Source organism: Rhodopseudomonas rhenobacensis (assembly GCF_014203125.1).
Classification (GTDB): Bacteria; Pseudomonadota; Alphaproteobacteria; order Rhizobiales; family Xanthobacteraceae; genus Rhodopseudomonas_A; species Rhodopseudomonas_A rhenobacensis.
The window spans coordinates 169,943-223,706 of record NZ_JACHIH010000003.1 but is presented as its reverse complement, the minus strand read 5'-3'; the positions used below and the strand labels follow the sequence as shown (position 1 = coordinate 223,706).

General features: G+C 62.7%; 59 protein-coding genes and 2 tRNA genes (2 of these 61 cut by a window edge). 14 read left to right on the top strand and 47 right to left on the bottom strand.

Features of this window, described 5'->3' with window-relative positions; translation table 11 throughout:
• Positions 1-1,241, bottom strand: the 5' portion of a protein-coding gene (locus HNR60_RS04595) for a GH1 family beta-glucosidase (protein ID WP_210313242.1). 76 nt of this gene lie to the left of the window's left edge; 1,241 of the gene's 1,317 nt are visible here — the first part of the coding sequence; the start codon lies at positions 1,239-1,241; its stop codon lies beyond the left edge, outside the window.
• A 178-nt stretch (positions 1,242-1,419) separates the two neighbouring features.
• On the opposite strand from HNR60_RS04595, the gene HNR60_RS04590 reads away from it, so the two are divergent.
• A complete protein-coding gene (locus HNR60_RS04590) occupies positions 1,420-2,763 on the top strand; it encodes a glycoside hydrolase 5 family protein (protein ID WP_184254768.1) in 1,344 nt (447 codons plus the stop codon).
• 19 nt (positions 2,764-2,782) lie between these two features.
• On the opposite strand, the gene HNR60_RS04585 is transcribed toward HNR60_RS04590, so the two are convergent.
• Positions 2,783-2,992 carry a hypothetical protein gene (locus HNR60_RS04585; RefSeq protein WP_184254767.1) on the bottom strand — a complete coding sequence of 70 codons (210 nt, stop codon included), beginning with the start codon at positions 2,990-2,992 and terminating at the stop codon, positions 2,783-2,785.
• Positions 2,993-3,306: 314 nt separating this feature from the next.
• Between HNR60_RS04585 and HNR60_RS04580 the strand changes: the two genes are divergently transcribed.
• Complete coding sequence (locus HNR60_RS04580) at positions 3,307-4,629, top strand: sensor histidine kinase (protein WP_347339305.1); 1,323 nt, start codon at positions 3,307-3,309, stop codon at positions 4,627-4,629.
• A gap of 181 nt (positions 4,630-4,810) precedes the next feature.
• On the opposite strand, the gene HNR60_RS04575 is transcribed toward HNR60_RS04580, so the two are convergent.
• The 4 genes from HNR60_RS04575 to HNR60_RS04560 all read right to left on the bottom strand — a co-directional run bounded on the left by HNR60_RS04575 (position 4,811) and on the right by HNR60_RS04560 (position 9,303).
• Positions 4,811-5,179, bottom strand: a complete 369-nt coding sequence (locus HNR60_RS04575; protein WP_246432819.1) for a hypothetical protein — start codon at positions 5,177-5,179, stop codon at positions 4,811-4,813.
• Positions 5,180-5,587: 408 nt separating this feature from the next.
• Positions 5,588-6,898, bottom strand: a complete 1,311-nt coding sequence (locus HNR60_RS04570; protein WP_184254761.1) for a glycerate kinase type-2 family protein — start codon at positions 6,896-6,898, stop codon at positions 5,588-5,590.
• Complete coding sequence (locus tag HNR60_RS04565) at positions 6,891-7,964, bottom strand: tartrate dehydrogenase (RefSeq protein ID WP_184254759.1); 1,074 nt, start codon at positions 7,962-7,964, stop codon at positions 6,891-6,893. The genes HNR60_RS04570 and HNR60_RS04565 overlap by 8 nt, the downstream gene beginning before the upstream one ends.
• A gap of 28 nt (positions 7,965-7,992) precedes the next feature.
• Positions 7,993-9,303, bottom strand: a complete 1,311-nt coding sequence (locus HNR60_RS04560; protein ID WP_184254757.1) for an MFS transporter — start codon at positions 9,301-9,303, stop codon at positions 7,993-7,995.
• 146 nt (positions 9,304-9,449) lie between these two features.
• On the opposite strand from HNR60_RS04560, the gene HNR60_RS04555 reads away from it, so the two are divergent.
• The 4 genes from HNR60_RS04555 (at position 9,450) to HNR60_RS04540 (ending at position 12,435) form a co-directional block, all read left to right on the top strand.
• Positions 9,450-10,355, top strand: a complete 906-nt coding sequence (locus HNR60_RS04555; RefSeq protein WP_184254755.1) for a LysR family transcriptional regulator — start codon at positions 9,450-9,452, stop codon at positions 10,353-10,355.
• 198 nt (positions 10,356-10,553) lie between these two features.
• Positions 10,554-11,678 carry an acyltransferase family protein gene (locus tag HNR60_RS04550; RefSeq protein ID WP_184254753.1) on the top strand — a complete coding sequence of 375 codons (1,125 nt, stop codon included), beginning with the start codon at positions 10,554-10,556 and terminating at the stop codon, positions 11,676-11,678.
• Positions 11,679-11,694: 16 nt separating this feature from the next.
• The gene (locus tag HNR60_RS04545) at positions 11,695-12,099 is read left to right on the top strand and encodes a YccF domain-containing protein (RefSeq protein WP_184254751.1); all 405 of its coding nucleotides are present in this window, start codon (positions 11,695-11,697) and stop codon (positions 12,097-12,099) included.
• A 259-nt stretch (positions 12,100-12,358) separates the two neighbouring features.
• Positions 12,359-12,435, top strand: a tRNA-Arg gene (locus HNR60_RS04540).
• A gap of 71 nt (positions 12,436-12,506) precedes the next feature.
• On the opposite strand, the gene HNR60_RS04535 is transcribed toward HNR60_RS04540, so the two are convergent.
• From HNR60_RS04535 to HNR60_RS04450, 18 genes are all read right to left on the bottom strand, one after another.
• Positions 12,507-12,908 (bottom strand): hypothetical protein, encoded by a 402-nt coding sequence (locus tag HNR60_RS04535; protein WP_184254749.1) that lies wholly within the window; start codon positions 12,906-12,908, stop codon positions 12,507-12,509.
• Positions 12,909-12,938: 30 nt separating this feature from the next.
• On the bottom strand, positions 12,939-14,543 hold the full coding sequence (locus HNR60_RS04530; protein ID WP_184254747.1) for a terminase large subunit: 1,605 nt from the start codon (positions 14,541-14,543) through the stop codon (positions 12,939-12,941).
• Positions 14,509-14,910: a phage terminase small subunit P27 family gene (locus tag HNR60_RS04525; protein ID WP_184254745.1), complete on the bottom strand. Its 402-nt coding sequence runs from the start codon at positions 14,908-14,910 to the stop codon at positions 14,509-14,511. Before HNR60_RS04525 ends, HNR60_RS04530 begins: the two co-directional genes overlap by 35 nt.
• Positions 14,910-15,236: a phage head closure protein gene (locus HNR60_RS04520; RefSeq protein ID WP_184254743.1), complete on the bottom strand. Its 327-nt coding sequence runs from the start codon at positions 15,234-15,236 to the stop codon at positions 14,910-14,912. Before HNR60_RS04520 ends, HNR60_RS04525 begins: the two co-directional genes overlap by 1 nt.
• Before the next feature lie 3 nt (positions 15,237-15,239).
• The gene (locus tag HNR60_RS04515; RefSeq protein WP_184254246.1) at positions 15,240-15,545 is read right to left on the bottom strand and encodes a head-tail connector protein; all 306 of its coding nucleotides are present in this window, start codon (positions 15,543-15,545) and stop codon (positions 15,240-15,242) included.
• 453 nt (positions 15,546-15,998) lie between these two features.
• Entirely contained in the window at positions 15,999-16,274 is a 276-nt protein-coding gene (locus tag HNR60_RS04510; RefSeq protein ID WP_184254741.1) for a spike base protein, RCAP_Rcc01079 family, read from the bottom strand.
• A gap of 3 nt (positions 16,275-16,277) precedes the next feature.
• The gene (locus HNR60_RS04505) at positions 16,278-16,664 is read right to left on the bottom strand and encodes a hypothetical protein (RefSeq protein ID WP_184254739.1); all 387 of its coding nucleotides are present in this window, start codon (positions 16,662-16,664) and stop codon (positions 16,278-16,280) included.
• Between the two features lie 13 nt (positions 16,665-16,677).
• On the bottom strand, positions 16,678-17,871 hold the full coding sequence (locus tag HNR60_RS04500; RefSeq protein ID WP_184254737.1) for a phage major capsid protein: 1,194 nt from the start codon (positions 17,869-17,871) through the stop codon (positions 16,678-16,680).
• On the bottom strand, positions 17,868-18,383 hold the full coding sequence (locus HNR60_RS04495; protein WP_184254735.1) for an HK97 family phage prohead protease: 516 nt from the start codon (positions 18,381-18,383) through the stop codon (positions 17,868-17,870). The genes HNR60_RS04500 and HNR60_RS04495 overlap by 4 nt, the downstream gene beginning before the upstream one ends.
• The gene (locus HNR60_RS04490) at positions 18,380-19,597 is read right to left on the bottom strand and encodes a phage portal protein (RefSeq protein ID WP_184254733.1); all 1,218 of its coding nucleotides are present in this window, start codon (positions 19,595-19,597) and stop codon (positions 18,380-18,382) included. Before HNR60_RS04490 ends, HNR60_RS04495 begins: the two co-directional genes overlap by 4 nt.
• A gap of 124 nt (positions 19,598-19,721) precedes the next feature.
• Positions 19,722-20,102 (bottom strand): hypothetical protein, encoded by a 381-nt coding sequence (locus HNR60_RS04485; protein ID WP_184254731.1) that lies wholly within the window; start codon positions 20,100-20,102, stop codon positions 19,722-19,724.
• Positions 20,099-20,470 carry a hypothetical protein gene (locus HNR60_RS04480; protein WP_184254729.1) on the bottom strand — a complete coding sequence of 124 codons (372 nt, stop codon included), beginning with the start codon at positions 20,468-20,470 and terminating at the stop codon, positions 20,099-20,101. The genes HNR60_RS04485 and HNR60_RS04480 overlap by 4 nt, the downstream gene beginning before the upstream one ends.
• 4 nt (positions 20,471-20,474) lie before the next feature.
• Positions 20,475-21,995, bottom strand: a complete 1,521-nt coding sequence (locus HNR60_RS04475) for a YfjI family protein (protein WP_184254937.1) — start codon at positions 21,993-21,995, stop codon at positions 20,475-20,477.
• Positions 21,996-22,657: 662 nt separating this feature from the next.
• Positions 22,658-22,951 (bottom strand): hypothetical protein, encoded by a 294-nt coding sequence (locus tag HNR60_RS04470; protein ID WP_184254727.1) that lies wholly within the window; start codon positions 22,949-22,951, stop codon positions 22,658-22,660.
• Entirely contained in the window at positions 22,948-23,187 is a 240-nt protein-coding gene (locus HNR60_RS04465) for a hypothetical protein (RefSeq protein WP_184254725.1), read from the bottom strand. Before HNR60_RS04465 ends, HNR60_RS04470 begins: the two co-directional genes overlap by 4 nt.
• A gap of 4 nt (positions 23,188-23,191) precedes the next feature.
• Positions 23,192-23,473, bottom strand: a complete 282-nt coding sequence (locus HNR60_RS04460; protein ID WP_184254723.1) for a hypothetical protein — start codon at positions 23,471-23,473, stop codon at positions 23,192-23,194.
• Positions 23,474-23,510: 37 nt separating this feature from the next.
• Positions 23,511-24,299 (bottom strand): hypothetical protein, encoded by a 789-nt coding sequence (locus HNR60_RS04455; RefSeq protein ID WP_184254721.1) that lies wholly within the window; start codon positions 24,297-24,299, stop codon positions 23,511-23,513.
• A 151-nt stretch (positions 24,300-24,450) separates the two neighbouring features.
• Entirely contained in the window at positions 24,451-25,083 is a 633-nt protein-coding gene (locus HNR60_RS04450; RefSeq protein ID WP_184254719.1) for a hypothetical protein, read from the bottom strand.
• A 384-nt stretch (positions 25,084-25,467) separates the two neighbouring features.
• Between HNR60_RS04450 and HNR60_RS04445 the strand changes: the two genes are divergently transcribed.
• Positions 25,468-25,860, top strand: a complete 393-nt coding sequence (locus HNR60_RS04445; RefSeq protein WP_184254717.1) for a hypothetical protein — start codon at positions 25,468-25,470, stop codon at positions 25,858-25,860.
• The gene (locus HNR60_RS04440; protein ID WP_184254715.1) at positions 25,857-26,900 is read left to right on the top strand and encodes a DUF2971 domain-containing protein; all 1,044 of its coding nucleotides are present in this window, start codon (positions 25,857-25,859) and stop codon (positions 26,898-26,900) included. Before HNR60_RS04445 ends, HNR60_RS04440 begins: the two co-directional genes overlap by 4 nt.
• Before the next feature lie 172 nt (positions 26,901-27,072).
• On the opposite strand, the gene HNR60_RS04435 is transcribed toward HNR60_RS04440, so the two are convergent.
• The 3 genes from HNR60_RS04435 to HNR60_RS04425 all read right to left on the bottom strand — a co-directional run bounded on the left by HNR60_RS04435 (position 27,073) and on the right by HNR60_RS04425 (position 30,445).
• Positions 27,073-27,774 carry a hypothetical protein gene (locus tag HNR60_RS04435; protein ID WP_184254713.1) on the bottom strand — a complete coding sequence of 234 codons (702 nt, stop codon included), beginning with the start codon at positions 27,772-27,774 and terminating at the stop codon, positions 27,073-27,075.
• Positions 27,775-28,278: 504 nt separating this feature from the next.
• A complete protein-coding gene (locus HNR60_RS04430; RefSeq protein ID WP_184254711.1) occupies positions 28,279-29,046 on the bottom strand; it encodes a TIGR04255 family protein in 768 nt (255 codons plus the stop codon).
• A gap of 118 nt (positions 29,047-29,164) precedes the next feature.
• Positions 29,165-30,445, bottom strand: a complete 1,281-nt coding sequence (locus HNR60_RS04425; protein WP_184254709.1) for a tyrosine-type recombinase/integrase — start codon at positions 30,443-30,445, stop codon at positions 29,165-29,167.
• Positions 30,446-30,875: 430 nt separating this feature from the next.
• Between HNR60_RS04425 and HNR60_RS04420 the strand changes: the two genes are divergently transcribed.
• A tRNA-Arg gene (locus HNR60_RS04420) sits at positions 30,876-30,952 on the top strand.
• Positions 30,953-31,095: 143 nt separating this feature from the next.
• Here HNR60_RS04420 and HNR60_RS04415 read toward each other — a convergent pair.
• Both HNR60_RS04415 and HNR60_RS04410 read right to left on the bottom strand, forming a co-directional pair.
• On the bottom strand, positions 31,096-32,727 hold the full coding sequence (locus HNR60_RS04415) for a DHA2 family efflux MFS transporter permease subunit (protein WP_184254706.1): 1,632 nt from the start codon (positions 32,725-32,727) through the stop codon (positions 31,096-31,098).
• On the bottom strand, positions 32,724-33,974 hold the full coding sequence (locus tag HNR60_RS04410; RefSeq protein WP_184254704.1) for an HlyD family secretion protein: 1,251 nt from the start codon (positions 33,972-33,974) through the stop codon (positions 32,724-32,726). Before HNR60_RS04410 ends, HNR60_RS04415 begins: the two co-directional genes overlap by 4 nt.
• A 238-nt stretch (positions 33,975-34,212) precedes the next feature.
• Between HNR60_RS04410 and HNR60_RS04405 the strand changes: the two genes are divergently transcribed.
• Positions 34,213-34,911, top strand: coding sequence for a TetR/AcrR family transcriptional regulator (locus tag HNR60_RS04405; RefSeq protein ID WP_184254702.1), 699 nt, complete (start codon positions 34,213-34,215; stop codon positions 34,909-34,911).
• A 156-nt stretch (positions 34,912-35,067) separates the two neighbouring features.
• On the opposite strand, the gene HNR60_RS04400 is transcribed toward HNR60_RS04405, so the two are convergent.
• Together HNR60_RS04400 and HNR60_RS04395 are read right to left on the bottom strand one after the other, a co-directional pair.
• On the bottom strand, positions 35,068-35,559 hold the full coding sequence (locus tag HNR60_RS04400; protein WP_184254700.1) for a hypothetical protein: 492 nt from the start codon (positions 35,557-35,559) through the stop codon (positions 35,068-35,070).
• Positions 35,560-35,608: 49 nt separating this feature from the next.
• A complete protein-coding gene (locus tag HNR60_RS04395; protein ID WP_184254698.1) occupies positions 35,609-36,712 on the bottom strand; it encodes an NADH:flavin oxidoreductase in 1,104 nt (367 codons plus the stop codon).
• Between the two features lie 145 nt (positions 36,713-36,857).
• Here HNR60_RS04395 and HNR60_RS04390 point away from each other — a divergent pair, with 145 nt between their 5' ends.
• Positions 36,858-37,772, top strand: a complete 915-nt coding sequence (locus HNR60_RS04390) for a LysR family transcriptional regulator (RefSeq protein ID WP_184254696.1) — start codon at positions 36,858-36,860, stop codon at positions 37,770-37,772.
• 150 nt (positions 37,773-37,922) lie between these two features.
• On the opposite strand, the gene HNR60_RS04385 is transcribed toward HNR60_RS04390, so the two are convergent.
• The 8 genes from HNR60_RS04385 to HNR60_RS04350 all read right to left on the bottom strand — a co-directional run bounded on the left by HNR60_RS04385 (position 37,923) and on the right by HNR60_RS04350 (position 44,282).
• Complete coding sequence (locus tag HNR60_RS04385) at positions 37,923-38,666, bottom strand: glucose 1-dehydrogenase (RefSeq protein WP_184254694.1); 744 nt, start codon at positions 38,664-38,666, stop codon at positions 37,923-37,925.
• Positions 38,667-38,820: 154 nt separating this feature from the next.
• On the bottom strand, positions 38,821-39,384 hold the full coding sequence (locus HNR60_RS04380; RefSeq protein ID WP_184254692.1) for a carboxymuconolactone decarboxylase family protein: 564 nt from the start codon (positions 39,382-39,384) through the stop codon (positions 38,821-38,823).
• 103 nt (positions 39,385-39,487) lie between these two features.
• Positions 39,488-40,573, bottom strand: coding sequence for an alkene reductase (locus HNR60_RS04375; RefSeq protein ID WP_210313240.1), 1,086 nt, complete (start codon positions 40,571-40,573; stop codon positions 39,488-39,490).
• 150 nt (positions 40,574-40,723) lie between these two features.
• The gene (locus tag HNR60_RS04370) at positions 40,724-41,599 is read right to left on the bottom strand and encodes an NmrA/HSCARG family protein (protein WP_184254687.1); all 876 of its coding nucleotides are present in this window, start codon (positions 41,597-41,599) and stop codon (positions 40,724-40,726) included.
• Positions 41,600-41,684: 85 nt separating this feature from the next.
• Positions 41,685-41,993, bottom strand: a complete 309-nt coding sequence (locus tag HNR60_RS04365) for a hypothetical protein (RefSeq protein ID WP_184254685.1) — start codon at positions 41,991-41,993, stop codon at positions 41,685-41,687.
• A 67-nt stretch (positions 41,994-42,060) separates the two neighbouring features.
• Positions 42,061-42,942 (bottom strand): SDR family oxidoreductase, encoded by an 882-nt coding sequence (locus tag HNR60_RS04360; protein WP_184254683.1) that lies wholly within the window; start codon positions 42,940-42,942, stop codon positions 42,061-42,063.
• A 24-nt stretch (positions 42,943-42,966) separates the two neighbouring features.
• Positions 42,967-43,857 (bottom strand): haloalkane dehalogenase, encoded by an 891-nt coding sequence (locus HNR60_RS04355; protein WP_184254681.1) that lies wholly within the window; start codon positions 43,855-43,857, stop codon positions 42,967-42,969.
• Positions 43,858-43,910: 53 nt separating this feature from the next.
• Positions 43,911-44,282 (bottom strand): VOC family protein, encoded by a 372-nt coding sequence (locus HNR60_RS04350; protein WP_184254679.1) that lies wholly within the window; start codon positions 44,280-44,282, stop codon positions 43,911-43,913.
• Positions 44,283-44,361: 79 nt separating this feature from the next.
• Here HNR60_RS04350 and HNR60_RS04345 point away from each other — a divergent pair, with 79 nt between their 5' ends.
• The 3 genes from HNR60_RS04345 (at position 44,362) to HNR60_RS04340 (ending at position 46,314) form a co-directional block, all read left to right on the top strand.
• Positions 44,362-44,991, top strand: coding sequence for a TetR/AcrR family transcriptional regulator (locus tag HNR60_RS04345; protein WP_210313238.1), 630 nt, complete (start codon positions 44,362-44,364; stop codon positions 44,989-44,991).
• Positions 44,992-45,418: 427 nt separating this feature from the next.
• Complete coding sequence (locus tag HNR60_RS24060) at positions 45,419-45,649, top strand: helix-turn-helix domain-containing protein (RefSeq protein ID WP_246432818.1); 231 nt, start codon at positions 45,419-45,421, stop codon at positions 45,647-45,649.
• The gene (locus HNR60_RS04340) at positions 45,634-46,314 is read left to right on the top strand and encodes a LysR family substrate-binding domain-containing protein (RefSeq protein ID WP_246432805.1); all 681 of its coding nucleotides are present in this window, start codon (positions 45,634-45,636) and stop codon (positions 46,312-46,314) included. Before HNR60_RS24060 ends, HNR60_RS04340 begins: the two co-directional genes overlap by 16 nt.
• Here the strand turns inward: HNR60_RS04340 and HNR60_RS04335 are convergent.
• The 8 genes in view from HNR60_RS04335 to trbE are tightly spaced (at most 9 nt apart) and all read right to left on the bottom strand, a layout consistent with a single transcriptional unit that may run on beyond the window.
• Positions 46,278-46,532 carry a DUF2274 domain-containing protein gene (locus tag HNR60_RS04335; RefSeq protein WP_184254677.1) on the bottom strand — a complete coding sequence of 85 codons (255 nt, stop codon included), beginning with the start codon at positions 46,530-46,532 and terminating at the stop codon, positions 46,278-46,280. The two genes, HNR60_RS04340 and HNR60_RS04335, sit on opposite strands and share 37 nt — an antisense overlap.
• The gene (locus HNR60_RS04330; protein WP_184254675.1) at positions 46,529-47,731 is read right to left on the bottom strand and encodes a TraB/TrbI/VirB10 family type IV secretion system protein; all 1,203 of its coding nucleotides are present in this window, start codon (positions 47,729-47,731) and stop codon (positions 46,529-46,531) included. Before HNR60_RS04330 ends, HNR60_RS04335 begins: the two co-directional genes overlap by 4 nt.
• Positions 47,728-48,801: a P-type conjugative transfer protein TrbG gene (gene trbG / locus HNR60_RS04325; protein WP_184254673.1), complete on the bottom strand. Its 1,074-nt coding sequence runs from the start codon at positions 48,799-48,801 to the stop codon at positions 47,728-47,730. Before trbG ends, HNR60_RS04330 begins: the two co-directional genes overlap by 4 nt.
• Positions 48,798-49,487 (bottom strand): conjugal transfer protein TrbF, encoded by a 690-nt coding sequence (gene trbF / locus HNR60_RS04320; protein ID WP_184254671.1) that lies wholly within the window; start codon positions 49,485-49,487, stop codon positions 48,798-48,800. Before trbF ends, trbG begins: the two co-directional genes overlap by 4 nt.
• A 3-nt stretch (positions 49,488-49,490) precedes the next feature.
• Complete coding sequence (gene trbL, locus HNR60_RS04315) at positions 49,491-50,855, bottom strand: P-type conjugative transfer protein TrbL (RefSeq protein ID WP_184254670.1); 1,365 nt, start codon at positions 50,853-50,855, stop codon at positions 49,491-49,493.
• The gene (gene trbK-alt / locus HNR60_RS04310; RefSeq protein ID WP_184254668.1) at positions 50,852-51,178 is read right to left on the bottom strand and encodes a putative entry exclusion protein TrbK-alt; all 327 of its coding nucleotides are present in this window, start codon (positions 51,176-51,178) and stop codon (positions 50,852-50,854) included. The genes trbL and trbK-alt overlap by 4 nt, the downstream gene beginning before the upstream one ends.
• A 9-nt stretch (positions 51,179-51,187) precedes the next feature.
• Entirely contained in the window at positions 51,188-51,925 is a 738-nt protein-coding gene (trbJ, locus tag HNR60_RS04305; RefSeq protein ID WP_184254666.1) for a P-type conjugative transfer protein TrbJ, read from the bottom strand.
• Positions 51,922-53,764 carry the 3' portion of a conjugal transfer protein TrbE gene (trbE, locus tag HNR60_RS04300; RefSeq protein ID WP_184254664.1) on the bottom strand. 596 nt of this gene lie beyond the right edge of the window, so only the last 1,843 of its 2,439 coding nucleotides appear in the window; its start codon lies off the right edge, out of view — the gene reads right to left on this strand; its stop codon occupies positions 51,922-51,924. Before trbE ends, trbJ begins: the two co-directional genes overlap by 4 nt.

The window sequence follows — 53,764 nt, the reverse complement described above, 5'->3', positions numbered from 1 at the left end:
TAGTCGACATAGGTCAGCCCGAACCGCACGCTGTAGCCGGAATCCCATTCGAAATTATCGAGCAGCGACCACACGAAGTAACCGCGCACGTCGGCGCCTTGGGCCACCGCCTGGTCCATCGCCTCGATATAGTCGCGCAGGAAGCCGACGCGGCCAGGATCGACGACCGCGCCGTTGGCGTCGGGTTCGTCGTTGCTGCCATAGCCGTTTTCGGTGACATAGATCGGCAGCTTGTAGCGCTGATGGACCCGCAGCAGCGTGTCGCGGAACGCCGGCGCGTTGATCGGCCAGTCGATCGGCGTCAGCGGCAGGCCGGGCGGCCGGTCGCCCCAGTTGAAGCCCATCATCGCCTCCGGATCGGCCTTAGCATAAACCGGGCTGTAATGATTGAGGCCGAACCAGTCGAGCGGGCGATGAATCCGCTCGAGATCGCCGGGCTGCAGATGCGGCTGAATGCCGGGTAGCATGATCTCCGGATAGGTGCCGAGGAATTGCGGATCGGGATAGGCCTCGTTCCAATAGGCGCCGAACACCTCCGCCGCCGCCGCGTCGGCCGGCGTCGACGGCAGGATCGGCTGCACGTTGTGGATCGAGCCGATCGAGGCGCCGGGCACCAGCGCGCGCAACACGTCGACCGCGGCGCCATGCGCCAGATTGACGTGGTGAATGGTGCGATGCAGCTTGTCGTCGGCGGAACGATCGCGCTTGCCGAGCGAGCGGCTGAACAGGCTGAAGATCGACGGCTCGTTGAAGGTGGCGAAGCGTTTGACGCGGTCGCCATAGCGCTTGGCTACCAGCGTGGCGTAGTCGGTGAACCAGGTCACCGACTCCCGGTTCATCCAGCCGCCCTGATCTTCCAGCGCCTGCGGCAGATCCCAATGATACAGGCACAGCCACGGCTCGATGCCGGCGGCGAGCAGTTCGTCGATCAGCCGGTCGTAGAACGCGAGCCCTTCCTCGTTGACCGCGCCGCGGCCCTGCGGCAGCAGCCGCGGCCACGCCACCGAAAACCGATAGGCCTGCACGCCCAGGGTTTTCATCAGGGCGACATCTTCGGCGTAGCGGTGATAGTGATCGCAGGCGACGTCGCCGGTGTCGTGATTCTTGATTTCGCCGTCGCGGCAGTAGGTGTCCCAGATGCTGAGCCCGCGGCCGCCCTCCTGGGTGGCGCCTTCGATCTGGAAGCTCGAGGTCGACACGCCCCAGATGAAGTCGCGCTTCAGCGCGGTCAGGGAAGGCAATTTCGAGGACGTTTCGGTTGCTGTCGTCTCAAGAGTGGATACCGCCACGCTGTCGTCCTCCGGCTATTCCATAAGGCCCTATCGATAGCCCCTGCGGCCGCAATAAGGTGTTGTGTTATATCAAAGATTCCTTAAGCCGCGACTGCCAAGATGCGCTGTTGAACGAGGAGATGCGTGGGTGCGACGAACCAGGTGGGGCGGCATCGCCGATGGCCGCTTCGAAGCAAGCGGCTTCTTTCGGGTCGAGCAGGACGAGGGCATATTCTGGTTCGTGGATCCGCATGGCGGGCGGTTTCTGTCCAAAGGCGTCAACAACGTCCGGTTCGATCCGGACAACATTCGCGGCACCGACCGGGTGCCGTATGGCGAGGCCTGCCTGCAGAAATATGGCAGCCGCAATGAATGGCGACGCACCGTCGCCGAACGCTTGACCGGCTGGGATTTCAACACGCTCGGCTGCTGGTCCGACGAAATCGTCGCCGGCGCGGGCGAAACGCCGCTGGCGACCGCACCGACCGTCGACCTCGGCGCCTCGTTCTGGCTGCACCGCCACGGCCAGCGCTTTCCGGACGTATTCGATGCCGAATTCGAAGCCCACATCCGACAGCGCGCCAGGGAGCTGTGCACGCCGCGGCGCAATGCCCCGGAGCTGCTCGGCACCTTCATCGACAACGAATTGTACTGGTCGCCGGACTGGCGCGGCCATGACGAATTGCTGACCACCTTCCTGAATTTCCCGCCGGGACGCGCCGGCCGCGTCACCGCGATCACCGCGCTGCAGCAGCATTATGGCGAGTTCGCGCAGTTCAACGTGATCTGGCACACGCCGGCGCGATCGTGGGAAGCGCTGCACGCGCTCGACGGCATCGCGGCGCCGTTCGTGCGCACGGCGCCCGGGGGCGACTACGCCCTCCTCGAGGCGGAGGCCAATCGCAACCCGCGGCGCGCGGCGTTCGCCGCCGATTGCGACGCCTTCGCCGCGGTGGTGGCCGACCGCTATTTCGAACTGTGCACCGCGGCGATCAAGGCCGCCGATCCCAATCACTTGGTGCTCGGCGCGAGGCTCGGCGCGCTGCCGCATGACGGCGTGGTCGCCGCCGCCGGCCGGCACCTCGATGTGATCTCGTTCAATTGCTACAGCTTCGATCCCTCGGTGCTGCTCGATGCCTATGCGGCGGCCGGCAAGCCGTGCCTGATCACCGAGTTCTCGTTCCGCGGCGACGACGTGGGACTGCCGAACAGCAGCGGCGGCGGCCCGCGGGTCGCGACCCAGATCGAGCGCGCCGGAGCCTTCGAGCGCTACGTCGCGGCCGCGCTGATCAAGCCGAATCTGGTCGGCTATCACTGGTTCGAGCACGCCGATCAACCGGCGGAAGGCCGCTTCGACGGCGAAGACTGCAATTACGGCACGGTCACGATCAAGGATGAGGTCTATCCGGAACTCACCGCCTCGATGAGCCGGCTGAATGCGGCGGCGGAGGGTCTTCACCACAAGGCCGCGGCGGCGCGGCCCGCGGCATGATGCGCGGCGACATCGCGTGTTAAGGCGTCGCTTCCGATACAACGCGCGGCTTGGCCGGGGCCAGCTCCTCGAATTGCGACGGAGCATAATCGCGGCCCTGGTCGTCGGTGATCACCACCTCCCAGCCTTCGCTGGCCCAGATCCGTGCTTTGGCGATGGCGATCAACGCGCTGATTCGGCTGCTGCGCATGGTTTCGTTATCGCGCTCCGCGGTGATTTTATACGTCAAAAGGTGGTCTCCAACTTTCTCTCGCCCGCGATTCTGACCGAGAGTGAGGGCTGCAATTCGCCAGCACCGCGGCAATTTGACGATTCATCGTCGCGCCGGTTCCTCATCGAATGGGCGCGCTGCGATCCACCGCCCGCCGCCACCGGGTTCCGCCGCCAAGCGAATCTTTTCCAGTTGCAACCGCAAGCAGACTTGAAACCAAACCGGCGATCTGCTCAGCACATCGGAACAGCGGAGAGCGTTTGAATTCGATGCGTCTGAGGTCCCACAGCACGACCGGGCGGGCAGCTTGGCTACTCGCGGCTGCGCTCGCGATGTTCGTCGTCGCCACCCTCGCGCTGGCCTACAGCCTGATGCAGATCCGCGAGAATTCCACCTGGGTAAGGCATACCAACGATGTGCTGCGGCTGATCGCCGGCATCGAGCGGGCGGTGCTGCAGGCGGAATCCGGCGAGCGCGGCTATCTGCTGACCCGCGTCGACGAATATCGCGAGGCCTATGAAACGGCGAAGTCCACCCTGCCCCACGCGCTCGACGAGCTGGTGCATGTTCTCGGAGACAATGCCGAGCAACAGAGAAATCTCGCCGCGGTGCGCAGCAGCATCGAGATGCGGCTCACGCAATTGCAGCGCGTCGTCGAGCTGGCGCAGACCGATCTGCAAACGTCGCTGGATATTCTCGAACAGGCGCGCGTCGATCTGCTGACCCAGCGAATCGAACATGGCCTTTCGGCGATGACCAAATTCGAACAGGCGCAGCTCAAAGAGCGGCAGCACAATTTCGAGCGGTCGAATTTCGCCGCCGCTGCGGTGGCAGCCTGTCTGGTGGTGCTGGCTTTGGCGTCCGGCGTGGTCGGTGCGTTCCTGATCGAGCGGCAGCGCGCGATGGCGCGGCAGCAGGCCAGCGACTCGCGGCTGCGCGAGCTGCAATCCGAACTGCTGCACGTGGCGAGACTCGGCACCATGGGCGAGATGTCGGCGGCGCTGGCGCACGAGCTCAACCAGCCGCTGGCCGCGATCGCCAACTACCTGAAGGGCTCGCGCCGGCTGTTGCAGGACAGCACCGACAAATCCGCCGACCGCATCCGGACCGCGCTCGACAAGGCGGCGGATCAGGCACTGCGCGCCGGCGAGGTGATCCAGCGACTGCGGCAATTCGTCTCGCGCGGCGAAACCGAAAAGACCAACGAACGCCTCGACCGGATCGTCGACGACGCGGTGTCGCTGGCGCTGGTCGTCGCCAAGGACCGCGAGGTCAAGGTCTCGCTCGACCTCGATCCGGCCGCCGAGCGGGTGCTGGTCGACAGGGTGCAGATCCAGCAATTGCTGCTCAACCTGATCCGCAACGCGCTGGAAGCGATGGAGCATCAGGACGTCCGCGAGCTACAGATTTCCAGCAGCCGCGGCGCCGACGGGATGATCGAAATGACGGTTGCGGATAACGGCCCCGGCATCGATCCGCAACTGATGGACCGGCTGTTCCTGCCGTTCATGACCACCAAAACCGCCGGGATGGGCGTCGGCCTGTCGCTATGCCGCACCATCGTGACCGCGCATGGCGGCAGCATTCGCGCCGAGCCGCGGGACGGCGCCGGCACCGCGTTCCGCTTCACGATCCCGAGCGCCGAAGTGATCTAGAGCGTCGTCGGTTCGGATTGAAGCACTCAAGCCGAATGCGGTCGTCATTCCGGATTGCGAGTTCGCAAGAACGAGCAAGTCCGGAATCCATATCCCCTGCAGGGGTTATGGATTCCGGGCTCGCTCGCAGCTAACGCTGCTCGTGCCCCGGAATGACGACGGCCAGGATTTTTGAAGCGCATCAGGCGCGCGCCCGCGCGATCGAGCCGGCCGCGATCTGCATGGTGACGCCGATCACAAAGCCGCCGCCGACCAGCAGCGTTGCTAGCGAATTCGGCTGGCCGTCGAGAATGATGTTCCAGACCGACACGAAAACCGCTAGCGCCGCGAAGAAGGTGCCGCTGGCGCTCAGCCGCTCGATCCATTTCACCCGCGGCGTCGCGACGTTGTCGGCGCGCGGCGCGGCGTCAGGCGGCAAGTCGATGCCGAGATAGAAGCCGATGAAGGCGTAGATCGTCGCCGCCAGGATCACCACCGGAAAGCCGAGCAGCTCGACGCTGCCGCGGCCGAGATGCGCCGCAACGAACAGGCCGCCCGCGGCGCCCATCATCGCCAAACCGCTGCGCTCCAACACATGGGCCAGCCGGCTGGCGCGGGAACGGTCGAGAGCATCGGCGTCAGAAGGCGCAGGCCTTGGGCTCCCCTGAAAGGCCGAAATCCAGGGAGTCGATGATTTCACAGAGGTCGCCATTGCTGCTTTCCCTTCTGACTTCCACCCGATGCCCATCACGAAAGCCGGCATTGGCCGGACGCGATGCACCACTGCGGTCCGACTTCGGGCGAGCCGCTCAACAGTGAGACATTCAACGGAAGTGGGGGTTCAACAGCGAGGCTGCCAATCAAGAATTTGTGCAACTGCGAAGCGCAGATTTCGCTTGGATACCCAGGGGTCGGATGCGCTTCGATCGACGATCCGCACGCCGCCAGCGGTACCGCTTATCGGCTGGCGGGCGGGGTCTCAGTCGGCCGAAGGCGCGCCTCGTCCGATCAGCACGGCGCGAATGTCGTTGACGTTGGTGCCGGTCGGGCCGGTGCGAACGAGGTCGCCGATGGCGTCGAACAGGCCGTAGCTGTCATGCGCCGCGAGCACGCCGCGCGGATCGAGTCCCGCGGCGCGCGCCCGCGACAGCGTATCGGGCGTGACGATCGCGCCGGCGGCGTCCTCGGTGCCGTCGATGCCGTCGCTGTCGCCGGCCAGCGCAAACACATCGGCTTCGCCGGCCATCGCGATGGCAAAGCCGAGCAGGAATTCGGTGTTGCGTCCGCCGCGGCCGGCCGGCCCCTTGCCGATCGTCACCGTGGTCTCGCCGCCCGACAGCAGCACCGCCGGCGCTTTGACGGGATGTCCATGCAGCCGCACCGAACGCGCAATGCCGGCCATCACGATGCCGAGTTCGCGGCTTTCGCCTTCGATGGCGTCGCCGAGGATCAGCGGCGTCAGCCCGGCCTTGGTTGCGGCGTCAGCCGCGGCGGCGAGCGCCAGCGACGGCGCCGCGATGATACGAACGCTATTGTTCGCGTCGAGCGCCTTCGGCGTTTCGGTGCCGGCGTCGAGGATCGCCAACGCGCTGGCCGGCAGATCGAGTTGGTAGCGCGCGATGATGTCGCGCACCTCGGCCAGCGTGCTCGGATCGGCCACCGTCGGGCCCGACGCGATCGCCGCGGGATCGTCGCCGGGGATGTCGCTGATCGCCAAGGTCACCACCCGCGCCGGATGCGCGGCGAGCGCGAGCCGGCCACCCTTGATCGCCGACAGATGTTTGCGCACCGCGTTCATCTCGACGATGGTGGCGCCGCTGGCGAGCAGGCTTTTGTTGACGGATTGTTTTTCGGCCAGCGTCATCGTGCCGCCGGGCAGCACCATCAGCGCCGACCCGCCGCCCGAAATCAGCGCGATCACCAGATCGTCGGGGCCGAGCCCCTGCACCGCCGCGAGGATATTTCGCGCAGCCTGCTCGCTGCCGGCGTCGGGCGTCGGATGCGCGGCTTCCAGCACTTTGATGCGGCCGGCAGATCCACCCTGACCATGGCGGGTCACCACCACGCCGCTGAGGTCGACGTCGGGCCACGCCGCATCGACCGCAGCCGCCATCGCCGCCGCGGCCTTGCCGGCACCGACCACCACGCAGCGGCCTTTGGGTTTATGCGGCAGATGCCGCAGCACCGCGGCGCCGGGCTCGGCGCTGGCGACCGCGGCATCAAAAATCTGCCGAAGCGCGTTGCGCGCTTCGGCCTCGGTCCAGGACCTGGCTGACGTAACGTCAGACATTCGAGCTATGGATCGCCTCCACCACGGCGTCGGTGACCTGCTGCGTCGTGGCGCTGCCGCCGACGTCCGGCGTGACGATGCCGGCGCCGGTGACCTGCTCGACCGCGCGCATCAGCCGTGCCGAGGCATCGGTCTCGCCGAGATGATCGAGCATCTGCGCCGCGGTCCAGAAGCTGGCGACCGGGTTGGCGATGCCCTTGCCGGTGATGTCGAAGGCCGAACCGTGGATCGGCTCGAACATCGACGGGAAGCGCCGCTCCGGATTGATGTTCGCGGTCGGCGCCACGCCGAGGCTGCCGGCCAAGGCGCCGGCCAGATCCGACAGAATGTCGGCGTGCAGATTGGTGGCGACGATGGTGTCGAGCGACTGCGGCTTCAGCGTCATCCGCACCGTCATCGCGTCGACCAGCATCTTGTCCCAGGTGACATCGGGAAAATCCTTGGAGACTTCCGCGGCGATCTCGTCCCACATCACCATGCCGTGGCGCTGCGCGTTCGACTTGGTGACCACGGTCAAGAACTTGCGCGGCCGCGACTGCGCCAGCTTGAAGGCGTAGCGCATGATACGCTCGACGCCGACCCGGGTAAACACCGCGAGCTCGGTGCCGACTTCCTCCGGCAGCCCGCGATGCACGCGGCCGCCGCAGCCGGCATATTCGCCTTCGGAGTTCTCGCGGACGATCACCCAGTCGAGATCGCCGATCCCGACATTGCGCAGCGGCGAGGTGATGCCCGGCAGGATCTTGGTCGGCCGCACATTGGCGTATTGATCGAAGCCCTGGCAGATCGGCAGCCGCAGCCCCCACAGCGTGATGTGGTCGGGCACCACCGGATCGCCGACCGCGCCGAAATAGATCGCGTCGAATTTCTTCAACGTCTCGAGGCCGTCGGCCGGCATCATGACGCCGTGCTTGCGATAATAGTCCGAGCCCCAGTCGAAGGTCTCGACGTTGAACTTGACGTCTCCGAGACGCTTCTGCAGGGCGGCCAGCACCGTGGTGCCGGCGGCAATCACTTCGGGGCCGATCCCGTCTGCCGGGATCGCCGCGATTGAATATTCACGCATCTGAAGTCTCCGAACTGATTGTGGGGTTTTAGCGATGAGCCGCGGCGGCAGCGGCTTCGGCCTTTGCGGTGTTGCGCTGCGAGCGCGCCAGCACCAGCGTGAGGAATGCCGACAGCACCAGAAGGGCGGCGACGAAGAACAGCCCGCCCTGGAAGCTGCCGGTGAGATCCTTGATCCAGCCGATCATCGCCGGGCCGATAAAGCCACCGAGATTGCCGATCGAGTTGATGGTGGCGATGCCGGCCGCAGCCGCCGAGCCGGACAGGAACATGGTCGGCATGCTCCACAGCGGCGGCTTCGCCGAGCTGATGCCGATATTGACCAGCGACAGCGCCAGCAGCACCGCGATCACGGTGCCGGCGAAGCCGGCCAGCACCAGACCGCCGGCGGCCAGCAGGCAGGCGCTGACCACGTGCCAGGTGCGCTCGCCGCTGCGATCGGAATGCCGCGCCCACAGCACCATCGCGATCACCGCGACGACGCCCGGAATGGCGTTGAGGAAGCCGACCTGCAGCGAGGTGAGGCCGAATTCCTTGATGATCTGCGGCGCCCAGATCCCGAGCGTATAGAGCCCCGCCGAGGTACCGAAATACACCATCGCCAAGGCGATCACGCGCAGATCGGCGAGCCCGCGCCAGATGCTGTGGCTGGCGGTGCCGGCCTTCTTGGCGGTTTCGGCGTCCATGGTGCCGACCAGCCAGTTGCGCTCGTCGTCCTTCAGCCACTTCGCCTGCTCCGGCCGATCGGTCATGTAGAACAGCACCACCACGCCGAGGATCAGCGCCGGGATCGCCTCGATGATGAACATCCACTGCCAGCCGCTGAGCCCCATCAGGCCATGCATCTCCAGCAAGGCGCCGGACACCGGCGAGCCCAGCACGGTCGACAGCGGCGCCGCCGCCATGAAGATCGCGGTCATTGCGGCGCGCTGGCGGGCCGGAAACCAGAAGCTGAGATAGAGAATGATTCCGGGGAAGAAACCGGCTTCCGCGGCGCCGAGCAGAAAGCGCAGCACATAGAAGCTGGTGGAGCCTTGCACGAAGGCCATCGCGCCGGAGATCAGCCCCCAGGTGATCATCACCCGGGCGATCCAGATCCGCGCGCCGACCTTGTTGAGGATCAGGTTGGACGGCACCTCGAACAGGAAATAGCCGAAGAAGAAGATGCCGGCGCCGAAGCCGAACACGCTCGGCGAAAAGCCGAGATCCTTGTTCATGGTCAGCGCGGCGAAGCCGATGTTCACCCGGTCGATGAAGGCGACGAAATACAGCAGCATCACGAACGGCACGATGCGCATCGACACCTTGCGCAAGGTACGTTTCTCGACTTCGGCACTCATGAAAGGCTCCTCGCCTTGATTTGATTTGCTTTTAATTGGACGCGATATCCGGACATGGCGGCGGCACCCTTATCCGGCGAAGCCCCCTGCTCAAGGCGCATTTGTTTATACAAAAAAATGATATAATGACCGGGCAGGAGCGCCCGATGGACCTTCACCAATTGCGCTGTTTCGTGGCCGCCGCCGAGGAGCTGCATTTCGGCAAGGCGGCTCGGCGGCTGGAGATGCTGCCGTCGGCGCTCGGCCGCTTCATCCGGCTGTTGGAAGACGATCTCGGCACACGGCTGATGGCGCGCACCACCCGCAGCGTCACCCTGACCGCCGACGGCGCCGTGCTGTTGAAGGAAGCGCGCGTGCTGCTGGCGCAGGCCGACGCGCTCGCCGACAAGTTCCGCCATTCGAGCCGCAAGCAGGCCGCCACCGTGCGGCTCGGCGCGATCGACAGCGCCGCCGCAGGCCTGGTGCCGATGCTGCTGCACGATTTTCGCGAGCGCTGCCCGGACGTCACCGTGCAACTGATCGAAGACAAGACCATCCGGCTGTTGCCGCGGCTGTTGTCCGGCCGGCTCGATCTCGCCATCGTGCGACCGCCGGAAAATCCCGACCGCCGGCTGGAGTTTCTGTTGCTGCTGCACGAAACCGCGGTGGTCGCCGTCTCCGACCGCCATCCGCTGGCCGCGCGCAAGCGGCTCACCGTCGCCGACCTCGCCGATCAACCGTTGATCGTGCCGGAACGCCGGTCGCGGCCGCACAGCCACGACCTCACCATCAAGCTGTTCGCCGAAGCCGGACTGGAGCCGCGCATCGCCCAGATCGCCGACGAGAAGCAGACCATCGTCAACCTGGTCGCCGCCGAGCTCGGCGCCGCGATCGTGCCGAAATGGACCTCGCGGATGGCGGCGCGCGGCGTCCGCTACGTGCGGCTCGCGGCATCCGACATGAACAGGCTGCCGCTGGCCGCGGCCTGGACCCGCGGAACCCGCGATCCCGTTCGCGACGACATGCTGGAAATGCTGCAGGCCCGGCTGTCGCATTACGCGCGCGAGGCGTGAGCGGAGCATCGACCCAATGTCGGCTCGTCTTGCAGCGGCGTCGGCGATCGTTCGCTGTCTGCCGACGCTGGTTCCGCGACACCGCCGCGTTGCGGTGAGGGTCGACAAGTAACCTTAAGCTCAGGATTCCGGCCGCTCGCCTTGGCATTGCTTCGCCAGCCTCTAGCATGACGCCACCAGGGACAAAGGCACGCCGCGATGACGGACCGAAAACCACTTCATCTGCTGCAATATGGCCGTGGCCTTGCCGCGCTGGCGGTTGCGGCGTTCCATCTGTCGATTCTGCTCGGCGAGCCGCGCTATCTCGGCGATGCGGTGTTTCACGCCGTCACCTGGCGCGGCAATCTCGGCGTCGATTTCTTCTTCGTGCTGTCGGGCTTCATCATCTTCTATGCGCATGATCGCGACATCGGCCGGCCCGAGAGGTTGCGGCCCTATCTGCGCAAGCGCTTCACGCGGCTGTATCCGGTCTACTGGGTGTACGCGCTCGGCATGTGCGCCTTGCTGGCGCTGGGGCTCGGTTCGGCGACCGCGTTTCCGCACGGCGTGACCGATTGGATCAGCACGCTGTTGCTGGTTCGTTTTGACGGCTTCGAACTGCCGATCACACCGGCCTGGAGCCTGATGCACGAGCTGTCATTTTACGCGCTGTTCGGCGTGTTGATCCTCAGCCAAAGGATCGGCTGGGCGGTGCTCGTCGCATGGCTGAGCACGGCGGTTTTGTTCGGCGTCTATGCCGAAGAAGGCAGCCGCACCGCGCTCAACACCTATTTTTCAGCGTTCAACATGGACTTCGCGGTCGGCATCGCGGCCTATTTCGCCTGGAAGCTGCGCGCGCCCCGTATCGCGCTGCCCTGCATCGGGCTTGGACTGGGCACGGTCGCGCTTTGCTACCTCGCCGAGGCCAATGGCCACACACTCCATTTCCATCCGCTCGGCTATGCGCTCGGCTTCGGCCTGATCATCGCGGGCGCGGCGGCGCTGGAAACCCACCGCCAGTTCCGTCCGATCGCGGCGTTGAAATTTCTCGGCGATGCGTCGTATTCGATCTATCTGACGCATCTCGCGTTGCTGGGGCTGGCCTGCAAGATCGCGATCGCCGCGACCCGCTTCGTCGCGCTGCCGCACTGGGCGATCTATGGCATCGCGCTGGCTGCCGCCGTGCTCGGCGGCTGCGCCGCCCATCTTCTGGTCGAGAAGCCGCTGCTGCGACGGCTTCGCGGCAGGGAACAATCATCCGCGCAGGGCTCACGCGGTCGCTTCACCCAATCGACGGATGCCGGCGTGAGCCTTAAGGTTCAGGCTGACCTCCCAAGGCCCTGACGCGAAAGATTTGCCCATGTCGCCGGTTTCGTTGCTTCTGAACATTTTATGGATCGCGCTGGGCGGCTTCTGGATGGCGGCGGGGTGGCTGCTCGCGGCGGTGATCATGGCGATCACCATCGTCGGCCTGCCGTGGGCCCGCGCCTCCTTCAATATCGCCGCCTATACGCTGTTTCCGTTCGGCCAGATGGCCGTGCCGCGCGAGGCGCTGACCGGACGCGAGGACGTCGGCACCGGCCCGCTGGGCCTGCTCGGCAACATCCTCTGGTTCATCTTCGCCGGCTGGTGGCTGGCGCTCGGCCACCTGATCACCGCAGTCATGCTCGCCGTGACGATCATCGGCATCCCGTTCGCCTGGGCGCATCTGAAACTGGCGGGAATTGCGCTCTGGCCGATCGGCAAGGTCATCGTTCCGGCCTGATGATCCTGCTGCAGCACCGGACTGATATCGCCGGCGCTCCGCCCTCGGATGGGGATCGCGATGCCTGCGCTCCAGCAGCACCATAGCCGGCCCCGGCTTTCTGGAATCCGACACGCGCTTCTGGCGCATCCGTCACGATTCGCGCCGGTGACGGACGCCCGACACCGGGCCGCGCGACCGCCCGCCCCGCGATTTATCGCCGAAATCGCCCGGGCCGGGCGTTGCCGACGCCCGCCCAATCGGCTACATCACCTGCGAAGCACCCGTAGCTCAGCTGGATAGAGCGTTGCCCTCCGAAGGCAAAGGTCACACGTTCGAATCGTGTCGGGTGCGCCAGTAAAACAAGGGGTTTCTTGCATTCTCCCTTCAGCCGAAATCCTCACAGGAAGCACATAGGAAGCAGCCCGCTAGGCAACGACGAAGCGACGTAGCCCTTCGGAATCCTCGCTTGGTGCGGCCTCGTTGGTCCCCGGCACTGCCGCTGCTGCGGTGCCGTCATCCTCGCGGGGCTCCCACTCGGCATGTTGCCCGCCCATGCTGCGATAGACATCGCGCGCGGCCTTCTGGATGGCGGCGCGTAGCGAATTGTCAGAGAACCCGACGCCGCGCCGGATATCTTCGGATGATGGGATTTTGGGAGGCCACACCGCGATGCCGCGGCGTTCCGTCCGCACCAGCACGCAGCCGATCAACTCGATGCCGTTCACGGTGCAGTCGAAATAAGCGATCGGTATGTTGCCAGTGGCACCGGGCTTCAACCTGCGCACCTGAGAAAGGCCGGTGATCGAGATGCTGTGTTCTTTGGTCATTGCATATTTCCTTCGGTTTGGAGTGCTGCTTCAAAAACTCGCCATGTCTTCGGTGAATGCGTCCGAATCGTAAAACGATCGGGTTTCAGATGCCGCAGCACGCGACACCGCCATCCACGTCGCCACCGCGCCGTCGATGCGATCTCGCGACTTGCCTTTGTGCATGGTGCGGTTGCCGGCGCTGTCCGTGTGGATGGCGACATTGTCGAAGCACCACCGCAAGACCGGGTGGCCGCCGTGCAGCAGCTTGCCGGCCAGGATGACGCGCTCCAGCTCGTTCAAGGCCGGCGATTGCGTCACCCACCCCTGCCGGATCGTCGCGGTCGGCAAACCATCGTCGGTCAACGGCCCCATCACCGCCTGCGCATAGGCCGGATCGAAACCGATCTCGCGGACGTCGAACCGCTCATTGAGACCGCGAATGCAGGCCTCAACCGCCGAATAGTCGATGACGTTGCCCGGCGTCGGCGTGAGAAACCCCTGCTCTGCCCAGGCCGGGTACGGGACGCCATCGCGATCGGCGCGCGCCCGCAAATTGTCGCCAGGGCAGAAGAAATGCGCCAGCACCACGAAATCATCATCCTTGCGGATGCACGCCACCACCGCGGTTAAGTCGGTGGTGGTCGACATGTCGACACCGATCCAGCAAGGCAGGCCGTCCAGGCCGTCCGGCAGCACGCCACCGCCCCGGTCATAGATCGCCATGTCGATGAACGGGTCGGTGCTGTGATCGAGCCAAACGTTCAAATTGTATTGCCGGAACGTTTCGCGGGCGGTGATGCTGGTTTCGCCCTCGCGCGCCAGCTGGCGCAGGCCCTCGATATCCTGATAGCCCAGCTCCAGGCCGGGGTTCGCGGCGTACCAGATCGCTTCGTCTTTCCAGTCGGCATCGGCCGGGGTTTCGAACAGGATCGGCAGCATCGTCGGATCGATGATCTCGCCGCTGGCAACCTTGCGCGCGCGATCGACGATTTCGAATGCGACGTTTTCCTGGCCGCGCCCGCTGGTGGTGGCGACGATCAGGAGCGAGCCGACCGACTTGACCATGGCGGACTTCAGCGCCTTCCACAGTTCGACGTTGCGCCAGATATGCAGTTCGTCGGCGAACACGAAGGCCGGAGTCCGGCCGTGCTGCGTCCCGGCGTCGCCGCTGATCGCCTCGAGGAACGAACCGTCGCGGATGAAGTGCAGCTTCTTGACGCTGTTGTGCGCGTCGTAAATGCGGGTGGCAGCAACCAGGCGCTTGTCCTCCCGCACGATGCCGGCGGCCTCGCGGAAGCCATAGCCGGCTTGCTTGCGGTCCGACGCGGCCAGGATGTTTTCGCCCCCGGCCACGCGCTCGGGACCGATGGTGTGCAGCAGGGATAGCGCGCCCGCCAGCGACGTCTTGCGGTTGCCGCGCGGCAGCAGCAGCACCACCGTCTTGACGATGCGGGTGCCATCCGGATTGCGCGGACCGTAGATGCGGCGGACGATGCGCTCCTGCCACCGATCGAGCCTGAAGGCGCGGCGCGGCTCATTGCTTTTCGGATGACGCAGGGCGCGCAAGAACTGGACCGCGCGCTCGCCACGGCCCAACGGATCATCGATCGGACTGTCGTCAGAAATCCAAGGGACTAGGCTCGTCACCGTCATCATCCTTCCTGACTGCCGGCCGGGATCTACTCACTGGAGTGAGACCAAGCTCTGAAGCAAGCCGCAGCGCGCGGGTCATCGCGTCGGATTGAATGGCAACAGCCGGGTGCCGCTTCGGACCGGACTCGGCGGAGAACACATGCCCTTCGGCCTGCAGCGTCCGTTCCATCTCCCGCACGGTGCCGAGCGCGACGCAGTAATTTTCAAGCGAGCCAAGGTCTGCTGTCGTGAGAATGCGGCGTTTGCGGATGACCGGGAACACGCGCCGCCATTCGGCCTTGGCGTCCTTCGACATCCACGACGGTGCCTTGATGTCCCGCAGCACCGTGCCATTATCGACCACCAGCGTCGGTTTCGTGCCGCGCATCAGGCCACCTGCCCTTGCGAAATCGTCCTGATCTCCAGGCCCCGCGCGCGGCCGATTTCCTTGGTCTCCTTGATGTCGTAGACAAGGCCGTCATAGACCACGCGATCGACGTTGGTGACGCCCTGCAGGTAGCGCGTCCGAAACACGATAACAGTGTCCTCGCTGGTGCCGTAGTTGCGAATGAACTCCTCGGTGCCGGCCTGGATCAGCTGAGCGCGCAGCGTGGCAAGCGCCACCCATTCCTGAATTTCATTTCCCATGCCGTCATCACCCGTGACGGTGAAACGCTGGATCTCAATCACGCTGTCGAGGTTGCCGGCGCGCATGGCTCAACCCGCCCAGCTCCAGTTACGGTACTCGTTCACGATGTCGGACACGCCGATCGGCAGCGACTGCGCAGTGACGCCCACCAGCACCGCCTCGCGGTTTTCGTACCAATGCGCCGCCAGCTGGCAGACGCATTCCTTCAGCGGCGCCGGAATCTTCGTCGGCGTGTACTGATCGGAAATCTTGAAGCCGAGCAGCTGTTCGATATGGCACTGCGCGGCGCAGATCTTGCGCTCGATCAGTTCGTCATCGACGTCCAGCGTCTGGTTCAGTTGGGCCTTGACCTCTTCCAACGTGACGATCGCCATCTAAAAAACCTCAATTCTGGGATCTCTTGCGGGACTGAGAATGCGCCGGTCCCTGGCGATTCCGCGAAGACGTCGACCACCCCCCGGCCTGCCGCGCCTCGCCAGACTGTTCGGCGCTGCTGTGGCATTCGGTGCAGCGTGGCGCCCAATTGGATCGGGACCAAAACAGTTTCATGTCGCCACCGTGCCTAACGATGTGATGCACCAGCGTGGCCGGCTTGCCGCATGGCTTGCCATCCACAACGCGCGTGCACCGCGGATGCGCCGCGATGAATGCTCGGCTTTCGGTCCGCCACTTCCCGTCATAGCCGCGGGCAGATGCGGAGGGCCTGACCGCATCGTGCCTTGCCTTGCGCTCGGCTGCGCGCTTGGCCTGACATGGGCACAGCACGTCAGACGGAAGCCGACGCCCGCAGCAACCACGGATGGATGGTGCGCGCATCGGCATGGTTGCTAGTCCTCGATTGTCCGCACGGTGGCGGTGGTGCCGGTGCTCTTCACCCGACGAACTTGGTAGGGCGGGATGAAGCCAACCGGCACGTCGGCATAGCTGATCGGATCGTTGTCGGCGTTGCCGGGCGGGATGAAGGACAGGCTCCCCGCAGCGGTGACGGTGATCGCTTTGACCGGACCACCAGCAATATCCGCGCTGTCAGACTTGGCGATAGCCAACCCCTTGGCGCCGAAGCTGCTGGTGTTCGTCGAGAACTCGGAAAGCTTGCTCGCCATGGATCAGGCCACCGGACGATTGCGGGCGTGGCCCAGCACGAACACCGCGCCGACCGCGACGGACGTCCCGCTGTTCTTGGCCACCACCACCCGGACATAGCGCTTATGTCCGATGTAGCTTTGCTTGACCGTGGCATCGGCCGCCAGCGCCGTCGGCAATACCCCGACCAGCAGATCGGCCGGAACGTCGGTGAAGTCGCCGTCCGCAGTGGTGTCGGCCTCCTGCAGTTTGGCGGCAAAGCTGCCGGCGCCGACGATGGCGCCGCTGTTGAGGATCAGGGCGGCGCTTTCGTAGTCCTGCAGATCGACCGCGTTGCCCTTGATGGTCGCGGCCTGCACCGCGGGAGACAGCGCCAGGACGACGCCGATGTTTGAAGCAAGATCGCGCATGGTGCTGTTCCTTCTAGCTAACGGCGCAGGTGATCTTCTTGAGCGCCGCGGGCCGAATGACCGCGCCGCCGACGCGCCGGGTGGCGTGAATGCGGGTGATGCCGCTGGTGGCGAGCAGGTACGGGTTGACCAGGATGCTGAGCGCCAGCCGATCGATGATACGGTAAGCGGTCGCAATATCGCCAAAGGCAATAGGAGTGTTGCCGGCGCCGATGGCGTCCATGTTCGGGACTTCGACCACCGGACGACCCAAGATGCTTTCCGGCTGCCCAAGCTGCAGCGAGGGCTGCCACAGGAAGTTGCCCTGGCCATCCTTCAGCTTGCGGATCGCGGCGAGCGTCGATCCCGCCATCAACCAGGTGCCGCGCTGCCGATAGGCTGCCTGCAGCGAGTAGAACACGCTGATCAGCAGGTCGGCGGGCGTGGTGCCGAGCGTCGCCGCGTTGCCAGTCGGGACCGAGACGACGTCGCCGTTGGTCAGCAGGCCCTCGGGCATCAGCGGTCCGGAGCCCTTGACGAAGGCGGCGCCTTCCTTCTGTCCGAAGTCTTCGGACAGCGCCATGCGAACTTCGGCCTCGGCAACGCCCGCGCTGTCGGCGAGCAACTGGTTCGAGATGTCGACGAAGGTGTTGATCTCGCGAACCGGGATCTCGACCTGGCCGAAGCTCGGCTCCGAACCTTCCTGCGCCTGGAGTTCCCCTTTCCATTTTCCGTTCGTCGTGCCGATCCGTTTCGGGTAGGCAACAGCCGGCGACGTGGTGCTGCGCACCGTGGCGAGGCCACGGATCGGCGAATATTCGATCAGGTCGCGGATGAACTCGGTCGACAATTCGGTCGGCGCCAGATAGCCGCCCTGCGGATCGCTGGACACGATCAGGGTCTTCAGTTCGACCGGGTCGGCCCGATCGCCCTGACGCAGATAGGAGTGGAAGGCCTTCTTTTCGGATTCGGCCTGTTCGTCCTTGGTCTTGTCCGTGGCGCCGGGGCGGTTGACCTTGGCCTCGATTTTGTCCAGCCGCTCGGTCAGCTTCGGATCGGTGGCCGGCGCCTTGGCCTCCAACGCCTTGAACCGATCGTCAAACTTCTTTTCGAGCTCGGTCGAAAAGTCGCCGAGCGCCTTCGTGACGATCGACGCCGGATCTTCGTCATCGCCCTTGCGAATGATGGCAGCGCTGCCGATCAGCGCCTTGGTGGCAACGTGCTTCATGCTTTCGTTCCTGTCGTGAGCGCCGCGGTGGCGCGGTGAATGGCCTCTGCGATCGCAAGGGCCGTAATCGCGGACTTGGCGCTGGTGATGCGCGCGCCCGGATGCATGGGAATCGCCACGAGGGACGCTTCCAACAACTCGAGTTGAGAAATGGTGCGGCCACCGCCTGCCCTGGCCCTGGCCTTGCGGGTGACGAAGCCGATCGAGACGCCGCGGACAGCACCGGCCTTGACCAGCGCCCGCACCTCCCGCGCCCGCGGCAAGTCGTCGACCAACAGCCGCCCCTTCAGGTGCAGGCCGTCCGCCTTCTCGGTGGCGACATCCCAGGCGCCGACCGGATCGTTGGCGTCGTGCCCGAACAGCATCGGGATCGGAACCGCCGCGCTGGCAAAGGCGCCCTTCTCGATCATGTCACCGACGCGATCGGGCTTCGCAAACGGCCACGCCATCGCGGTGATGGCCCCAGCGTCATCAATGGCAAAATCGGCCTTGAACTCGATCCGGCTGTTCATGCTGCCGCCTGCAGTTTCTGTTTCGGTGGCGTCTTGTCCGCGCGCTGGTTCGAACCGTCCGCCGCCGGGCTGTCGGTGCTGATGTTCGTGTTTTCGTAAACGTCACCGCCCTCATAGGGCTGCAGCCCGATCCAGGAGCGGCCCTCGTTGGCGTTGAGCACCTTCGACGCCCGCAAGCTGTTGATCGCCGCGGCGCGATCGGTCAGGCTGGCGCGGGTCAGGTCGTCGCGATCGAAGACGACGCGATAGGATGCCCGTTCGTCGGTGGAGAACAGCGCCCGGCGGAAACAGTTTTCCAGCGCGTGCAACCACGGCTCCAGGCTGTAGCTCAGGAACTCTTGGCCCTGCTGTTCCCCGTTATTGTACGTGACGCGGTCCAGCTCGTAGGCCATGCCGGGCGGGATGCGGAACGCCCGGCAGATTTCCAGGATTTGGAATTTCCTGTTTTCGAGAAATTGGCTGTCGGTGCTGTTGAGCGTGAGTTGCTGGAAATCGGCATCGTCCCACAGAACGGCCGTCTCGCCGGAATTGTCCGAACCGGAGAACGCCGCGCGCCAACCGGCCTTCATCTTCTTCAGGCCCTCGTCGCCAAGGGTCTTCTTGAACTTGATGACGCCGCCCGGCCGGGCGCCCTTCTTGAACAAGTTGAGCGCGTGATTTTCCAGATGCCACGCCACCGAGATCGCGCGCATCGCCATGGTCAGCGGGCAACGGCTGAACGGTGACCGCAAGTGGATCACGTCGGCAGCGTCGAGCGGACGGCTATCGATGCGATAGCTCGGCTCGCCGGTGTCGGCATAGGAAACAGAAATCTTGCCCGGCTGGTAAAGAATGATCTCGTGCGGCCTGCCGTCGACGCGATTGATCCACGCAATGCCGCCCGCGTCGCAGGTCAGGGCCTGCACCACCAGGTCGCGGACAAGTTCGAAGGCGCTGGTCCAGTCGTTGACCTGGTCCTGCAGCAGCTTGGCGACGGGATGTTTGGCGTCGTCGGTCTCGGTGCCGTCGTCGTTGACCCGGACCACCTTGATGCTGAGCGTCGCCGCGGCTTCGCTGAGCGTCCGGATCGCGGTGCTGACCACCGGAACGTCGAGGGCCTGAGCGCGCGTAATCGCGCCCGGCAAACCCGCGCCGAAGATGCTGAGAAGTTCTGGACTAGGATCGGCGAGGCTCTTCGCCTCAAAGCCGAAGACGGATTTCAATCGGTCAAACATCGTTCCATTCCGCATAGGCCGCAGAATGGTGAAGCATGTTGAGATTGAAAGAAAAAATCGTCCTTGTCGGACAACTTAGAAATGCCGGGGCTTGCCCGGGCTTTCCACTGTTTGCCGTTGATAACTAAAGCATCAATGCCGCGTCCGTCTTCTCATCAAACTTGGTGCAGAAATTGTAACCCGTCTCGGTGATTTGCGTGATCTCGTATCGGATGGTCATGTCGCCGCGCCGCATGAACGGCATGATGGTCGTTCCGATCGGCCCCGTCGCTGTCAACCACAGCAGCGCGCCGCACACCATCTCCGCGACCTTCTCGTCAGTGTGGTGCAGGTTCTTTTTCAGCGCCTCGACCACGACGTTGCGCGATGCCTGCCGATGGTCCGGCTCCGACTGTTTCGTCAGCGCCTCTTCCCACCAGGCGATCAGCCCATCGAGCTTGTCCGACTGCACCAGCGTCTTGATGTTCGCGTTGCCGAGTTCGGCTTCCATCCAGAACGTCTTCACTGAATCCACCTCTTCCGCTGATCGTCGACTTCCAGCCGCGCCAGCCGTTCCGCTTCCTCGCGCAACAGACACCCATCGAACTCAAGGACGGCCGCCCGCTCTTCGTATGCCGCCTGCCAGTCTTCATCATCCCAGCCGGCGCGGTCATCGAGCAAATAAAAATTCTGGAAACGCCCAGACAGCGAACTCCCAAAACCCCCAAAACCCTCGTCAGCCTCCAGCGTGAATTTCTGGATATCCTCGGAAGGGCTACCCCCAAAACCCCCAAAACCCGCTTGAGGGGGGTTTTGGGGGTTTTGTCGGTTCGGGTCGGTAGCGTTTTCTAGTTTTTTTTCATCGGTTCGGAGAGCAGCCAGCCAACGGCCCATAGTCTCACCCTCCGGCCTGAAGTGCGGGATTCCAGCAATATGTGATTGTAGGACGGCCACCCGCCCCCACCGGCTTGCCCTGGACCTCTCGGCAGTGGTTGGTGGCGATCAGCATCTCGATCGATGCTGTAACCGTCTCGCGGTCGCTCAGGCCTGCCCAGCCCTTCTTGTGAACGTCGCGGGCGGTGAATGAATCCGACAACTGGTTCCGCCGCTCAATGATCAGCCTAGCGCCATCCTCGGCCATCGTCTCGCCGGACGAATAGAGCCGATTGGCGTGGCTGCGGAGATAGTCGGCCCAGCCCAGCGCCCGGCGCATTGCCGTCTCGTTCACGTCGAACCGGCCGCCGTCGATCAGTTCGAACAGCAACGCCAGCGATGCCACCGTTTTCGGCATCTTCAGGATATGGCTTTCCAGCGTTGAGGGCAGAGACCCCGACCGGGCTTCGGACTGGATTTCTGTCATCCATTGCTGGAACAACTCCTGACTCTCCGGCGAGAAGCGCAGCACGGTCGGCCGCTCGGTGTCGCCCATCGGCAGGTCGTACAGATCGCGGAAAACCTTGTCGTAGGCGAGCCGCGCCAGCGTGTTCGGTGCGCGGTCAACCCAGCGCCATGATCCGATATCGTCCGGCCACACCACCATCTGCAAGCGCTGGATCAATCCGTCATTGCTGGCGCCCGACATGGCACCGCGGACGATCGGGGCGATGCGGGACGGCTGCACACCACCGATGATGCTGACGGTGCAATGCTCGATATGCACGGTGCCGCGCCCGATGCGGTCATAGGTGAAGCGGCCATCACCATTGAACGCCTCAAGATAGAACGCTCGCTCGCTCTGATGCTCCTCGCTTTCCATGCGGGCGAGGAAGCCGGGCAACTCGTCCCGGATCAGCAGAATGCCACGCGGGTTCTCGTTCAGCAGTTCGCCCAGCTTTTCGACCGTGGCGTCGTTCACCACGATGCGGGGACATGGCGGTTGGTCATCGTCATCGCCGGCTAGGCCCTCTAGGAGTTCACGGGCAGCATCGCGGTCACCGTTCTTCAGCGCCTTCTCGGCGCGTTTCTTGGCATCCTTGGCGTCGAGGCCGGAAAGCGCTTCGTCGATCTGAGCGCTTTTGATTTCCTCTTCCCACTTCTCGCGCAGGTCATCGGTGATGGCGTAGATCGGGCCGAGCGCGGCCTGCATGGCCGGGGACTTCATCGCGCTGGGCCGGCCGATGATCGCACCCCAGAGGTTCGGCACGACTTCCCAATCATCGTTTTGCTTTGGCCGAACGCGAACCCGGTTTCCGATCGTTGCTGCGATTCCGCACAGCGCGGTCACGGCCGCGAAATCCGGGGGCGCTTGCTGGCGGTCGGCGACGTCCATCACGTAGTCCCGGATGGCTTCGGGCAACAGTTCGGGAATGAACGGCTCGACCGCCGGCAGCGTCGAGGTGATCGGCGTCACGGCAGGCCAGCCACCGGCGGTCACCGGCCGGGCGACGGCGAGAAGGCGGCTGATATCGTTGTCGTTCATGCCAGGCGGCACGTCGTCAGCTAGATCCCACCCTTGCGGCATTGACGGCGGCGTGGTGACCATGTGGACGGATGCCGCGATGCCCTGCAACAGCCCGGCCACCGTCTCCGCATATTTCGATCCCGGTTCATCGGCGTCGGGCCAAAGCACGACATGCCGTCCGGCCAGGGTAGACCAGTCGGCCTTGCGGGCGGCATGGGAGCCGCTGGACGACGTAACCACCACGTAGCTGTCGAAGCGCTTGGCCGCCGCGTCGGCAGCCTTCTCGCCCTCGACCACCATCACGCGCGCGGACGGTCGGGCAGCCAGCCTATCGAGGCCATAGAGCGGACGCCGATCGGAGATGTTTCGGCAACGCCATTCTTTGCGGTCATTCGGCCCCTCGCAGAATACGAAGGGCTTGATCTGCTTATCTGCCGGCTTGCCATTCGCAGGCCGATTATAGCGGACCACGCAAAGCATCAATTGCCCGGCGGCATCGTTGTAGCGCCAGCCTTCGGCAAACGTGTAGCCCGCTGGGCAAAAGCGATTGATGAGAGCATTGGTGAGTTTCGGAGCGTCGGCCGGGATCGGCAGCAGCGGACGCCATGCGTCATCAACTGCTGGCGGCGGAGGAACGTCACCGTCTAAGGGCGCGAACGCCTCATCCACATTGATCATGTTCATCCTTCACGTATTCCAAGCATTGCAGCTACCCGGCGCGCGGCCTCGAGCTGCGATAGATCGAAGAGAAATGCCGCGAGGCTTACCGGGTCGCCGCCGGTGTCACCCGTGGCGAAGTCGGCCCATCGGCCCGTGCTGATGTTGATGCGGAAACTTCCCGGCGTGCGGTCAGCACGGCGCGGGTTGCGGGCGACGTACTCACGCCCCTCTCGACGACCACCGGGCAACCAGCGATCGAGCAGCGACGGCAGCGAACTAAGCGCCGCGGCGTTGACCTTGCCGAAGTCGATCATTGGAGCAGATCAGTTCGGCCGATGCGATCATGCACAGGCAACTCGCCCCACTCTTCGGCGATGATCTCCGCTTCAACGACGGCTTGCTGGTAGGACGAACCACACCACATGCCGATCTCGCAGCCGTCTTCCTCGACCACGTTGACGAAGTATTGGAAGAGACCGATTTCGGCAGTGATGGGACTGCTGATGATCGTCCCGCCGTCGATAAACACATGTGCGCCGATGTTGCCCATTTGTTCAGCCCGCCTGCGAACTGCTAGCAATAAGCGGCCCAAGCTTCTTTTTCGCCCAAGCATCCAACGAGTGGCGGGGATAGAGAGGTGTGCGATTCACCTTCTGAAATTCAGGGCCTCCGCCAATGGTCACGTATTTTGCCAATGTGGCAGGCGCGATGGTGATGCCGAACACCACATCAAGATATTCCGACGCGTGCTCCCGTCGGAGTCTAGGCTTGTCGAGGTGCGCCGGCAGACAAGCCGGGGGCGTTCCCTCCGAAGAGGGTTTTTCAGCTTCATTCATTTTTCAGTCTCCTAGAGGCTCGCCTGGCGCGAGTTGCTTAGCCTGTACTCAGCACATCACCGCGTAGAGCGCGTCCGACAGCGTCGAACTCGCGACCACCCAGGTATCGTTCGAAACCAATTCCTTTTGATCTGTGTTCTCGCAGTGCCTGGATGGCGTCGCCGAAAGCATCAGCACTCCGCAGATGCTCAGCTCGCAACCGTTTGCTTTCGGCGTTCTCCGCTCGTTTCCGAGATTCTGCTGCAAGCCGAAAAAACTCTGGAAGGAAGGGAATAACAATCATCCCCATGTGCTGCTTCGGGTCACCACCGGCATCTGCAATACGATCCAGCATTTTGTGCGACAGGATGAATTTGAAGACGCCGATGGGAAATGGCCCTTGAACTCGCATTTCGATATGCGGGCCCGGGTACGCGCTTTCTTCCATCATGCCGTCGGGAGACTCGCTCCAGAAGACAACGTCCTTGATCGTTTCGTCGCGATACTTGGCGATAAATGCTGCGCAGTAGTCGAGGAATTTCGCGTCGTCCTTAAGATCCAGCTCGGCCTGCAAAACGCTCAATAGGATCGCATTGTCCTTGTTCTCAAGAGGGCACGTATTGGCGTACTCCATAAAGAACGGGCCGATATCGTTCGGTCCTGCCGAGAGCATGACGTACAGCAGCTTTGCCGAGTCCATCAGCGTAACAGGTGACGCACCGCGCCCCGGCTTTGTTGGCGGCCACCGACGAATTTTTCGCAGACCAAGCCCATAGGCCTCGACGGCGGAGACTGATTTGCCGGTTGCGTCGGCAAGCGCCTCGTAGAGATTATTTGCAGTAGCCATGTCGAATCTCGCTGGGTATAACTTTAACCTAGATGGCTGGGTAAAAAGGTCAAGTCTTTACCCGGCCATCTAGGTAATCAGTTTTTCCCGTGATGGATAACCCGCCGGCCGGAGCCGACGGGACTTGTCAGACCAGAAATTGCGCTAAGCGTCAGCCTTGCGCCGTCTGTGAGTTCGCCGCGTCGTACAGGAAATCGCCGGACCGTCTCAGCCGGGCAATGTCGAACAGCACCGATCGGGCAATGGTGCCGTCGCGACTATCCATCATGATGCCGGTTTCGATCTTAAAGATCAGCACGGGCAGGTTGGTTGCCGGGATGGCGGCGAACTCCGAAATCGATTCGCAATATGCCGCCTCCACCTCGTTTCGGCGGCCCTTCAATTCGCCAACCTTGGTTTGCCACATCACCTTCTGCCGGCGTTCGTGCCAGTCGCTGCGGATCGTGCCGATGTCCTTTTTCCACTCGTCAGCGGCCTCGTCCCAGATCATGTCAGGCAAAGGATTACGCGCTTCCCATGCCTTCAAAGCCCGATCACCAATTTTGCATTTGGCGTCGAGCTGGTGCCATTGGGTCAGCCGTTCGTCGATCTCAGCCTTGATCTCGATAAAGAAGGGGTCAACGGCCTCGCTGGCAACGATCGGGGCCACCCCGGCGGCTTCAGCGGGCGGCAGGGGCGCGGCCAGCGCCATTGCGGTGCTGGCAGCGGCAAGGGCCGCGGTGTGGGTCAGAAAACCGCGCCTGGACGTGTCCACGGGCGGAAACATAGGTCTAGCGTCGGTCATGGGTGTTGCTCACTGAAATCGGCTTGTCACAGCCGTCGCCCGGTAACAGACCGAGCAGCCGGGGAGTGACAACCTGCCAGTGAGACAGGCAGAGCGCTTTTAAGGGCCGAAACCCTCTGGACAGCACGCTCATCCCCGGCCATAAATCGGCCGTTCGGAGCCGAGCCGCCAAGCTCGTCCGTCGAGTTTCACGACAACGTCGTAAAACTCATATCCGCGGCACTCGCCTGCGAAGCGAGAGCACTGATCCTTAGATGGATTGCGGGTAGTCACTGGTCCGGGTTGTCACGCCCACGGACATGCTCACCTGATTTGGTTAAAAATGTCCACCCCTCTGGGGGCGCTTCGGCGCGTCCTGTGCTATCGAGTTCAAAACTCGGGGGAATGACCGTGGATTTTACAGTTGCACTTGCTTCCGCATCGCAGGCGCTGACGATCGTCAAGCAGCTACGCGAGATCGACAAAGGCGTCAGCGAGGGAGAGCTCAAGGCCTCAATGGCGGACCTCTACGGAAAGGTCGCAGAGCTACGGATGGCGCTCACTGACGCCCGGGAAGAAATTCATGAGAAGGATCGGCAGATCAAATCGCTACGCGATCAGATCGCTGCTCATACATCTGGCGAAGCGTGTCCCATTTGCCGTGAAGGAAAAATGGAAGTCATTAGCTCAAAGAAAGATCCTGTCTTCGGCGTCATGGGCGTGCAGCTGCAAACTCTGAAGTGTGGAAAATGCGGCCACTCCGAAGAGCACCAGTATGATCCGATGGGGCGCCAATGAACAATAAGATTGGAAAGAAGAAAAAGCGGAAGTTGCTCGACGAAGCTGCCGCATCCGGCTCGCCGGCGGTAGACCATTCGGGCGAGGATCCAGCGGCGATCGATCGTAAGGACACGCATCTCTACAAGTACGCGGGTTCTCAGCTCGTTGATGCCATTTTCAGCTCGCCTGAGCGGGTGACTATGAAGTGCTCTTTGCCGAAGGATTTCAACGATCCTTACGAGCTATTTCTCACAATAGATTTCGACGAGGAGCCAGACGCGCTGGCCTTTTACGCCGACGCTGTTGGCGAGCTTGTTCAGCAACCCACCACCTGCTTTTCTCGATCGCCGGATGTGGTCCCTATGTGGGCCCACTATGCCGAAAACCATAAAGGATTTGTGGTTGAATTTTCCGAAACTTGCCTTGCGAAGGCTTTTCCTGAAAGCAGTTTCGGCGACGTAACTTATTCAGATGTCCCGTCCGAAGGCCTGACCGACATGCTCTATAGAGCATTTAGAATCGGAAAATATCGCTACATCTATCTTTTGCGATTAGGCGTGTATCGTGCCGCCTACTACACCAAAGCAACCTGCTGGAGCTACGAGCGGGAGCGTCGAATGGTTGCTTCGGAAACGGAGATCCGCGACGCTTCCGATCTACTACTTCTAGACGCGCCAGTTCAATGTGTGAGAAGCATCATCGCTGGTTCAAGAGCAACAGATGCAACGAAAGATGCTCTAAAAAGGAAAGCTCACGAACTGGGCTGTCGCTACTTCGAAATTCGAATTGGCAGGGTCACAGCAATTCCATACTTCCTTGACCTTCATGAACGCCCGCACATTTTCGACGGCTCGGCGCTTATCCCTGCCGCTGTATCGTGCAGCACCTGTTTCGAGCCCATGAAGGCAGATAGTTCCCAGACGGAATGTTCCTGGTGTCGGATCAATCAGCAGATGACTCAGTATGCAGCGTCTCGCAATTCATATCGAATGCTTGATCGCGCGGGCCTTTTGGACTCTTACATTGAGGGCATGGACAAAATTACATTTGGAAGCTGAAAGCCCGACAGGGAATAGAAGCGGACCTATCATCTCGCCGCATCTCGCTAAGATTTCGTCACGTTGCTTCAATCTACCTCGACTCCGACACGTCGAACAGAAGGGTCAAACATTGTTGCGCCACTCGGGGGCGACGATGGAGGGTATGAGCTTCCCACGTTTTGGCGGTTTGTCAGGTCGCGGCCGGGCCGTTTTCTGCGTTTCTGCAAGCACCCATGAACTGAACGATCTCCGCTGCCGCCGTCGAGGCGTCATCGAAAGCGATTGGCCAATCAGGTAGGATAGCCGCACCACAGACTTCGTCTGGTCTGAAGCGGACTGCACCAACATTTTCTGCAAGGGCAGTGGTATGTTCGGCGGAAGCCCCGTTCTCTTGCAATTTTTCGAGTATACCCACCTGCCACGCAAGATCATCAGGCCGCGCCTCTGGCCACGTATGCTCTTCAAGCATTGGGAAACCTAGGTGCCTCAAAACGGCAAGTATATACGTTGCGCAGGTTAATCCCATTCCTAGGGGTGGCTCGATAAACTCGTCCGTACCACGCTCAAACACATCTCCGGTCACCGAAAATCCATATGGAATTTTGTCAGGTTTTGCGCGGCGCTTGTTCAACCACGATGCGACGGTTTTTGTATTGATATCGCCGAGCTGGATCTGGTCCCACTTGTAAGCTTCATCTGGCGCACCATCCGCTATTTGGATGTGATGCCAGGCAAGATGGGCAAGACGCGCAGGTTGATTATCGGTCTTATAGAGTAAAGCGACATGAAGGCCGAAGTCTTGGCCATCATATATGGGGTCAACAGATCTCGCAGCAATGCCGAGAAATCGTACGTCATCGAACGGCCTCTCAGCATTCGCGGCAAGGGGCATTACTGCTCGAGCCCGATCAATATTTTCTTCGATGGAAGGCCACGCGCGTTAAGCTCCGCTCTGACTCTGCGAAGCAGAGAATACCAAGGCTTATCTATCAGGCTACGCACGGCGAACGTAGTCCGTAGGAGCGTCACCATGATTTCGGGTGAAATCAGGTTTTCCGGCATCACTCTGAATATGCGCCGGATATCTTCGAATTGACGCGCCTTCAAAAGCTCATTCAACCCCTCGATTACCACCTCGATAGTGTCGGTGCCGCTTCCCTCTCTATCAGAAGTGACCGCTGTAACGACCCACGCAAGGTTCAAGTTGGGCTTCTGCGCAGCTCGACGCGAATGTGGGAATTGCTCCAAACAAGCATGATGGAGACGCCACGTCTTTGCCGTGACGCTCTGCAAATAGGTCGCTAAATGATCAGCGGCAAAGAAACGCGACTGATCATGTGCAGGCACATGTGTGCACACGACGAAGGCGATTTTGTCGTCGATGAAGCGGGGGTGGTCAGTCGACAGATCGTGGATTAAGGGCGAGATGTAGTTTCGACTGAATGCACCATTGAAAAACGCGTCCGCTTTCGGCATTGAATCGGTTGAGATTGCCAAGGCTTTGGAGTTCATCAGCGTCAACTGCTTTCTCGGTATAAAAAAGGTTGTCTATCAGAAACGACGGACCGTCCCCATCGTCGTCGCCAACAAGTCCTGCGGTGATACGGACGTTGGCGTCGCCATCGATGGGCAACTCGATTACAGAATGATAGCTCTCTACTGCATCCTCAGGCACGTCTGGATCGGCAAGGGCTCCGAGCAACGCAGGCTTAATAAGATCTTTCCAGTCGGCATCGGTAAGCTTCAACTCGTCTCGATCAATTAGATTGACGTAGTTGAGCGCAACGCGCGTAAAAAGCTTTGGTCCATAGTTATCGATCAAGGTCTTTATCGCTAACGAGATGTATTCTCGAAAACTCTCCCAGCGCTCGTAGTCCTTTGTGCGAACGCCAAGGAAGTCCGAACCCAGCGCGATCGAAACAACCCGGTCCGCCGAGTGAAATTCGTAGATCATCGAACGTAATGGTTTGTCGTCAGCGCGCTCTGTTGAGCCACCTTCGGCCGCCTCTGTTTCCAGAAACGGAAATTGCGCCATGAGAGCAGCCTGAAATGACACGGGGAGAGCGTTGTCGATTGCCAATATCCGCGGAAACGAAATGAGGCACATCACCTGAGCAAGAGGATTAGGGTCGTAGATCACCCTATCTCTGGCCGGAAATTTCATTGATTTGCCCTTTACACGTTCTGAATCGTTACCCTAGGCGCCGCCCGGCTGCTTCGTCTAGTGCCCCTAAGCGTCTACGGCCACAAAATGGCCTTTTTTCGGATCCCTGCGACGATTCTTAGACCACAACCGTGGACAAATGGTTTTGATCCATAGGAGCGTTGCCGGTCATCTGTCCCAAAATCGAGCGACTTACCTTGTCGGCCGCCGCGATCAACACCGTGTCGAGGTGGTGGATATATCGCCCCGTGACGGAGCCGCTGGCCGAGTGACCGATGAGCGCCGCAATGGTGGACTCGGTGAAGCCGAGATCACCTGCCACCGAAGCAAAACTATGACGCAACGTGTGCGCCGTGACGCCTGCCAGCTTCGCCCGTGTCATCACGCGATCAATCGCGCGGGCCATGCCGCCATAGCTGCCATCGTCGCTCCGATCGGCCGGCAATAGGTATGGCGAGCGCCTGAGGTTGGCCACACTGCGGATGACATCGGCAGCGGCGGCGCCGAGGGGTCTCACCGACGCGCCTTCCTTGCTGTCGGCCAGCCGCAAGCATGAGCCGGCCAGGTCAATCTCATCGTATTTCAACCCGACGATTTCGCTGATGCGGCATCCGGTCAGCGCTAGCAACCAGATGCCAGTGATGCCTTGCTCCGGTTCGGCCAGTTCGTCGGCCGTCCGCAGCGCAGCGCCGAGCCGCTGATATTCGTCTGGGGACAGCCGTCGGGTGCGCGATGCGTCGGCCTGTCGTTTAGCACCGCGCGCCGGATTGAACGGAATGATGCCCTCACTCACCGCGTAAGTCAGAATGCCGCCGAGCAAGCCCGCAGTTCGCGCGGCGGTGCCGGCGCCGCCCTCGACCACTGACTTGCCGCGTTTCTTGTCTGTCTTCACGACCGCGGCCGTCTTGCCGAGCGTCACGTCCCGAATGAAGCGGTTGACGTCGGCCTGCACCAGGTCGCGGACCAGCTTATTGCCGAGCAGCGGCTTTATGTGCCGCTCGATCCGGCCACGATCGGAAACCAGCGTCGTTTCCTTTTTCGGCAACTGGCGCTTGCCCATGATCAGGCCGCCCTCGGCCGCCTTCAGGTAATTGTCGCAGAGATCGCGCACCGTGAGCGACTTGCGGCGGGTTGCCTTGTCTTCCGCCGGATCCTCTCCGCGTGCCACGTCACCGAGCACGATCTTTGCCTGGGTGCGCGCCTGCTCTGCGGTGACCGCTCCGTGCGTTCCGATCTTCACCCGGCGGGTGCGGCCACCGGCGCGATACTGCGCCATGTAGACCTTGCGCCCGGTCGGCCAGACGCGCACGCCGAACCCCGGAAGCTCGCCATCCCACGCGAAATAATCGCGCGCCTCGACCGGGAGTCGATCGACATGGCTCTTCGTGAGCTTCGGCATGGAGCGGCCCGGCAGGATTACAGGAAGCATATAGGAAGCAGCGGCGGGTAATTCCGGGAATTTTCCGGTGTAACCGTTGCCTTCCCAGAACCCCCTTAATAGCCCGCGTTAGCGCATTCCGGCAAGCTCTGGCGATGAACAGGAAGCAGCGGAAAACCCATGTGCCAAGCCCTCCGAAGGCTCGTGTCAAGTGCGTTTCGTTTGTAGGCAACTGAAGAAAGGCTTGTATAAACAGTGACTTGATGGCCCCGTTGATCGCTTCAGAGACCCGACCGATTTTCGCGTAAGCACCGCGTAAGCAGTTTCGGGAGAACGGAAGCGGACCGCCGGATAGCTGAGCGTAGTTATCTCGTCGTCCAATGAGGGTTGAATTTATGATCGGCGAATCCGTTGACCCTCACGGGTCGGTCGGGCTAGGCGAATGAGAGATGCACCCGTAGCTCAGCTGGATAGAGCGCCACCCTCCGAAGGTGGAGGCCACACGTTCGAATCGTGTCGGGTGCGCCATCTCATCATGTCAAGCGCACCGCGCACGAGCGTGAGATCAACCGATCGGCGATGGAGAGCAGCTCCTGCCGCTGCTCCTCCTTGAGCGGGTAGTGAGGCAACCGCCAAGATGCTCCCTCCTGTTCTGAACTGACATCGCGGATTTATGCTTCGGCCGTTTTGTCTCTCCGTCTGCGCCCGAGCAGTGTCAGACTAGCCTTCACCACGAGGAGGCAGGGGACTGCGACGACGAAGAGCAGGGCGAGCGACAGGAATGCCTCATTGAATGAAATCGCAGCGGCTTGGCCCGTCACCATGCGATCCAGCGCGGCAAGAGCGGCTGACGTGGCTTGCTCCGGGGCCATTCCGCGGCTTGCAAATCCCTGCTCCATTGCTTGTAGTGACTGGGTGACGACCGGGCTTCCCTGAGCGAGGTTCGATACGATGACGGTGCGGCTGACGGCCATATGGTGATCGAGGAAGGTCGCCAGGAAGGCAATACCGATCAGCCCTCCCATCTGTCGGCCAAGATTGAACAACCCAACGCCATGCGGAATCTCGGCGCCTGTAAGATCGCCTAGGCAGACGATGGTGATGGCGATGAACAGCAGACCCATACCGAAGCCCCGCAGCACGAGCGTGGGAACGAGGTCTGGGTAGCCGCTTCCTGCATTCGAGCCCGAGAGGAGCCACATTGCCGTCATGAAAATGGCGATGCCAAACGGAACGATCACGACGGGAGGGGCGCGCAGGAGTTGGATCACCGAACCGCTGGTGAGAAGTCCCAACCCGACGGTGAGGGCGCTCGGTAGCAGCACCAAGCCTGCGTCGCGGGCGGGAAATTGCAGCACTTCGAGCGTGTAGGCCGGGATGAGGAATGCGCTGCCAAACAGCGCAAATCCCGCGACGAAGCTAACGGCGAAGCCGAACGCGAATTCCTCATGCCTAAAGATCTTGAGGTCGATCAGCGGCGACGTGTTCCTGCCGCTGCGCTGCCAGCAGATAAAGCCGGTAAGGGAGGCCCCGGCGATCAAACTCAGCCAGACAATCTTGCTGTCCTCGAACCAGTCCCACCTACTTCCTTCGACCAACACGTAAACTAACGATGGAAGACCGAGGCAAATCAGCGCGAGCCCGAGCCAATCGGGCTTGACGACGCAAGGGACGCGGCGTGGCGTGAACAGCGGCAAGACGGCCAGCACGACCAGGCCGATCGGCACATTGAGCAGGAGGACAGCGTTCCATGAGTCCGCGTCCACGATGACGCCGGCGATCGCCGGAGCTGCAGTCGTCGGCAGCATGATCGCGCCGAGAGCAAAAATGGCCTGGATCAGCCCCTGGCGTCGGTTAGGAAATTGACCGAACAGCCAGCTTTGCCCTCCGGCGAGGATGGCGGCCCCGCCAAGCCCTTGAAGCGCTCGACACAGCACGAGGAACGTAAGATCCCGGCCGAGCCAGCATCCTGCGGAGGCGATGATGACCAAAACGAGGGCGCACTGCAGCAGTCGCCGCGTGCCGAGCCAGGTGAGAAGCAGCGCGGTCATGGGCAACCCGCACACCTTGGCCATGAAATAAGCCAGGTTGAGCCAAGCCGCTTCGTCCGGAGTCGCCGATACATAGCCGGCCATGTGATCACCGGCGATGTCGAAGATGATCGCGTTCAAGCCATCCATCACGGCCGCCGCCGTAAGTGCTCCGACCGCGATGACGGCCGCGGCGCGTCCCGATGCTTTCCGTGTCGCCGCGCCGTCGAGCGCGCCGGCCGCAGGATGGACGATGAAGGTCGTAGCGGTCATGGCCGGCCTGCTTCTGCACCGGAAGCGGAACCTGAGTCGGAACGGCTATTGCCGACGTCGATATCGACAGACGCCGACATGCCGGGGCGCAAGCGCCCTTGAAGGGCGCCACCCGGATCAACCGCAATTTTCACAGGGATTCGCTGAACGATCTTGACGAAGTTGCCTGTGGCATTGTCCGGCGGCAGGAGGGCGAATTGCGCGCCACTTGCCGGGGAGAAGCTGTCGATGTGTCCCGGGACTGCAACGCCTGGAAAGGAATCTGCCCGAATGGTAACGGCCTGGCCGGGACGCATTAGAGCTACTTGCGTCTCCTTGAAGTTCGCTACGACCCACACCCGTTCTAGCGGGACGATCGACAGGAGCGGCGTTCCGGGCTGCACCAGAGCCCCCAAACGGACCGATCGCGCGCCTACCACGCCATCGACAGGAGCCCGGAGGGCCGTGTTCGCCAAATCTATTCGAGCAAGTGTTTGGTTGGCTTCGGCCTGCCCCAGGTTCGCGCGCGCCTGCTGCAGGCTGGCCTCCACCTGCTTCCGGCTACTCGCCAGCACGTCGAGCTTGCCTCGCTCCGCTGCGGCGGCCGCTCTTGCGCCCGCGACAGCCGCATTGGCTTTGCGAAGGTCAGCCGTTGCAGTCTCTAACCGCTGGCGAGACACGGCCGACTCTTTGACGAGTGTCTCATACCGCGTGTAGTCGAGCTGGGCTCGCTCGAACTCGGCCTCGGCGCTCATCACCGCAGCCTCGGCCTGGGCGATGACGTTGCGTTGCTGGGTGGTTTGGCTGTCGAGATTCGTGACGGCCGCCTCCTGGGCCTCAATTCCTGCCCGGGCGGCAGCGACGTTGGCCTCTGCCTGAGCCACCCTCGCGCGGAAGTCCGCGTCATCGATGCGGACGAGGACCTGTCCTGCTTTTACCTCCTCGTTGTCGGCGATCGGGAGCGCCGACACGTAGCCCTGCACCTTCGGGCTGATCACTGTGATCTCAGCGCGCACATAAGCGTCTTCAGATTTCTCGACCGACGCACGCTCCCAGTACCAGGCGCAGGCCGCTGCGAGCCCCGCTCCGCCAAGGGCAAGGCCGCAGACGATCAGTACGCGTCGGGCACCACGACCGATGGCGCCCCTCTCTTGTTTGGCCGGGCTAAACCCGGTGCTCCGGTCAGAGATGATGTGTTCACTAGGCGCTTCCGCGGCGGGAGGTGGAGAATGGCTGGGATGGGTCAAAAGCTCTGTGGCGTGGCGCATGGATATCTCCTTGCCATCATGTTTTTTGGACTGTACCGTACGGTCCAATAAATGGCAAGGGACATCCAGGGATGTCTGGCGACCGGAAGTTCAGATGAAGGGTGATGTTTTGAGATTGGACGTTCAGGGTGCGGTTGACGAATTAGGTTGGTCGCCCGCAGGGCGACGGTCTTTATGTGAAGACGTGTGAGTCTGTGAAGTCGGTTCCAACATCGAACCAAAATGGGGTTAGTGCGTGATGAAGGTGACTGCCTCTTCCAAAGACCTGTTGCCAGCGTTTAAACAGGAACGACGCGCCGCGATCTTACGCGCGGCCGCTGAGATCTTCTTTGCGGTCGGTTACGAGGCTGCGAGCATGGCAACGATCTGTGATCGGGTCGGAGGGTCCAAGCAGACCGTCTACAATTACTTCCACAATAAGCAGGAACTCTTCATCACTCTGATCGAAGAGCTGTCGGCCGAGGTGCTACAGCCGCTCGCGCCGTCACGCCTTGCAATGGATGATCCGGCGAGTACCCTAGCCGAAGTCGGGCGCCGCTACCTAGAGATCATCATGTCGGCCACCGCGCTCGACCTGTATCGCGCAGTCGTCGCCGACAGCCGTCGCTTTCCTGAGATCGCCCGAATTTTCTTCGAGCACGGGCCTGGGCGGGCGACGGCCCATCTCGCCGAAGCGCTGACCTTCTATCGGGATTCGGGGCGAATAGTAGTTGCGGATCCTGTGCTCGCGGCGGAGCAGTTCATCGGCATGGTCCGCGACGACCGCCATCTGAACGTAGTCCTCGGGCTGCGTCCGCCCATGGACCAGAATGAGATCGATGCCTCCGTGGCCCAGGCCGTCGCGACCTTCATGGATGGAGTTCGGCCGTTGCAAAGGCCGTCCACACAATCTGCCTCCCCCCGTCCGAAATCAGGCCGACGATCCACCAAATCTTGAAGGAGATATGACGCCGACAGAAAAGGACGGTCAGGAACGGGACGCAGCAAAGTGATAGCATGCCGCTTCATCACGATTGCACCATGTTGCTTGTAGGCTGAGGGACGCAGCACGGTTTGCCGTAGGTATGCGACCGGGGATTCGGGTGCATCTACTCTATTTCTTCCAAGATTTGGATTTGATCAAAATCGCAAAGATCATCAGATGTGAGATGAGTACCAGGGGGGCGTAAAACGTGTAGACATACCAAAAGGTAGCCAAGTTGAAGCTCGGCACGTTCAACTGCAGCACGCCGCGTACGCCATTTAGCAGGTCTACGAATCCCCAGGTGTTGGTTAGCCATACTAGAAGAACAGCACCGCGCCAGTTGCTCCGAAGAGCGAAGATCGAAATGAGAGCCAGCGCCGCTTCTAAGAGATCGCCGTAAGCCGCGCTGGAAAGGAACTCGCTGGGCAATTTGGGATCGACCATACCCGTAACCAACAAGGTCATTCCCACATAGCGGGGCACATGCACCCAGAGCAGCGGAATCAGAGCGGCATTGCGAGGCAGCTTGGTCAGGGCCGGCCAAACGTACCACGCCGCGACGATGGAGAAGACGGCGCAACTCACGAGAAGCTGCATCCAGAATATTGCGACGCTACCCATGTCTAATGGCTCCCATTTATATTCTCGACGATCCTCAATCGAATCGTCTTTACATCGCCAGCTCGGCTTCTTTGATGTTGGCTATCGGTCCAAGGATCGTGGGGTCGAAGTCGTTGAGGACGCTTCGGTTGGACCAACGCCTCGGTAGGTCGGGATTCGCCAGAGCCCCGCGGGCGAGGGTGATGATATCGGCACCGTCGTCCAGCGCAGCCAGCGCCTGCTCGACGTTGTGCAGACTGCCATTGGCAAAGATTGCTGCTTTGGGTGCGTGGCGCTTGGCGAGCTGCATCAAGGATGGACCTTCCGACGCGAACGCCGGCTTCCACGCCTCGAATTCGGTTACATGGATGAAGTCCGCGCCGGCGTCCGCGAGGCTGCCGAAGATGATTTCGGCATCACGCTCCGCATCTGCCCACTTGTGATGGTAGTCGTTCACCTTGCCTTGAGAGATACGGACCCCGACCGGCACCCTGGGGCCGACGTTCGCTCGCACCGCCTTGAAGGTTTCGACGATCAACCGTACGCGGTTCTCCGTGGCGCCCCCCCACGAATCCGCTCTGGTGTTGGCGTAGTCGGTCAGAAACTGGTCGAGAAGATATCCGTTGGCGCCGTGAATCTCGATTGCATCAAATCCGGCAACCTTGATCGCGCGCCCCGCCGACTGAGCAAATCCGGTGATGGCGTCGACGATCTGCGCCTCCGTAATTGCGGCCGGCGGGGCGTAGGCGCCCTTACCATGATAGAACGTCATCTGTTCGCCCTTCGGCTGGACCGGAGACGGCCCAACCGTGGTGTCGCGAAAGCGATTGCCCTGGCTGATCGCCCCAGCATGCATGATCTGGGCGATGGCGAGCGCGCCGTGCGCCTTGATGCCGCTGACGACCGGTTTCCAGGCGTTGGCCTGCGCTTCGTCAGTCATGCCGGGCTGATGCACGTAGCCCTGCGAAAACGCCTGATCGGTGTAGATACCTTCGGTCGTGACTGCGCCAAAGCCGCCACGCGCGAAACGCTCGTAGTAACGGGTCATCGTCTCGGTCGCCCGGCCGTCCTCGGTCGCCGAGATGCGCGTCATCGGCGCGACAGAAAGGCGGTTCTTCAGGGTATGGCCGTTTATAACGATCGGCGCGAAAAGGGAGCTTGTGTAGATTTCCATCGTCCAGACCTCTAGCGGCGCTGAATGCGGCGGGTTTCAGCGCAAATATGAAGACGCACCGCTTGTTGGCTTTAAATCTAGCTCCTGTGGGTGCGACGCAGAAGATGAGATGGACGATAAGCAATATAACGCTTAGCGTTAGAATATGAATCTCGCAGATGTGGCTCTGTTTCGCACCATCGCGTCCCTCGGCAGCCTGTCGGCGGCGGCTCGTCAGTTGGGCACGACGCCGATGTTGGTCAGCCGCCGGTTGGCGGGCCTTGAAGCCGAACTGGGCGCGCGCCTGTTCCACCGCACGACGCGGTCCCTATCCCTGACGCCTGAGGGAGAGGCCTTTCTGCCTCACGCCATCACCCTCATCGAAGCTCGAGATTCCGCATTCGAGTCGGTCTCGTCCGGTGGCTCCGGGCTCTCAGGCATGTTGAAGATTACAGCGCCGAACGTCATCGGCCACTCGGTCGTGGTTCCCGTCGTTGCCGAGTTGATCGCCGATAACCCGGCGCTACGCGTCGACCTGACTCTGAGCGACAGCGTCGTCGATATTGCGACGGCAGGACTGGATGTCGCCGTTCGCGTGGCGGAGATGAAGCCGTCGGACATGATAGCGACAAGGGTTGCTGACAATCCGTTTATTGTAATTGCATCGCCAGGCTACGTCGCGCGCTTCGGAACGCCCGCCACGACGGAAGACCTGGTGAGCCACCCCTGCATCAAGCTTCATGCGATGGACGCCTGGCCATTCAGGCGGGGCGGCGAGCCGCACCGAGTTCGGATTAGTGGTCCCATCTCGGCCAACACCGTCGACGCGGTGCGAGCAGCCTGCATCGCGGGCGTGGGCATCGCCATGTTGACCTTCTGGGACGTACACAAGCAGATCGCGCACGGCGAGTTACAGCGGATCGTCCTCGCCGACGTCGAACCGTTGGAAGTTGGGATATGGGCCGTTTTCTCGACCCGTACCCAAATGCCTGCCCGGGTGCGGGCCTTTATCGATGCGCTGCGAGATCGATGCTTGCCGGGATCTCCCACGCCTCGATCGGGACCAGCGGGACGTCCTTGAAATACTCCTCGAGGCCGCCCGGAGCGCGGGATAGATCGCGCAGACCGGGAGCTTTTCAGCGGTGACACTGACCTGAAGCGGGGCCAAGCGGCCAGCGAGCACACTGTCCATCGGGGTCGTTATCCGATGGAGCGAAAAATAATGGAAAGTCTATAGACCGCCGCTGGTGAGTATCGATGCGCCTGTGACCCAGCCTGCATCTTCTGAGGCGAGGAAAGTCACAACGGAAGCGATGTCGCTTGGTTGACCGATCCGTCCGAGAGGAGTCATGCCGATGATCCCCTGCAGCTGTTCCACATTATCCGCTATCTGGCTGCGGAACATCTCGGTATCGGTCGTGCCCGGCATTACGGAGTTCACGCGAATTCTCTTCAGACCCAGCTCTTTACTGAGGGTCTTCGTGATGCTCTCGACGGCTGCCTTGCTTGCGGTATACACGGCCATGGCGGGCGGTGTCATACCCGTGATGCTTGAGCCAATGTTGATGACGCTGCCGCCTTCTTTCAGGTGGGTGACGGCCGCCTGAGTTGTTAGGAGAACCCCAAGGACATTGACCTTGAAGATCTTATCAAACGACTCCTCAGTGATCGATCCCAAGGGCGTAGACTCGGACGTCCCGGAGTTGTTCACGAGAACATCGAGCCGTCCAAAGTTCTTGATAGCCGCGTCGATGATCCGTTCGGCGCCTGCGGCTAGGGCGACGTCAGCTTCGAAAGCGATCGCTTTGCCACCGGCTTGGAGAACGGCCTCCACAACTAAGGCTGCCGCTTGCTTGTTCTTTAAGTAATTGACGACGACCGCTGCGCCTTCGGCTGCCAAGGCCCTGGCGATGCCCGCTCCAATGCCTTGTGATGCCCCTGTGACGACCGCGACTTTTCCGGCAAGCTTGCTCATGCTGATTATTCCTTCGTTGGCTACATCGGCACTTGGTCCGCGTTCGGAAGGCGTGGAAGAGCTGTTGAGAATCTGGACGGACGTGCGCAGCCAACGCAAAGCTCCCAAGCATGTCCGTTCGGTGAGGTCTTAAGGCCAGGGAACGTATTCGCGCTCAAGCCCCGCTGTTTTGGGAAGAAGCCAAATCTGCCGACTTCACGATTGGGAAGTCGATGGCTGTTCGGGCCATGAGGTTGAAGTAAACGCGAAACATCGAAAGCGAAATATAAGCCACGATCTCAACGGTTTCGGCCTCGCTGTAACCAGCTTCGCGGAGCGCCGCGAGGTCGCCTTCAGAAACCCGCCCATGCTCGCGAGCAGCTTTCGCCGCGAACCCCAGCACGGCGGCCGTCTTTACATCGGAAGACTCGCCACGACGGGCCGCGTTCATTTGTTCGTCGCTCAGGCCTTCGCGTTTGGCGAGCACATGGGCGAATGACAGAAGATAATCGGCGCCCGTGATCTGCGCCACGGTGATGCTGATCAAGTCCCGCAACCGCTCAGGCAATTGCTTGTTGAAAGCGTCGGTGAAGTCCAAATAGGAACCCAGGACTGTTGGTGAATGTCCCAACAGCCGCAACATATTCGGCACCTTTGGCAGTCGCTGCTGCAGGCCGTCGAGCAATGCCTTGGCCTCGCCGACTGCTTCGCTTACTTCGATGGGTTGTAGCGTTTCCATTACGCTTCTCCTTTGAGATTAAACGTCGTTTTCCTGGATCAAGCCGCCAAAGCGGCTGGGAGCGCTATTGCCGTCCTGGCAACAAGCGCCATCGCGGTGCTTCTCATTTCGATAGCGAAGGATAGTCGGTGTAACCCTTCGCCCCGCTACCGTAGAACGTCGCCGGGTCGGGCGTGTTGAGCGGCGCATCGTTTTGGAATCGGGCCGGCAGGTCGGGGTTGGCAATAAACGGCGCCCCGAAAGACACGAGGTCGGCCGTGCCGGCGGCAAGCGCCGCCTCGGCCTTGGCCTTGTCATAGCCGCCGTTGGAAATCACCACCCCGGGAAACGCCGGTCGCAGCGCTGCAGTCGTGTGCTCGATTTGCACGGAGCCCGTCTTAAGATCCTCTTCGCTCGGCTCCATGACGTGCAGATAGCCGACCTTCATCGCGCTCAGCTGCCGGGCGACGTAAGTGAAGGTGGCGAACGCGTCCCTATCAGACTGCCCGTAGTGGCGCGCAGAGGGCGAGAGCTTCACGCCTAGTCGCTCCGGCGACCAGGCGCCGCTCATGGCTTCGACCACCTCCAGCATGAAGCGGGCGCGATTCTCCGCCGAGCCGCCGTAGGCGTCGGTCCGCTGGTTCGTCCCATCCTGCAGGAACTGATCTGGCAGATAGCCGAAAGCGCCGTGCAGCTCGACGCCATCAAAGCCAGCGCGCCGCGCATGGGCGGTCGCGGCGCCAAAACTCTCGACCAGCGGGGCGATCTCGGGTGTCTCCAGCGCCCGCGGGGTTTCATAGGGTAGGAGGCCCTTAGCCGTGAAGATGACGCCTGCGGCCGCGATCGCCGAGGGGGCGATTGGTGGCGCGCCGTCCGGCTGCAGGCTCGAATGTGAGATTCGTCCGCCATGCCAGATTTGCAGGTAGATGCGGCCACCAGCGGCATGCACGGCATCTGTGATCTTGCGCCAGCCCGCCTCCTGGGCCGCGTCGTAGGCGCCGGGCGCGTGAATGATACCGGCGCTGTCCGGTCGCACGGCGGTGCACTCGGTCACAATCAGCCCCGCCGAGGCCCGCTGCACGTAATATTCGCGCATGAGGTCGGTCGGAACGCCGGCGTCATCGGCCCGCGTCCGTGTCATGGGCGCCATGATGATGCGGTTCGATAGATTGAGCCCGGCGAGGTCGAACGGACCAAGAAGGTCGGTCATCATCGTTTCCTTTGTGGAATGCGCGAAGCCCGCAAGAGTCCGGCGCAATCAGCCAGAGATGCGCACCGCGTCGATTGTGTCGATTTACAAAAAGCTGGCTGACGTGATGGTCATGCGCTGCTCCGCGGCCCGCCGGAACACGCTCGTTGGTCAGTGTTCTTCAGTGTATTTCTTCACCCAACCGGCAAAGGTTAGTAGCTGCGGATATTCACGCCGCACCTCAGCAATGTTCGCTTTGAAGCCCTTCTCACGGATCCAGGTGAACATGTCCAAGAACTCCTTCGGCATCGCCCTCTTGGCCAAGAAGGCGGGAATCGGCGCCACCCAAGGCTTCTTCCCGGTGACGGTCTTGAAGGTCCTGACGATGTCGTTGATGCTCAGCTGGTCACCGGCGAGCGGAATGACCCGTCCGGCGTATTTCTCTGGCTCTTCCAGAGCGCGCGCGGCAAACCAGCCGATGTCGTAGGTGGCCACGAATTGGATGGGGAGCGTTGGGCCAAAGTTCGCTCTGAATATTCCGAGGAACATGCCGCGCGGGATCGCCGCGGCGCCAAACGCATCCATGAAACCGACCGGACGCAAGATCGTGGCCGGGAGGCCTAGCTCACGAATGTGCTGCTCAATCGCCCATTTGCTCTCGTAGTGGCCGAGGCCGCTGTTCCGCTCGACGCCCTCGGCCGACGAGTAAACGAGATGAGGGCTGCCCGACGCCTTCACCGCATCGGCAAACCGCTTGCCGTGTACCTCCTCCGCCTCAGTGCCACCCTTTTCCGTCCATTGCTGCACCGAATACGCGGCGGAGACGCCTTCCAACGCCTTCCTAAGCGATGCCACGTCGTCGAAGTCACCCTTGACCAGCTCCACGCCACGCGCGGCCAGACTCTTGGCCTTGGGCGAGTCCAAGTTCCGCGTCAGGACCCTCACGCGAACCTTTTTCGCCGCCAACAAGTGGGTGACGGTCGCGCCGCCCTGACTGCCCGTCCCGCCAGTAACAAGCACCACATTTTCATGAGACATAGATTTCATTCCTTCTTGCTTGTTCTGGGGAAAGCGCGTCGGACACTGCGACAGCCTCGGATTAAAAGGCTGAAGGCGGAGGCCAGCCAGCGGTCTACCTGAACGATTCTCCACTTGTCGCGATGAGCGACATGCTCACCTGATCCGGCCTTAGGACTGGGGCACTCGCCAACAGTTCCGATTGAAATTTTTTGAACGATGGAAGGCCGGTGATGACCGCAGACGGATCGTCTTCAGAGGTCACCAAGTGCAGAAAGGTCTGCCCGTCCTCTTCGAGGAAAACCCGATAGGAAAGGCCAGGCGTTGAAGTCGCCGCCAGCGCTGCGATGAACTCAGCAAGGTTTTGCCTGTTCTGTTCAACGAACGCTGGTTTCACGGTGTACCGGTGGCGAGTGATTTTCACCTGGTAGTCCTCTCAATTTAGGCTTGGGGTGACGACTGAGGCCCAGACGTACAGCGTATCTGCCTCGTTAGTTCGAAGCCGCCTCGCTCCACAGCTTGGCGCTCTCGGCCACGAAGTCACTGTAGGAGCGCGGGTTGCGGCCAAGACGCTCGCGCAGGCGCTCAAGTCCGGCGGCGGTCGAGACCGGGCCGTCCTCTTGGAAATGCTTCATCATGTATTTGAAGTCGTAGGCCATCCAGTTGGGGGCGAACGCCCGCAGGCTCTGAACCCATTGGTCGATATCGTCGCCGATATATTTGATCGGGCGGCCGAGCGCGTCACTCCAGAGCTTCGCTCCGGATTCTCCGGTCAGAACGTCCTCGGCGACCACCTCGTAGATTTCCGGGCCGAACGGTTCGGCGGAGGCCAGCCGGCGCTGGATTTCGAGCACGGCAACCTCGGCGATGTCGCGAATATCGGTAAAGGAAACGCCCTTCCCGCCGATCGGGAACGGGAAGATGCCGTGGCCGAGAGCGTCCTTGACGCCCGGGCTTTGCATGTATGCGTTCGGGCGCAAGATGGTCACCGGCATATTGTGTTTCGCGATCATGCGCTCCGCGGCAAACTTTGACGCGAAGTGCGGAACGTCTTCGGTTTCCTCGACGCGGAACACGGACAGGTAAGCGATGGCTTTGACCTTCGCCTCGCGGCAAAGATTGAGAGCGGAGATCGTGACGTTCAGCTCGTCCGGCACGACCGGGCTTAGCAGGAACACCGCTTCGACGCCGTCAATTGCGGCCCGCAGCGCATCCACATCGAGCAGCTCACCCTTGAACGGCGTGACGCCCGGCGGAAAGGTCGCCTTTTCCGGTGAGCGCGTGAACGCTCGAACGTCGAATCCCGCCGCAACAAGTTGCTCGACAACAACCGAGCCGACGTTGCCGGTGGCGCCCGTTACTAAAACAGTCATGATTTTCTCCGATATTGTTAAGAATTAGCCGGCTTGGCTGTGCGCCGGGCGGCGTGTTTCGATGACGAACTGTCGAAGGGCTGCGCCGATCTCGCCGGGCGAGTCCTCCTGCAGGAAGTGCCGCCCTTTCACGGTGACTTCTTTCTGGTTCGGCCACGTCCGGCAGAACGTCCGGACCGCACTGCCGGCCGTATTGACCGACCCAGGGTCCCCGCTGATGAACAGCTTCGGCAGAGGGCTTTCACTCAGCCATCTCCCGTAAGCTCGAACGATCGATGTCACGTCCTCAGGCTCGCCTTCGATCGGAATTTGGCGCGGCCAAATCAGCGTGGGGAGTCGAGCGACGGGATCGGGGAACGGAGCGCGATAGGCGGCCATCTCCTCCTCGCTCAGCGTCCGGATCATTGCTCCCGGCAAGATTTGCTCGATGAAGGCGTTCTGATCCAGAACGAGGTGTTCGCCCGCGCTCGATCGCATCTTGCCGAATATTCCCCCGCCCTCTCCGAACGGCTCCCACGTAAGCGGCTGGCTGATGGCCTCCATGTAAGCGATCGCCGCGACTTGATCCGGATGGCGGTAGGCGCGGTGAAAGCCGAGCGCCGAGCCCCAGTCATGGACGACCAGGATGACCTTGCTCAGGTTCATGGCGTCGAACCAGGCGTCGAGGTAGCGCGCATGATCGACGAAGCGATAGGAGTAGGTCGGCGACTTGCCCGATTGCCCCATGCCGATCAGGTCTGGCGCAAGACACCGCCCGATGTCGCTGACGTGCGGAATGATGTTCCGCCAGAGGTACGAGGACGTCGGATTGCCGTGCAGGAAGACGATGGGATCGCCTTCGCCCACATCTACGTAGCTCATCTCGGTGTCGAGGACGGCGACACGCTTCCTAGGATGTGGATCGGAGGCGGCCATGCTTTGATTCCTGTCAAAAGGTTTCGGTGATCTTCAAAGAAAGCGGGCGGCCGTCAGGGATGGGCGTACATATTGACGAGGTTTCCATCCGGATCGCGAAAGACGATAGCGCGGGCTCCCCAAGGCATGAGCTTCGGCGGCATCACCCAATCGCTCACGATGTCCTTCAGCCGTTCGTATTCAGCATCGATATCGGTGACTTCGAAATCGAGGATGACGGAACGATTGGCCGCCGCTTCGGCGACGCCCTCGCCGTACGCCTGAGTCGTCGCTTGGGCTATTATGGCCAATCCCTTGCAAGGCTCATTTTGGAATTGCGCGTAGTCGCTGCTGAGGACCTCGGCCGTCGCTTGACTGACGCTTTCGTAGAAGCGAGTCAGCTTCGCCACATCGGTGGTGACCAGTCGGGTTTGCTTGAACGTCATGGTAACCTCGCCTTAAATGTCGTATTGCATATTTAAGCTACGGCACGGTATCGTATCTAAGAACGGGGAGTCAAGCGGAATGTCCACAAAGTCGGGCAAGGTGGGGAAGCCGGCCAAGGGAGCCGAGCCGCTGCGGCGTTCCAAGGAAGCCGTGAGGGCGGCAAGTTTGGCCGCGGCCTACGAATTGCTGACAGAATTCGGACTGAGCGGTGTCAGCGTCGACGAAGTGTCGCGGCGATCGGGCGTCGCCAAGACCACGATCTACCGGCACTGGCCATCGCGCACAGGTCTACTGTTCGATGCCGTTATGCAATTCGCCCCTCGGCTTCAGACGCCCAACACGGGCAGTTTTCGGAGCGACCTGACCGTATTAGCGCTGGGGTTGGCTGAACGCTTGCGGACAGGCCGGTGGTCGTCCGCAATGCCCTCAATCGTTGACGCCGCCGAGCGCGACCAGGAGGTCGCTGAGTTTCAGTCGCGCACTCATGCTGGCATGTTGTCGGGGTTTGGCGCGATCGCGGCGCGCGCGCAAGCGCGCGGCGAGTTGGGCCCGGATTTCGATGTGGCCGATCTCACGGCGGCGATCGCCGGACCGCTCTTTTATCGCCGGTGGTTTTCGCGGCAAGAGCTCGATGACGCTTTTGTTCGTGGCGTCGTCGAAAGAGCCCTTGGCGGGGATTCCAGCGGGCCACGGCGAGATCCAGCTTGAACCTCGGCTTGTGGTTGCCGCAAGCCAAGCCCCGGAGAGGCATGGTCCGAGGCCCCCAAGAGACGACCTTATAGACTCCATCAACGTAGCTACGGTATGGTCTCTATTTTACCGTGCCGAGTCTCTGAGAGATGCTGCTTGGGAAGCGGTTGTGGCGGTCCAGACGCAAGTGGACCACGCTTTCGTTCCCTACGGACTTCCCAAGGGACGGCGGACGCGGCGGTCGGAGTGATCTGCCGATGCTGGACCCGAAGCACCGAGTTGTCAGCGTGCGAATAAAGAGCGCGGCAGCGCTATGCCGAGTTAAAGCCGACTCGCGACCAGGCGCGCGGCGATGCCTATCGGGCGTTCGCACATATCAAGCGTCGTCGTCAGGCGCTCTCTCTGAATACGGGATGAGGGCGCGGTGACTGTTGAACTTCAGAACATGAAGTGGGCAATCGCTGTGTCGCAATTTCGAAGTTTGCGGCAAGCCGCCGAGAAATTGAATATGCGGCAATCAACGCTGAGCCGACGGATGCGAGACGTTGAGCAGGAGGTCGGCGCCACTCTATTCGAACGCACGAATGGCGGCACCCGCCTTACCCCGGCTGGCCAAGAATTCGTTGATCGGCGCGACGGATCATCGAAGAAACCGAGCTCATGGTCTCCCGCTTGAAAACCCGATCGAGAGGTGAGAGCGGCCGCCTAACCATTGGTGTTCATGCGTCGCTTTCGGCTGGCAATCTCAGGGCTACGTTGGTGGAGCACCGCCGCGCGTTTCCGGACGTCGAGATCCACCTTGTCGATGGATCGAGCGAACACTTGATCTCCGACGTGGCAAACTCCGCCATCGATGTTGCCTTTGTGGCCGAGAACTACCCCGCGCGGGATGACAAGTCGCTTTCGGTGTGGAGCGAACGGGTCGTCGTCGCCTTGCCGGAGGACCATCCGCTCGCAAGCCGCGATGTTGTTCACTGGAGCGACTTGAGACATGAGGTACTGGTGTTGCCGCAGCGCGGTCCCGGTCCGGAATTCCTAAAGTTGCTCGTCAGTAAAGTGGGACATTCTGATCCTTGCCGTCTTCTCCGGCACGATGTCGGACTGGATCGGCTTCTCACGCTGGTCGGTGCGGGATGGGGTATTTTGCTTGCACTGGAGGGCGCGACCGGTGCGGTCTATCCGGGCGTTGCTTATCGGGAGGTGCATGACATGGATGGGCCAACTCGCCTCGCCTTCCGCGCCTACTGGCGCCAAGCGAATTGCAATCCTTCGCTGCCACCCTTCCTCGCTATCCTGCGAGAGCGTTATCCCGATCTCTCGGGCGCTCTCGCTTCCGGCTGAGCAGGATTTCGTCGCGCCTTCGCGAATGCCCGATCGGTCGCCATGAACCGTTCGATCATCGGTGCGATCAGCTTGGCCGGATCGGGCGCAGACTGGCCGGTGGTCCGACCCAGGATCTCGGCATAGGCGATCAAGTCGCGATGCACATCGGCGGGCAGCTCGATGCTGACCTTGACCGGCTTGTCGTTAGCGAGCGGCCCGAGCTTGAGCTTCGTCATGGTTTCCCTCCCTGCGCGTAGGGCGCGAGCACCAGGTCACGCGTAACGATGACGCGGACCGGGAAGCCGGGGCGGATTGTCAGGGTCGGCTGGATGTTGAGTTGGCGCTGGACGATCTGCGAGCCGGTCTGGCTGATGCTGTTGGACGCGCCGCTGCGGATCGCCTGGACTAGATTGTTCTCGTCCTGGCTCGTGCCCGCCTCCGCGCCGACGCTGAGCAGGGTCGAGAGGACGGCGGCCTTGAACAGCATGCCCCAATGGTTGTCGACCTCATCCTCAAGCCCGGCATAGCCCTGCGTATCGGCGCCAGGCTGGCGCTCCAGCACGATCGAGCCGCCATCTGGCATGATGATGCGGGTCCAGACCAGCAACACGCGCGACTGGCCGAAAGCGACGGAGCTGTCGTATTGGCCGATCAGTTTCGCGCCCTGCGGTATGAGAAGATATTTGCCGGTCGGGCTGTCATAGACCGCCTCCGTCACCTGCGCGGTGATCTGGCCGGGCAGATCGGAACGAATGCCCGTGATGAGCGCGGCGGGGATCACGGTGCCGGCCTGCACGACATAGGGCGACGCCTTAGCGTCGAGCCGGTCCGGACTGACCGTGCGCTTGTCCGTCGAAGCGTTGAGGAAGGCCGTCTTGCGGTCCTGCATGTTCTGCGCGGCGCCAGCGTCGACCGGCGGTGTGGGCGTCGGGCCCGCAGTGCCCGGCGCAGCCGGCGCGGCGAGGCCGACCGGTTGGGGCTGCTGATTGGTCTGAGCGAAGAGACGGCTGAGCCGGGCCGCTTCGATCTCTTGCGCCCGGCGCTGCGCTTCCGGATCGGGCGTCGTTCCAGGAGCGACGGTGTTGGGCGCAGCCCCGGCATTGAGGATCGGCTTGCCGAGATCGCCGGGCAGCGGCGGCCCAAGCGGCGGCGCCTGGCGCGGCAGACCCGTGTAGTCCTTCGGCAGCCCGGCGAGGCCCTCGGCGGAGGGACGGTTCTGCGTGGAGAGCAACTCCTGGCCGCTCTGCGCCGCGTTGCGAGTCTGGAGCGCGTAGCCGAGCGCGCCGGCGACGGCGAGCGCCGACACGGCGCCTAGGCCAATGAGCACCCTGCGCGACAAGCGGGTGACGCGCGGCCGCTCGCCCCGAAGCCGCAGATCAGGCGGCACGACGGGCGTCGGCGACGGCGGTTGTTCTTCAGGACCTTCCGCCGTCATGACCGCGGCCTTCCGTCGGTGCGGACGATGCGCACGCGCCGCTCGCTATCCTTGTCGCCGAGGCGCAATTCGGCGGCGGCGAACAAGCGGTCGACGATGTAATAGTTGCGGTTGACCCGGTAGTTCACCAGCTCGGAGCCGCCGGCCGGTCCGATGACGAACAGCGGCGGCATCTCGCCTTGGGCGATGCCGCTCGGGAACTCGATGTAGACCTTGTGCCCGTCGTCGAAGGCGCGCAGCGGACGCCAGGCCGGGTTGTCGCCCTGGATTGCATAACGGAAGTTGATCGAGGCGAGATCGACGCCGCTGGCAATCGGCGCGGCTGCGTCGGCCTCCTGGTTCTGCCGCCGAAGCGCGATGAGCTGATCTTCGGGATACTGCCAGGAGACGGAGGCCATGTAGGTCTTCTCGGTCGAGCGCAGCTCGAGGAGGTAGGTCCGCCGGTCGGTGTTGATCACCAGGTTGGTGAGCAGGTCCGGTCTCGTCGGCTTGACCAGGATGTGGACCTTCTTGGTGGCGCCCGCGCCGCTCTCGGTATCGCCGATGATCCAGCGCACGGTGTCGCCGGCGGCGACGGGGCCGGAGCCGACGAGCTGCTCACCCTCCTGCAGCGCGATGTCGGTGATCTGACCTGGCGCCGTATAGACTTGGTAGAGCGCACCGCCGGAAAACGGATAGACTTGGACCGCGTTGATGAAGCCGTTGCGCACCGGCTGGATCCGCGCCGCGGCGTTGGCCTGGTTCACGCGCACGGTCGGGTCAGCGGCTTCCGGCGTCGGCTTTCCACCGTCGATCGGTTTTAGTTGTCCGGGCAGTGGAAGAGGCTTGGGCAGCTCTACGATCTTGATGGGCGCCGGCGGATCGGAAGCGAGCTTCGCTGGCACGGCGCTGTCGTAGTTGATGTCGGGCGGGATGAAGTTGTGCGCGCAGCCGCCGAGTGCGGTGACGGACATCAGCAAAGCCGCGAGGCCGGCTTTACGGAAAGCCGCATTTGCGCCCTGCCGGTTCTGCTGAACGGCGGAGAGACGTGAAGCCGGACCGCCGGCTTCCTTAGAAATCGGCAGGGTCATTGTCCCAGCTCCTTCGACCAGTTGATTGCGGTGACGTAGATGCCGAGCGGGTTCTTGCGGAGCACGTCGGCGGAGGTCGGCGTCTGGATCGCGATGGTGAGGATCGCAGTCCAGCGGGTGTTGTCGGCGAGCGCGCCGTCCTGATAGCGGTGCTCGACCCATTCGACCCGGAAGCTCGAGGGCGAGGCGCGGATCACGCTCGAGACGTCGATCGCGATCTGCTGCTTGCCGAGCTTGGCGAACGGGTCGTTTGCGCGGGCGTAGTCGTTGAGCGCCTGGGAGCCCGAGGTGGTGGTGAAGTCGTAGGCCTGCAGCCAGTTCTGCCGCACGATGATCGGATCGGCCGGCAGAGCGCGGACCATCTGGACAAAGTGGGCGAGATACCAGGCGATTTGCGGGTCGCTTGGCGTGTAGTCGGCGGCGGCGGGGGCGACAGCCTGCGCCTGGCCGAGCTTGTCGACCTGCACGACCCAAGGGACGATGCTGCCGTGGGTCGATTGCCAGACGAGACCGCCGGCGAGGCCCATGGACAGCGCCAGCGAGCCGAAGGCCATCAGCCGCCAGTTCTTGGCCTGCACCCGGGCCGAGCCGATGCGGTCGTCCCAAACCTGGGCGGCGCGCTGGTACGGTGTCTCAGGCTCGGGCGTCCGACCGTAACGAACCGTGGGGCGGCGAAACAGCGCCATCTCTTATTCTCCTCCTGAGAGATCGACGGAATGGCCGCCGCCATGGCTGTCGCCGGACTTGAGGACCTGCGCGGCCGTCTGCGCGCCGTGGACCATCGACTGGTTGCGCTTCATGCGCTGTGCCCAGGCGGGCGGCCCGGAGTCGGCTGACCCGCCCCCGGCCGGCGCAGCTCCGCTCGGCGGATTGCCGCCGCCGACCGTGCCCTGGGACGAGGAACCGCCGGTGGCGGCGAAGCTGGAGCGGGCGCCGGCGGAAAAGCTTTGGCGCATGGAGCTGGCGGCCGAAGCCGCCGCTCGGCGAACGGGGCCAGTCGCGGCCGAAGCCGCGGCGCGGCCCACACCGCCAAGTCCGGCGGCGACGCCGGAGGCGCCCGAGCGGCCGGCCGAAGCCAGACTGTAAGCAGAGGACGCCCCGCCAGCCATGGCCGCGCCACCGCGCGCGGCCGCGGCCGTGCCGGAAGCCGCAGCCATCGCTCCCCTCCCGGCCAGGCCCAGCGCGCCAGCGCCGGCCATCGCCGTGCCAGCGACGGCGAGGCCGGTGCCGACAGCGGCGCCCGCGCCGAGCTGCGGCGCACCGGAGACCAAGCCCGTGGCGATGCCGGGGCCGAAGATACCGAGGCCAAGCATGGCGAGTGCGGCCAGCACGACGGACAGCGCCTGCTCGACCGTCGGCTGGCCGCCGGCGTAGGTCTGGGTGAACTGCGAGAAGAGGCCCGTGCCGATGCCGACGATGACGGCCAGCACCATCACCTTCACGCCCGAGGCGACGATATTGCCGAGCACCTTCTCGGCGAGGAAGGCGGTCTTGTTGAAGAGCGCGAAGGGGATGAGGATGAACCCAGCGAGCGTCGTCAGCTTGAACTCGATCAAGGTGACGAAGAGCTGGACCGCCAGGATGAAGAAGGCGATCAGCACCAGCACCCACGACACCATCAGCACCGCGATCTGCACGAAGTTTGCGAAGAAGCTGGTGAAGCCCATCATCTGGTTGGCTGCGTCGAGCAGCGGCTGCCCGGCGTCGAGGCCAACTTGGGCGAGTTTGCCGGGCCGCAGGAAGTCGGCGGTGCCGATTAACGAGCCGCCCGCCTTCAGGCCGATGCCGGCGAAGCTGTTGAAGACGATGGCTGAGAGATTGTTGAAGTTGTTGATGATCAAAGCGAAGAACCCGATGTAGAGGGTCTTCTTCACCAACCGCTGGAGGATGTCTTCGTCGGCGCCCCATGCCCAGAACAAGCCGGCGAGCGTGATGTCGATCACGATCAGCGTGGACGAGAGATAGCCGACCTCACCCTTGATCAGGCCGAAGCCGGAATCGATGTAGGTGGTGAACGTATTCAGGAAGGTGTCGATGACGCCGACATTGTTCATCGCGCGTCTCCCTTAGAAGGCGTGGCCGGCGCGGCAGTGCCTGGGGGCGTTTGTGGCGGCAGCGGCCGCGCCGGCCTGCCGAAGAAGCGCTGGCGGTTCTTCTCCCAGACCGCGCCGCAATGCGGGTCTTCGGCATCCTGGGGACCGAGCGCGCTGCAACGGCGCAGCTCGGCCGAAAGGTCATCGGATGCTGGATTGATGATCGGAGGCGTCTCGACGGCGGGCGCCGAGGGACGCCGGTTGACCGCGACGAGGGTCGCGATGAAAACCGCCACCAGGGCGACGATCGCGGCCGCGCGGAAGATTTCCGAACGTCCCAGCATCACCGCGCCTCAGTTGCCGCTGAACATGGTGACGTTGCCGGGCTGATAGCCGCTGCGCGTCGAGAAGGTCTTGTAGTTCTGCTGGCCCTGCGCTTCGGCGGCCGCGCTGCGCGCTTGCTCGAGCGCATCGGCGCGGCTCTTGGCGGACAGCACCGCCACCAGGTCGGAGAGCTGCTGGGATTGCAGCGCCAGGAGCTGGTTGCCGGCCTGGGCGGCCTGCAAGGCGCCCGTGGCGTTCTGGCTCGCGGACACCAGCGAGGTCATGGCGCTGGAGTTGGTCGGAATGTTGCCGACAACGCCGGCCTGAACCTTCAGGCTGTCCTCGAAGGCGCCGACCGAGTTCTGCCAGCGCTGCTGCGCGTTGGCGACCATGGCGGTGGTCGAACCCGTGCCCGCGGCCGAACCGTAGCTCGTCGAATAGGCCTGCTCGATGCGCTGGACGTTGAAGGCGATGTTCTGCGCCTGGCCGAGCAGCGACTGGGTCTGGGCGATCGACGATTGAAGCTGCGTCAGCGTCGACATCGGCAGGTTCGCAAGGTTGCGCGCCTGGTTGACCAGCGACGTCGCCTGGTTGGTCAACATCTGGATCTGATTGTTGATCTGCTGCAGTTCGCGTGCCGCGGTGAGCACGTTCTGGCTGAAGTTGGTCGGGTCGTAGACGACCCACTGCGCCGACGCTGGCGGCGCGGCGACGGCCAGGGTGAGCACGACGGCGCTTGCCGCCGCCAGATGGCGCAGCTTGATCATGATGACGTCTCCAGGTTGGTCAGGTCGGGAATGAGATCGGCGGCCCACAGGAGTTCGTGGTCCGCGAGCCAGGCGGGGGTGAAAGCATCACGGCCGTACTCGGCGACGACACGTTCGATCGCCGCGTGGTCGGCCTTGGAGGAAGCGGCACAGAAGGCGAGCGCGACGGGGCCGAGGCCCAGCTCGAACAGGCGATTGCCGCGCCGCGACTGGCAGTAGTAATCGCGCTTCGGCGTGGCGCGGGCGAGGATCTCGATCTGGCGATCGTTCAAGCCGAAGCGGCGATAGATCGCGGTGATCTGCGGCTCGATCGCGCGCTCGTTCGGCAGGAAGATGCGCGTCGGGCAGCTCTCGACGATGGCCGGCGCGATGTTGCTTCCGTCGATGTCCGACAGCGATTGCGTGGCGAAGACGACGGATGCGTTTTTCTTGCGCAGCGTCTTTAGCCATTCGCGAAGCTGCTGGGCGAAGGCCGGATCGTCGAGTACCAGCCAGCCTTCGTCGATGATGAGGAGCGTCGGCCGGCCATCGAGGCGACCCTCGATGCGGTGAAACAGGTAGGTCAGCACGGCGGGCGCTGCGCCGGCCCCGATCAGCCCCTCTGTCTCGAAGGCCTGCACCGGAGCGGAGCCGAGCTGTTCGGTCTCGGCGTCGAGCAGCCGGCCTGAAGCGCCGCCGACGCAGTACGGTTGCAGCGCTTGCTTCAACGCTGTCGATTGCAGCAGGACCGCCAGGCCGGTGATCGTGCGCTCCTGCACTGGCGAGGATGCCAGGGAGGTCAGCGCCGACCAGACATGCTCTTTCGCGGTCGGATCGATGGTGACGCCTTCCTTCGCCAGGATCGCGGCCACCCACTCCGCCGCCCAGGCGCGCTCGGCCTGATCGTCGATGCGGGCCAGCGGCTGGAGCGACACCGAATGCTCGGAGCCGGCGGACAGGCTGCCGCCGAGATCGTGCCAGTCGCCGCCCATGGCGATCGCCGCGGTGCGGATCGAGCCGCCGAAGTCGAAGGCGAAAATCTGGTTGTTGTGGTAGCGGCGAAACTGCATCGCCATCAGCGCCAGCAGCACCGACTTGCCCGCACCGGTCGGGCCTACGATCAGGGTGTGGCCGACGTCGCCGACATGGAGGCTGAGCCGAAACGGCGTCGAACCTTCCGTCTTGCCGTAGAGTAGCGGCGGCGCCTGAAAGTGTTCATCACGCGCCGGCCCGGCCCAGACCGCCGAGAGCGGGATCATGTGCGCCAGGTTCAGCGTCGAGACCGGTGGCTGGCGGACGTTGGCATAGGCGTGGCCGGGAATGGACCCGAGCCAGGCCTCCAGCGCATTCACCCCTTCCGGCATGCAGGTGAAGTCGCGGCCCTGGATCACCTTCTCCACCAGCCGGAGCTTCTCCGCCGCGAGGCCCGGGTCCTCGTCCCAGACCGTGACGGTCGCGGTGACGTAGGCCTGGCCGACATCATCCGAGCCCAACTCCTGAAGCGCGAGGTCCGCGTCGGCCGCTTTGTTGGCGGCGTCGGAGTCGACCAGCGTCGACGCCTCGTTGGTCATCACTTCCTTGACGATGGCGGCGATCGACTTGCGTTTGGAGAACCACTGCCGCCGGATCTTGGTCAGCAGCTTCACCGCTTCAGTCTTATCGAGAAGGATCGCCCGCGTGGACCAGCGGTACGGGAAGGCGAGCCGGTTCAGCTCGTCGAGGATCCCGGGATGGGTCGCCGTCGGGAATCCGACCACGGTGAGCGTGCGAAGATGGTGGGCGCCGAGGCGCGGCTCGAGGCCGCCGGCGAGCGGTTGATCGGCGAGCAGCGCATCGAGGTGCATCGGCGTCTCGGGGACG

What these genes read in the sequence shown, in the direction of transcription:
- HNR60_RS04580 (WP_347339305.1), top strand. Translation starts at nt 3,307, where the DNA reads ATGTTCGTCGTCGCCACCCTCGCGCTGGCCTACAGCCTGATGCAGATC.
- HNR60_RS04575 (WP_246432819.1), bottom strand. Translation starts at nt 5,179, where the DNA reads ATGATGGGCGCCGCGGGCGGCCTGTTCGTTGCGGCGCATCTCGGCCGC.
- HNR60_RS04570 (WP_184254761.1), bottom strand. Translation starts at nt 6,898, where the DNA reads ATGTCTGACGTTACGTCAGCCAGGTCCTGGACCGAGGCCGAAGCGCGC.
- HNR60_RS04565 (WP_184254759.1), bottom strand. Translation starts at nt 7,964, where the DNA reads ATGCGTGAATATTCAATCGCGGCGATCCCGGCAGACGGGATCGGCCCC.
- HNR60_RS04560 (WP_184254757.1), bottom strand. Translation starts at nt 9,303, where the DNA reads ATGAGTGCCGAAGTCGAGAAACGTACCTTGCGCAAGGTGTCGATGCGC.
- HNR60_RS04555 (WP_184254755.1), top strand. Translation starts at nt 9,450, where the DNA reads ATGGACCTTCACCAATTGCGCTGTTTCGTGGCCGCCGCCGAGGAGCTG.
- HNR60_RS04550 (WP_184254753.1), top strand. Translation starts at nt 10,554, where the DNA reads ATGACGGACCGAAAACCACTTCATCTGCTGCAATATGGCCGTGGCCTT.
- HNR60_RS04545 (WP_184254751.1), top strand. Translation starts at nt 11,695, where the DNA reads ATGTCGCCGGTTTCGTTGCTTCTGAACATTTTATGGATCGCGCTGGGC.
- HNR60_RS04535 (WP_184254749.1), bottom strand. Translation starts at nt 12,908, where the DNA reads ATGACCAAAGAACACAGCATCTCGATCACCGGCCTTTCTCAGGTGCGC.
- HNR60_RS04530 (WP_184254747.1), bottom strand. Translation starts at nt 14,543, where the DNA reads ATGACGGTGACGAGCCTAGTCCCTTGGATTTCTGACGACAGTCCGATC.
- HNR60_RS04525 (WP_184254745.1), bottom strand. Translation starts at nt 14,910, where the DNA reads ATGCGCGGCACGAAACCGACGCTGGTGGTCGATAATGGCACGGTGCTG.
- HNR60_RS04520 (WP_184254743.1), bottom strand. Translation starts at nt 15,236, where the DNA reads ATGCGCGCCGGCAACCTCGACAGCGTGATTGAGATCCAGCGTTTCACC.
- HNR60_RS04515 (WP_184254246.1), bottom strand. Translation starts at nt 15,545, where the DNA reads ATGGCGATCGTCACGTTGGAAGAGGTCAAGGCCCAACTGAACCAGACG.
- HNR60_RS04510 (WP_184254741.1), bottom strand. Translation starts at nt 16,274, where the DNA reads ATGGCGAGCAAGCTTTCCGAGTTCTCGACGAACACCAGCAGCTTCGGC.
- HNR60_RS04505 (WP_184254739.1), bottom strand. Translation starts at nt 16,664, where the DNA reads ATGCGCGATCTTGCTTCAAACATCGGCGTCGTCCTGGCGCTGTCTCCC.
- HNR60_RS04500 (WP_184254737.1), bottom strand. Translation starts at nt 17,871, where the DNA reads ATGAAGCACGTTGCCACCAAGGCGCTGATCGGCAGCGCTGCCATCATT.
- HNR60_RS04495 (WP_184254735.1), bottom strand. Translation starts at nt 18,383, where the DNA reads ATGAACAGCCGGATCGAGTTCAAGGCCGATTTTGCCATTGATGACGCT.
- HNR60_RS04490 (WP_184254733.1), bottom strand. Translation starts at nt 19,597, where the DNA reads ATGTTTGACCGATTGAAATCCGTCTTCGGCTTTGAGGCGAAGAGCCTC.
- HNR60_RS04480 (WP_184254729.1), bottom strand. Translation starts at nt 20,470, where the DNA reads ATGGGCCGTTGGCTGGCTGCTCTCCGAACCGATGAAAAAAAACTAGAA.
- HNR60_RS04475 (WP_184254937.1), bottom strand. Translation starts at nt 21,995, where the DNA reads ATGAACGACAACGATATCAGCCGCCTTCTCGCCGTCGCCCGGCCGGTG.
- HNR60_RS04470 (WP_184254727.1), bottom strand. Translation starts at nt 22,951, where the DNA reads ATGATCGACTTCGGCAAGGTCAACGCCGCGGCGCTTAGTTCGCTGCCG.
- HNR60_RS04465 (WP_184254725.1), bottom strand. Translation starts at nt 23,187, where the DNA reads ATGGGCAACATCGGCGCACATGTGTTTATCGACGGCGGGACGATCATC.
- HNR60_RS04460 (WP_184254723.1), bottom strand. Translation starts at nt 23,473, where the DNA reads ATGAATGAAGCTGAAAAACCCTCTTCGGAGGGAACGCCCCCGGCTTGT.
- HNR60_RS04455 (WP_184254721.1), bottom strand. Translation starts at nt 24,299, where the DNA reads ATGGCTACTGCAAATAATCTCTACGAGGCGCTTGCCGACGCAACCGGC.
- HNR60_RS04450 (WP_184254719.1), bottom strand. Translation starts at nt 25,083, where the DNA reads ATGACCGACGCTAGACCTATGTTTCCGCCCGTGGACACGTCCAGGCGC.
- HNR60_RS04445 (WP_184254717.1), top strand. Translation starts at nt 25,468, where the DNA reads ATGACCGTGGATTTTACAGTTGCACTTGCTTCCGCATCGCAGGCGCTG.
- HNR60_RS04440 (WP_184254715.1), top strand. Translation starts at nt 25,857, where the DNA reads ATGAACAATAAGATTGGAAAGAAGAAAAAGCGGAAGTTGCTCGACGAA.
- HNR60_RS04435 (WP_184254713.1), bottom strand. Translation starts at nt 27,774, where the DNA reads ATGCCCCTTGCCGCGAATGCTGAGAGGCCGTTCGATGACGTACGATTT.
- HNR60_RS04430 (WP_184254711.1), bottom strand. Translation starts at nt 29,046, where the DNA reads ATGAAATTTCCGGCCAGAGATAGGGTGATCTACGACCCTAATCCTCTT.
- HNR60_RS04425 (WP_184254709.1), bottom strand. Translation starts at nt 30,445, where the DNA reads ATGCCGAAGCTCACGAAGAGCCATGTCGATCGACTCCCGGTCGAGGCG.
- HNR60_RS04415 (WP_184254706.1), bottom strand. Translation starts at nt 32,727, where the DNA reads ATGACCGCTACGACCTTCATCGTCCATCCTGCGGCCGGCGCGCTCGAC.
- HNR60_RS04410 (WP_184254704.1), bottom strand. Translation starts at nt 33,974, where the DNA reads ATGCGCCACGCCACAGAGCTTTTGACCCATCCCAGCCATTCTCCACCT.
- HNR60_RS04405 (WP_184254702.1), top strand. Translation starts at nt 34,213, where the DNA reads ATGAAGGTGACTGCCTCTTCCAAAGACCTGTTGCCAGCGTTTAAACAG.
- HNR60_RS04400 (WP_184254700.1), bottom strand. Translation starts at nt 35,559, where the DNA reads ATGGGTAGCGTCGCAATATTCTGGATGCAGCTTCTCGTGAGTTGCGCC.
- HNR60_RS04395 (WP_184254698.1), bottom strand. Translation starts at nt 36,712, where the DNA reads ATGGAAATCTACACAAGCTCCCTTTTCGCGCCGATCGTTATAAACGGC.
- HNR60_RS04390 (WP_184254696.1), top strand. Translation starts at nt 36,858, where the DNA reads ATGAATCTCGCAGATGTGGCTCTGTTTCGCACCATCGCGTCCCTCGGC.
- HNR60_RS04385 (WP_184254694.1), bottom strand. Translation starts at nt 38,666, where the DNA reads ATGAGCAAGCTTGCCGGAAAAGTCGCGGTCGTCACAGGGGCATCACAA.
- HNR60_RS04380 (WP_184254692.1), bottom strand. Translation starts at nt 39,384, where the DNA reads ATGGAAACGCTACAACCCATCGAAGTAAGCGAAGCAGTCGGCGAGGCC.
- HNR60_RS04375 (WP_210313240.1), bottom strand. Translation starts at nt 40,573, where the DNA reads ATGACCGACCTTCTTGGTCCGTTCGACCTCGCCGGGCTCAATCTATCG.
- HNR60_RS04370 (WP_184254687.1), bottom strand. Translation starts at nt 41,599, where the DNA reads ATGAAATCTATGTCTCATGAAAATGTGGTGCTTGTTACTGGCGGGACG.
- HNR60_RS04360 (WP_184254683.1), bottom strand. Translation starts at nt 42,942, where the DNA reads ATGACTGTTTTAGTAACGGGCGCCACCGGCAACGTCGGCTCGGTTGTT.
- HNR60_RS04355 (WP_184254681.1), bottom strand. Translation starts at nt 43,857, where the DNA reads ATGGCCGCCTCCGATCCACATCCTAGGAAGCGTGTCGCCGTCCTCGAC.
- HNR60_RS04350 (WP_184254679.1), bottom strand. Translation starts at nt 44,282, where the DNA reads ATGACGTTCAAGCAAACCCGACTGGTCACCACCGATGTGGCGAAGCTG.
- HNR60_RS04345 (WP_210313238.1), top strand. Translation starts at nt 44,362, where the DNA reads ATGTCCACAAAGTCGGGCAAGGTGGGGAAGCCGGCCAAGGGAGCCGAG.
- HNR60_RS24060 (WP_246432818.1), top strand. Translation starts at nt 45,419, where the DNA reads ATGAAGTGGGCAATCGCTGTGTCGCAATTTCGAAGTTTGCGGCAAGCC.
- HNR60_RS04340 (WP_246432805.1), top strand. Translation starts at nt 45,634, where the DNA reads ATGGTCTCCCGCTTGAAAACCCGATCGAGAGGTGAGAGCGGCCGCCTA.
- HNR60_RS04335 (WP_184254677.1), bottom strand. Translation starts at nt 46,532, where the DNA reads ATGACGAAGCTCAAGCTCGGGCCGCTCGCTAACGACAAGCCGGTCAAG.
- HNR60_RS04330 (WP_184254675.1), bottom strand. Translation starts at nt 47,731, where the DNA reads ATGACGGCGGAAGGTCCTGAAGAACAACCGCCGTCGCCGACGCCCGTC.
- trbG (WP_184254673.1), bottom strand. Translation starts at nt 48,801, where the DNA reads ATGACCCTGCCGATTTCTAAGGAAGCCGGCGGTCCGGCTTCACGTCTC.
- trbF (WP_184254671.1), bottom strand. Translation starts at nt 49,487, where the DNA reads ATGGCGCTGTTTCGCCGCCCCACGGTTCGTTACGGTCGGACGCCCGAG.
- trbL (WP_184254670.1), bottom strand. Translation starts at nt 50,855, where the DNA reads ATGAACAATGTCGGCGTCATCGACACCTTCCTGAATACGTTCACCACC.
- trbK-alt (WP_184254668.1), bottom strand. Translation starts at nt 51,178, where the DNA reads ATGCTGGGACGTTCGGAAATCTTCCGCGCGGCCGCGATCGTCGCCCTG.
- trbJ (WP_184254666.1), bottom strand. Translation starts at nt 51,925, where the DNA reads ATGATCAAGCTGCGCCATCTGGCGGCGGCAAGCGCCGTCGTGCTCACC.